Here is a 56922-nt window from a genome sequence, read left to right on the forward strand (position 1 = left end):
GCGCCGCTCCTGTGGCCGCCACCCCGCCCGTCACCGCGCCGCGCGTGGCCCCCGCACCCGTGGCCGCCGCACCGCGCACGCCGGAGCGCCCCGCCGTACCTGCCCCTCCTGCAACGCCGCCCGTTGCGTCCGCCACCCCAGCGCGCGCAGCCGCCCTCGCCCCGCGCCCGGCGCCGCCCGCCGCCACGCGGACACCCGCTCCCCGCGCGGAGGTCGGCTCCTCCGGCTTCTCCGACTGGCCGCACACCACCTACACGGTGCAGCCCGGCGATCGCAGCCTGGTCGACATCGCATTCCTCACTTACCGCGACGGAGCGTTCTGGCCGCGACTCTGGCTCGCCAACCGCCACATCCTCTCGTCGCGCGACCGCATCGTACCGGGCCAGGTGCTCATCGTCCCCGCCCCCGGCCCACTGACGCGCGAGGAGATCGCGGTGCGGCGGCAGTATCAGGCGCGGATGCGTTGAGAAGGGTTCCAGTAGCGTTCGTTCAAGCGCCAAGGGCAGGGCACCTCACGAGGCGCCCTGCCCTTTCTAATCTGCCGTAGCCCCGGTGCGAGGCGTCAGACCTTGCGGATCTCGCGGGCGTTGCTCCACCCCTTGTACCCTTCGCTGTAGCGGTCACACGACGAGGTGTAGTACTGGTACGTGGTGGTCGTGTAGTTCGACGGGATGGGCGAACCGTCGCAGACGTACTCGTACGTCGCCGTGGGAATCTTGATGGTGTTCGTGTTCTTGAAGCTGCTGGAGGTGACGCTGTAGGGATCGCAGTTGTAGCTCCGGCCGTAGCTGGTGATCACCCGGCCGCTCGGGATCGGCGAACTTTCACAGATGGTCTCGGGAGATGCGGGGAGCCCGATCGACATCGCGTTGGGGTAGCTGCCGTACGGCCCGCACGTGTAGTGATTGAAGTACGACAGGATGACGTATCCCGTGGGGACCGTCGATCCCTTGCACACCGTCGACACGTTCGTGGCGAACGACGGTGCGCTTGGCTTGATGGAGCTGGTGGGAGCGCGGTCACACGCGGTGGCCGTGACCACCGCCAGGGTGAGCGCGGAAAGCAAGTACTTTGGCAGGTGCATCGTGACTCTGAGGAACAGGTGGGAGGAGTGAACAACAACGTACTCCCACCATAACCTCCGTTTCTGTTTACGTCAAGAATAATTTTGGAGCATGATCCACTTTGCCGCCGACTCCCCGTAAGAGGGAATTATTGCGTCGCTGTCGCAACAATTGAGCTGATCTCATCTGATGGAGCTGCGGGTGGATTAACACGTGGAGGGGCGCGGACGAGTGTCCGCGCCCCTCCGTGATTCGCGCCCGATCAGCCCCCACGCTTCTGCGCCGCCTGGTTCGCCTTATCAGCGGCGTTCGCCGAATTGTTGTCGTTCTTGACGTTACTCCGGTCGTCGTTCGGTGAGAGCCCGGGTTGACTCCCACCGCGGTCCGGCTTCGGAGCCCCACCGCCCTGTCCACCTGTCGCCTTCGCCATGCTGCCTCCTCTGTGCGGGCGGCGGGGCTCTCCGCAGGCAGTCCGCGGGTGCGCCCCCGCCGCACGCCAAGAGGACAGCACAAATTCGGCCAAATAGCGCTCGCCCCTACCCCCGCATCCACCGCCCATGGTAGAACCGGGTGTAGAACTTCGCCCCTGAGCTATCCTTGAGGTCGAACTGGCCGTCGCCGTTGCCGTAGATGTCGCCGGGGTCGTTGGCGCGGCAGGAGACGCAGCGGAGCTTGGTGGGCCACACGGTGTTGCCGCCGTACGGCTGGCCGTTGTAGGTGAGCGACTCGCCGTAGGCCACGCGCGAGTGCACGTGCTCGTCCCAGGGACCGCCCGTCTTCCCCGCGTAGCCGATGATGGTGTTCATCCCCACCGATGTGCCGCGCGAGACGGCGAGGCTGGTCATGTGCGCCATCAGCGCGCGGTAGGCGCCGTTGCGCACCACCACGTAGTTGCCGAGGGTGTAGTAGCCCTCGCTGTCGTAGTAGTCCCACCCCGCCCACTCCACCGTCCCCTGAATGGCGGAGTACACGTTGGCGTTCTTGTGCGCGGGCCAGTCGTTGGCGTAGTACTGGTTGAGGCGGTCCGTGTAGCACTTGTAGATGTGGTAGTTCTGCCCCCACCAGCTCCCGTAGTTGCCGCTCATGGCGCTCCAGCCGGGGTCGCCGGGGCGCATGTTGTAGTAGGTGCCGGAGTACGTCGTGGTGTAGCCGCTGTAGAACTTGTTGGTGGCGTCCCACACCGTCTGCCAGAAGAAGCCGGACGGCTGCCCGAACTCGCACGCCTGCGCGCTGGCGCGGACCTGCGCGGGGGCGGCGTACTCGGCCAGCGGCGCGATCCCGCCCTCGTTGGATGCGGCGGCGATGCGGGCGGCGTTGGCGCGCGAGCTCTCCAGCAGCACCTCGGGGGGCGGGGCGGCGTTCATCGCGTCGCGCACGGGGACCAGGTTCAGCGACCGGACGGAGCGGGTGGGCGTCTCCAGGCGAAGGTTCTGGAGGAGCATGCGCGCGCGCGCGTCCAGCCCGCGCTCCGTCGTCCACAGGCCGATGCGGTACACGCGCTCCCCGGCCGCCACGTAGACCAGCGAGTACGAGTCGGTGCCGGGAAGCCCGCTGACAACGATCCCCTTCCGTCCGCCCACCATCACCTCGCCGCGGGTGGGGGCGAGGTCGCGGTTGCGCTCCATCAGCGTGGTGACCAGCCCTTCGATCTGCTCGGGGCGCGTCTCGTAGGCCAGCGCCACGCGCATCACCGGGGAGCGCTCGTGGCCGCCCGTCTGCTCGCCCTCGGGGTTGAAGAGGGCGAAGCCGTAGGTGTTGAAGAGCACCGGATCGGACTGCACGCGCCACTCGGCGGGCACGTCGATCGCCACACCCGCCACCGGGTCGCGGACGGTCTGGGTGCGGAGCGGAGCGGGCTCGGGGGCGGTGGGCTGGTCGGCGCAGGCGGCCAGCACGAGGGCGGCGAGCACCAGGGGAAGGGATCTCACGGGCGTCCTCCAGCGGTGGAGCTTGGGGTGCGAACCGGACGGGCCGGATCGCGGGACGCCTTCATGGTACCGTGGGATCAGCGCGGGCTCTTCAACGTTCTTGCGCGGGCGGCGTACTGCCCCGGTGTGATCCCCAGCACCCGCTTGAAGTGCCGGTGCAGGTGGCTCTGCGCCGCGAACCCCGTGGCGAAGGCCGCGCGCGAGATGCTCCACCCGCCCCTCAGCATCCGCATGGCGTGCGCGACGCGGAGCTGCGTCTGGTACGCGTGCGGCGGCAGCCCCACCTGCCGCTTGAAGGCGCGCACCAGGTGGAAGCGGCTCACCCCGGCCACCGCGGCGAGGCGCTCCAGGGGGACGGGCTCGGCGTAGTGCGCCTCCAGGAAGGCGATGGCCTGCCGCACCGCCGCCGGCTCCCTCCTCACGCGCACTTCGCCGCTGCACACCAGCGCGACGAGGGCGGCCCAGCGCACGGTGTCGCCCTCCAGCCCCGGGTCGCCGCAGCGGGCCCACCGCGCGAAGGCGGCGGCGAGCCCGGCGTCGCGGCTCACCACCCAGGCGGGCTCGGCCGCCGCGCGCCCGGCCTCCTCCGCCACGCGGGCGAGCGCATCCCCGCGCACGTCCATCAGCAGGTACGACCACCCGCCCGCGCCCACGGAGTGCCCGTGGTGCATCTCCCCCGCCGGGACGGCCACCACCGCGCCCGCCGCGGCATCGTGCACCGCACCACGGCAGTACACCCGCCCCATTCCGGTGCGCACCCACGCGAGCTGAAACGCGTCGTGCGCGTGTCTCCCGGTGGACTCCACCGCGGTCTCAACCTCGGTTCCTGCAACGAGATGCGGGGGCATGGAACGGTGTGGGTGCGGCGGTTCGCGAACGGGGGAGCCCATCCACGGGAGGCACGTGGCGGGCCATCGCCGCCGCGCCCGCATCCGCCATCGAACGGGAAAGCGGAGCCGCGAATCCGCGGCCCCGCTCCGCCCCCGTCGATACCGCTCCGGCGGCGCCGGTCAGACCACGGTGCCGGCGGCGTCGCGCCAGGAGGTCCCATCACTCCACAGGGGCCGGGCACTCACGGTGTCGAAGTGCTGGCTGCCCACGGCCACCTGGTTGGCGGCCGGCCGGGACGATCCCACGCTCGAATCGCGCACGCCGTCGGAGCCGACGATCAGCAGGCCGCCCACCGTCACGAACCCCAGGAGTGCCAGGTCGCCGACCTTCCCATCCGTCAGGATGGTGGACGCGTGGAGCGAGCTGGTGCCGCTTCCCGCCACCAGCCGGAGGTTCTGCGAACCGTACGCGAAGATGACGGAGCTGTACACGTGGGAGTTCACCCCGTCGATCAGGAAGTCCTCACCGCGAGCCAGGCCGGCGTCCTGATTTCCCGCGGTCGGCACGGGCTGGATCACCGAGTTCTGAACGGTGGCGCCGTCCAGCCAGATGTTGGAGAACCATTGCGTATTGGCGGGGCCGTTCTCATTGGCCGTCGCGTTGTATGCCCCATGTGAGTGGTAATGGTGATATTGCAGGCCGCGCACCTGCGCGCCGATCACCGCCAGCGACACCGGACACACCTCCACCGACCCGCCCAGGTACAGGTCGTTCGTCAGGCCCACCACCTCGACGGCGAAGGGATAGGGCGCGGGGAGACCGACGCTGCTGTACTGGTTGTTGAGGAAGGCGTCGATCCGGAAGTCCGCGCCCCCGTGAATCTTGACCGTCGCCTTCGCGAGTCCCGTGAGGTACGTGTCGCGGTCCACCTCGAAGACGGTGAGCGAGCTCCCCTGGTGCGTGGTCGTATGGGTGCTGCTGAACCCGGTCACGTTCGTGTTCGTCAGGACGAGCGCGGAGTCGGCGCGCAGCGCGCAGCCGCGGACGCTGGAGCCCTCGCACGCGCAGTTGTACAGGGCGATGGTGCCCTGACCGGCGTTCGCTTCCGCGTTGGTGTGCATGGAGACGTGCACCCGCTCCAGGCGGTTCAGCTCCGAGCTCTGCCCACTCCCGTGCCGGTGCCACACCACGCCGTACGTGGAGGGGGTCGGCACGCTCACCGTGATCCCCACGTCCTGGAAGGTGAAGATCGACAGGTCGCGAACGGACGATCCGACCGCGCCGGTCATGTCCACGACGCACTTGCCGCTCCCCGTGTTCCCCAGGAGCACCGTCTGCCACATCCCGTCCCCCACCAGGTTGAACTGGCCGATGGTCATGTTGATGGGAGAGTCGAGGCGGTAGGTGCCAGCCGGCGCGTACACCGCCGCCGTGCCCGCGGGGTACTGGATGGCGGCCCTCGCCGCGGCGAATGCGGCATTGAACGCGGGGGAATCGTCCGCCGACCCGTCGCCGCGGGCACCGAAGCGCCTCACGTCGATCAGGTGGGGCGTTGAAAGCGGGCGCCACACGGGGGCGCCATTGGTGGACGTGGGCACCTTTTCGTACACCCCCACCCCGAGCTGCGCGCCGGTGGTGGGATCATGGCGGAAGTACAGTGATCCGGCGGGCGCCGTACCGGTGGCGCCGGCGGTGTCGGGCATGTCGGAACCGCTCATCCAGCTCGATGGTTGCGTCGACGTGCCTGCCGGGATGGTGACCTGGTCGATGGTTGCCATGCGGTTTTTCTCCGAGGAGGGTTCATGATCAAACCGAACATAACCCGAAAATAATCCCTTCACCAACGCTGGTGAACTGCAACACCGTACACGTTGCGCCGGCATCCCTAGGCACTCGCCGCCGTTCTCTGCCGGTCGCGCCGTACGGGCGAAGGCGTGCGTCAGGTCGGGGTCGCGAGGGCCGACGTGCGGCAAGGCACGGGCAGCCACGCGGGGCGGCCCCTACGAGCGACGGTGAGGCGGGCGTGGGTCGAGGTGGGGGCGACGGCGGGCGGACACGCAGGTCTGCCCCTACCGGCATCGGTGGGTGGAGCGGGCGGCGGTGCGGAGTCGGGCACGGGCGCGATGAATCGCGCCCCTACTACGGGGCATCTGCGCAATGCGCGGAGTTCTCCCCCTCACCCGCCCTGCGCCCCCGCAGGCGGGGGAGGGGGCCGGGGGGAGGGGGCATTTGCCCTCACCGGTCCGCCCTCACCACCATCACGCCGCCCAGCGTCAACACGGCGCCGAGCACGGCCCAGCCGGTCGGGCTCTCCTTCAGCAGCACCGCGGCCGCGATCATGGCGACCACGGGCGTCAGGTTGGAGAAGATCGCCGTGCGCGTGTTCCCGATCCGCTCGACACCGCGATACCAGATGAGATACGCGAGCCCGATGGCGAACAGCGCGGAGAAGAAGAGCCCGCCCCACGCCTCCGCGCCGACCATGTCCCAGCGCTGGCGCAGGAGGGCGGGCGTCCCGAGCACCACCAGGCCGGCGGTCCCCACCCACAGCGTCCACGCGGTGGTCTGGATGGAGCCGTAGCGCTCCACGATGGGCCGCGCGCCCACGGTGTAGACCGCCCACACCGCCGCGGCGACCACGAGGATCAGGTTTCCCACCAGCGCGGCGTGCCCCTCCAGCAGCGCGCCTGCCCCCGTCACCAGCCCGATCCCCAGCACCGAGAGCGCGGCGCCAGCCCAGGTGCGCCACCCCGGGCGCTCGTGCCCGGTGAGCATCGAGAAGAAGGCGGTCAGGATGGGCGTGAGCGCCAGGATCAGCGCGGCGCTCCCCGCACGGGTGCGCGCCAGGCCCAGGATGAAGCACATCTGGTAGGCCACGTTCCCCAGCAGCCCCAGCGCCACGATGCGCGCCAGGTGCCGCCGCTCGGGGAGCACGAGCGCGCCCTGCACGCGCAGCACGATCCCCACGAACACGGACGCGACCACGAAGCGCAGCGCGTTGAAGGCGAGCGGCTCGAAGACCGCCAGCGCGCTCTTGACCACGGCGAAGTTGACGCCCCACACGAGCACCATCATCGCCAGCGCGCTCTCGGTCCACCCCCATCCCGGCACCGGCCCCGTGGCCTCCGCCCCCAGCCCCGCTTCGATCTCCCGCCGCGTCGTCGCCATCCTCTCGCCCTTCACCGGAAAACGAACCAGGGGGAAGAGACCGGCTCTTCCCCCGACCGCCCGAAATGTAACCCGCGCATCCGCGGACGCTACTCCGCGCGGGGCCGGGGACGGACGTGCAGGACCTCGCCGGGAGCGACCGCGCCCACCGCCGCTCGCAACGCCGGAACGAGAGGGAGCAGATACTCCAGCTTGAGGCGGTAGGGGAAGACGACCACGACTCCGTAGGATCGTCCGGTTAGCGTCTGCTGGTACTCGAGGCTGCGGTCCGCCGTCACGAACACGTCGAACCCCGCATCCTCCACGCGGCGGAGGGGAGCGCGCCGTTCAGGACACCCTTCCAACCCTCCCTGCCCACGGTGGAAACAAAGTGCCCCGGCAACTCTCGAGCGAGTTGCCGGGGCAGATTTTCGTCAAGGGACGCGGCGGAGTGCGCCAGGTGGCTCGGTCACGCCGCGCGCCGGAGGCCACCGATGAGCGCATGCGTCGCCTGCTGGAGGAAACCGAGCGTCTGCGCGCGCGTCACCGTGGGAAAAGCGTCGAGGAAGCTGTCGATGGTATCGCCTTCCTCAAGATAGTCGAGCAGAGCCTGGACGGGCACACGCGTTCCCACGAAGACCGGGGTGCCGCCAAGGATCTCGGGATGGCTGTGTACGACGGGCTCTTCGGGCATCGCGGCCGCCTAGTGCGAATGGATGTGGAGCGACTTCCAAACGTAACGCCCAGCCGCCCCGCCTCCAAGCAATCTCACACAGAGCCGCAGAGGGAACGGACAAGGACACAGAGGAACAGACGGTGTCCTCCTCCTCCTTGCTGTTTCCTCTGTGTCTCTGTGTGATGCGCGGTTGCAGTCAGGCAGCGCCGTTGCCGTACGGAGAGCCCGCGTAGTTCGCCAGCAGATCCGCGGGGTCGTCGTAGATGGCGACGGCGTCCTTGAGGTCTTCGTCGCCCCAGCCGCCGCAGCGCAGGGCGACGCAGGGGACGCCCGCACGGCGCGCGGCCTCCACGTCGTACGGCGTGTCGCCCAGCATCACCGCCTCGGAGGGCCGGCACCCCGCCTTCTCCACGGCGGCTTCGATGACGTCGGGGTCGGGCTTCGAAGCCTCCACGTCCGACTGCGACGTCTTCTCCTCGATCAGATCCTTGATCCCCGCCTTCTCCAGCAGCTTCCCCATGTCGTCCTTGCTGGCCGAAGTGGCCACCACGAGCGCCATCCCGTCCGCCTGGAAGCGTTCCAGGAGCTCGCGCGCCTGGGGGAAGGGCTGGAGCGTCGGGAGGTAGCGCTCCTGGAAGATCTCGCCGCGGCGCTTCTTCACCTTCTCCGCCTCGTCCGATTCGTCCTCAAGCCCGGTGATCTCGGGGAGGACCTTGTCGCCGCCCATCCCGATCAGGCGGCGCACGTGGCCGAATTCGATGTCGAAGCCCATCTCCTTCCCCACGTCCACCCAGGCCTGGGCGTGGGCGTCGTTGCTGTCGATCAGGGTCCCGTCGATGTCGAGGATCGCCGCGCGTACCGTCATTCGCCGTCCAGCTTCTTGAGGGGATGGGGAGCAGGCCCGTTCAGGACCGCGCCGTCGGTGGCAAAGCGCGAGCCGTGGCACGGACAGTCCCAGCTCCGCTCCAGCCCGTTCCATTGCACCACGCACCCCAGGTGGGTGCAGATGGCGGAGTGCTCGTGCAGCTTCCCATCGTCGTCGCGGTAGGCGGCCACCTTGTGCAGCCCGCGCTGCAGCACCGCCCCCGTGCCCGGCGCGATCTCGTCGGCCGACTTCACGTCGCCGCCCAGCGGCAGCAGGTCCGTGTACTGCACCGCTACGTCCGCGTTCTCCATCGCGAACTCCATCAGGGAGTCCCTGGAGATCGTCTTCCGCTTGGGATCGTAGAGCTGCTCCCACGGGTTGGGGCGCCCCAGCACCAGGTCCGAGATCAGGATGCCCGCGATGGTGGAGTGCGTCATCCCCTGCCCGCTGTCGCCGGTGGCGATGTACACGTTCTTCTGCCCGCCGGGGTCGCGCCCGATGAAGCCGATGAAGTCCATCGGCTCCAGCACCTGCCCGCTCCAGCGCAGCGTCACCTGCTCGATGGGGAAGCGCTCGCGCGTCCACGCCTCCAGCCGGTCGAAGCGGAGCTGCATGTCGTTCTCGTGCCCCGTCTTGTGGTCCTCGCCGCCCACGACGAGCATCTCGTGCGTCAGGTCGCCGGGGATGCGGGCAAGCCGCACGTAGTGGTAGTGCTCCAGCGTGTCCCAGTACAGCCCGTGCTGCACCGCGCCCGTGGGGATGCGCGCGCCGATCACGTAGGTGCGGTAGGGCGCCTGCTTGGTGTGAATGGTGAGCCGGTCGTTGATCGGCGAGTTGGTGGCGACCACCACCGCCCCGGCGCGCACTTCGAAGCCGTCGCCGCGCGCCGCCGGCCTGTCGCCGCCCTCCACCTCCAGCACGTGGTTGCGCGTGTGGATGCGCCCGCCGTCGCGCTCGATGCAGCGGGCGAGCCCCTCCAGGTACCTGAGCGGATGGAACTCCCCCTGCCGCGAGAAGCGGAGCCCCGGCCCGCTGTCGAACGGCACCGGCAGCTTCTCCACGATCTCGACCGTGGCGCCGGCGCGGCGGGCGGCCTCCAGCTCGGTCTGCAGGAAGTCGGGCGTCTCGTTGGGCGCCAGGAAGAAGTAGCCGTCCACGTGCTGGTAGTCGCACTCGATCCCCTCCGCCGTGGAGATCTCGCCGATGCGGTCCACGGCGGCCTGGTGGCTCTGGTAGATGAGCTTCGCGCCCTCCTCGCCGTGCACCTTTTCCAGGACGTGGTAGTAGTCGTCCTGCGCGCTGGCCAGGTGGGCGGTCGTCTGCCCCGTCTCCCCTCCGCCGATGCCGTTGTCGTCAAGCACGACGACCTTCTTTCCCTCGCGGGCCAGGAGGTACGCGGTGGTCATCCCGGCCAGCCCCGCGCCCACCACGCACACGTCCGCCTCCGCCTCGCCGCGCAGCGGGGGGAACTCCGGCTGCGGGTTGGTGGTCTCCCACACCGACACGGACCTTTCTGAAGATTTCATTCGACCGTCTCCTTGGCGCACGTACCCGTTGAACAGCGGGCCGCGGACGTTGCAAGTGCCGTGACAGGCCCTACGTTCCGCAAAAGGTGGCGTGCACCCGTTCGTGCGCGGCCGGCGGCTCCATGTAATGCTCGAAGCCCGGCTGCGACTCGAAGGGCTTCGCCAGCACCGCCAGCAGCTCTTCAAAGGGCGCGAAGTCGTCCCGGTCCACCGCCGCGCGGATGACCGCTTCCACGCGGTGGTTGCGCGGGATGAAGGCGGGGTTGGCGGCGAGCATGGCGGCTCGGCGCGCCTCCGCGTCGCCCGGCTCCTCCTGCAGCCGCCGACGCCATCGCTGCGCCCATTCGTCGAAGGCGGCGGGGTTGCCGAAGAGGCTGCGCACGCCCTCGTCGTCACCCTCGCTCAGCCGTCGAAAGGTGAGGGTGAAGTCCGCCATCCCGGACGCCATCGCCTCCAGCAGGCCGCGCGCGAGCTCCGGGTCGCCCTCCCGCTCCGTGAGCAGGCCGAGCTTGCGGCCAAGGCCCGCGTGGTAGGCCCGCTCGAAGACCGGCGCGAAGGCGTCCAGCGCCTGGTTGGCCTCGTCGGCCGCGGCGGCGTTCGTGTCGGCGAGCAGGGGGAGCAGGCACTCCGCCAGCCGCACCAGGTTCCACTGCGCGATCGACGGCTGGTTGGCGTAGGCGTAGCGGCCCTGGACGTCGATGGAGCTGAAGACCGCGCCGGGGTCGTACTCGTCCATGAAGGCGCAGGGCCCGTAGTCGATCGTCTCACCGGCGACCGACATGTTGTCCGTGTTCATCACGCCGTGGATGAACCCCACCAGCAGCCACCGCGCGACGAGCTCGGCCTGCGCCCGGACCACGGCCTCCAGGAACGCGCGGTAGGGCCGCTCCGCGCCCGCCGCATCCGGGTAGTGCCGGGCGATGACGTGGTCGGCGAGCGCGCGCAGGCCCTCCACGTCGCCGCGGCTGGCGAAGAACTGGAATGTGCCCACGCGGATGTGGCTGGAGGCGACGCGGGCGAACACCGCGCCGGGGAGCATCGTCTCCCGCCGCACCCTCTCGCCGGTGGTCACCGCGGCGAGGGCGCGGGTGGTGGGGATGCCCAGCGCCGCCATCGCCTCGCTCACCAGGTACTCGCGCAGCACCGGCCCCAGCGCGGCCCTTCCGTCGCCGCGCCGCGAATAAGGCGTGGGGCCGGCGCCCTTGAGCTGCACGTCGCGGCGCACTCCGCGATGGTCGATCAGCTCGCCGAGCAGGATGGCGCGGCCGTCGCCCAGCTGGGGCACGAACCCACCGAACTGGTGCCCGGCGTACGCGGTCGCGATCGGCTCCGCGGTCGGGGGCACGCGGTTGCCGGCCAGCACCTGCACGCCTTCATCGCTGGCGAGCCAGGCCGGGTCCAGGCCCAGCTCGGCCGCCAGCGGCGCGTTGACCTTGATCAGCCGCGGCGCCGCCACCGGCGTTGGCGCCACGCGCGCAAAGAACCGGTCCGGAAGCCGCGCGTAGCTGTTGTCGAAAGGAGGTTGAACCATGGTCTGGAGCTCCGCTCATCCTTGGGTGTGGAGCATCCCCCTCGCACAACCCACGCCCGCCACGCCACAACGATGCAGAGTGCGCGGAGCCGATCATGGCCCGCCCCTGGCGAGCTGCTCGTCCTGGTCCGCAAAACGGTCCGCCCGCGCACGTTGGCGCGGGCGGACCGCTTGACATCCGGTTTGGAAGCTCAGCGGCCGCGGATGCGCACGCCGCCGGAGCCGGTGTCGATGGTGAGGCGTCCCTCGCCGTCGCCGATGCGGCCGGTGAGGCGGGAGCGGCGCAGGGTGCGGGCGGTCATCGGCACGTCCACGTCGATGCCGCCGGAGCCGGTGTCGATCTGCACCTCGGCGCCATAGCCGGCTGGGACGGACAGCGTCACGCCGCCGGAGCCGGTGTCGATCTTCACGTTTCGCGCATCCGCGGCGAGCGCGACGCTCACCGAGCCGCTGCCGGTGTCCACCGTGAGGTCGCGGGCGCGCACGCCGTCCAGCCGCACGGCACCGGAGCCCACGTCCACCCGCACGTCCTCCACCGCGACGTCCGTCCCGGTGACGCCGCCGCTCCCCGTGTCCACGATCAGGCGGGAGCCGCGCAAGCCGTTCAGCCGCACGCCGCCGGAGCCGGTGTCCACGTTGAGGATGCCGGAAGCGCCCGTCACCTCCACGTTGCCGGAGCCGACGTTCACGCCCAGGTCGCCGCGCGTCCCCTCGGCGCGCACGGACGCGGAGGCGGAGTGCACGCGCAGGGTGCCCTGCACGTTGCTGACGAAGACGCGGCCGACCGCCTGGTGCACCGCCACCGTCTGCCCGGCGGGGACCCGCACCCGCACGTCGGCCCACGCCTGGGTGCCGCTCCCCGTCCCGGCGATCGTCACCCGCTCTCCTCCCACCGACCAGCCGCCGCCAAAGGTGCCGTCGCGGCGCACGGTGAGCTGCGTCTGGCTCCCCCTCCCCATCGCCGGATACACGATGCGCCCTTCCGGAAACACCACCCGCACGGTCTCCGCGTCACCCACCCGGCCGCGCTCCACCCGCAGTTCGCGCGCGTCGCTGCCGCCGCGGGTGACCTCCACCACCACCTCGCGCCCGGAGCCCGCCTCCACCCGCATCTCCCCCACCAGGTTGTACACGGCCACGCGCTCGTCCCTCAGCGCATAACGCTCCTGGGCGTTTGCGGCCCCCGCCCATGCGAGGGAGAGGACGAGGGCGGTTCGGAGTGCGCGCGACATGGTTTTTTACGGATCGAGGAAGAAAGACGGCCTCACACAGAGACACAGAGGAACGGAGAGAAAAGCAGAAGGGGTTCTCCGCGGCTTGCCGTCCCCCGCTGTGCCCTCTGTGTGAGGCTGTTGTCCGTTCAGAAACTCACCCACCAGTTCGCCTTCAGCATCACCACGTTCGCCGCCTCGGTGTTCCAGAGCGCGTCGAGGTTGCGGCGGAAGCGGAACTGGCCGTCGGTGATGTCGTCCGAGCCGCCGCGGGTGTGCGACCAGGCCAGGAAGAGCGTGGAGCCCGGGCGGTACTCCCAGCGCGCCACCGCGTTCAGGTTGAAGTCGCGCACGCTGAAGTCCGGGTTGCCGAAGCGGAACGCGCCCGCGTCGTAGCCGTCGTCGTCGCGCGTGACGGTGAGCGGGGTGAAGCGGTCCGCGAAGCGCCCGGCGCCCGGCGCGGTGGGCTCGCGGAAGCTGCCGTACTTCCCCGCGCTCATGAACGGCTGCGCGTAGAGCTGCAGCGAGAGCGTCGGCGAAAAGGTCTTGTTCACCCGCGCCGACATCCCGAACGTGCGCTGGTCCAGCTCGCCGAAGACGTAGCGCGTCGTGCCCGCCACCTCGGGCGCATCCACGTACTGCCACGCCGTGTTGTAGCGCGAGTAGAAGGGCGACGCGGAGAAGCGCAGCGACGGAGTCGGGCGCCAGCCCAGGCCGGCCGACACGCTGTAGCGCCAGCCGGAGTCCTCGTCGCGCAGGCCCCAGTTGAAGCTGGCGTCGCCCGTGAGGCGCTTGCGGTTGTCCGAGCTCCCGCCCATCCACCCGCTTAGGCCGCCCGGCTCCAGGATGGCCGCGCCGCCGCGCAGGGCGCGCGTGTCCCATCCGCCAAAGGAGCGCTCCACGCCGGCCCACGCGTTCCAGTAGTTGAGGAAGCGCGCGGAGCCGTTCACGTTCAGCGCCCGCCCGTTGCGCTCCCACCCGAAGTTGCGCGCCTCCCAGGCGTTGCCGCCCAGGCTCCAGTCGCGGAACACCTTGCCCGGCGTGCGCTGGCTGTGCTGCATCCAGAAGACGTTCACGATCTCGTCCGCCGCGCGCTGGAAGCCCAGGTCGTTGGTCTCGAAGCCCGGCGAACGGACGGAGCCGAGGAAGCCGCCCTGCCACTTCCCCTTCACCTTGGCCACGTCGTAGCTCCCCGCCCAACCCTCCAGCGAGGTGGCCGCCGAGTCGAAGCGGAGGTAGCTCTGGCCGGGGCGCTGGAAGTAGCGCGCGCTGGAGCGCTGCGCGTTCCCCATCGCCTCGGTGCTCCCCTCGATGCGTGAGCCCAGCACCCAGAGGCGCGCCGAGTACACGTCGTTGCCCCAGCGGTGCTGCGCGTCCGCGCCGCCGGCGAAGGCGCGCGAGCGGAGCCAGTCCATCCCCGTGCCGTCCAGCCGCCGGATGACGCCCGTGGTCACCGCGCCGAACTGCGTCTTGCCGCCGTTCAGCTCGCGGCGGGCGCGGATGACGCTGTAGTTGGTCATCGGCTCCACCACCTGGTCGCTGCGCTCGCCGCCGGCGTCCAGGACGGTGGCGCGCTCCTCGGCGGTGAGGGCGTTCATCACGCCGATCGACCAGCCGCGCCCGATCTGCCCGCTCAGCTTGGCGGCGCCCAGGATGTTCGTCTGCCCCGGCTGGTCCGCGTAGCCGCCCTCGGGCACGTCCACGCCGCCGCGGGGGGCGCGGCCTACCCGGCGCGAGTAGAAGAGCGACTCGTTGCCGCCATCCCCATCGCCCAGGCCGATGCCGAAGCGAAAGATGTCCGCGCCCTCGGTGAAGAAGGGGCGCCGCTCGGAAAGGAAGGTCTCGAAGGCGCTGAGGTTCACCTCGGACGGATCGGCCTCCACCTGCCCGAAGTCGGGGTTGAAGGTGGCGTCGAGCGTCAGGTTGGAGGTGACGCCGTACTTGACGTCGAGCCCCGCCGAGCCGCGCATCTCGCTGGACGAGTAGAACGGGTTCGCCTCGTCGCCGGGCGCGCGGGTGACGCCGGAGACGGTGTACGGAAGGAGCTCCAGCCGGCGCGGCGCGGGAAGGCCGCTCAGCCCGCGCAGCTCGCCGAAGCGGGCCACCTGGCGGGGCTCGTCGCGCTTGACGGGCGACCAGTACGACTGCTCGTTCTCGCGCTGCACCACGCGCAGCGCCTGGAAGCCCCACACGCCGTCGCCGCCGGTGGCGAAGCGCAGCGCCGAGAGCGGAATGCGGTACTCCGCCGTCCACCCCAGCGAGTCGCGCGCTACCGCCACGGACCAGACCGCGTCCCACCCGGTGTCGTCGTTGGAGCCGTCGGCGATGGTCATGTCGCGCTTCACGCCCGCCGGGTTCACGGCGAAGACGTACGCCGTGCGCCGGTCGTGGCGCGAGTCGAAGCCCACCATCAGCCAGTCGGAGGAGGAGTCCTCGTCGCGGCGGGTGAGCTGGGCGGAGATCTTGTGGGGCTCGGGATCGTAGGCGCGGGCCGCCACGTAGACGGCGTCGTTGTCGAACGCCACCCGCATCACCGTGCGGAAGCGGGAGGGCTCGCCCTCCTTCGGCTCGCGCTGCGTGAAGCCGCCGATGGTGTCCGCGGCCATCCAGACGGCGTCGTCCAGGCGGCCGTCGAGGGTGGGGACTCCGGCGGTGGGGGAGAGGCGGTACGCTGCCACCTTACGGACGGCGTCCGTGCTGTCCGGGGCGGGCGCCGCCAGGGCGACGGCGCCGGCCAGAAGAAGGGTGCCCAGCATATGAGGTACTCCTGCGTGTGCAGGTATATGGGAGACGGTGAGGCGCGGCTCACCCTGGTGGGGGTCTGCTACGGGATCAGCGGTCCGCCAGTTTCACGTTTCCGCTGAAGGTGCGCAGCTCCACGCGCGACCCGCCCCGCCCCAGCAGCACCTCGCGCTCGCGCCGCGAGCTGCGGGTGACGCGCGCCCCGGCCACCGAAAGGTCCATGTCGCCGCTGAAGGTGGTGAACTCCACCTCCGCGCCGGTGCCGCGGGGGAGCCGCATCTCGATCTCGCCGCTGTGGGTGCTGACGGTGGTGGTGCCGCCGCGCTCCAGCGAGCCCGCGATGGTCACGTCGCCGGACACCGTCTCGAAGTCGCCGCGCAGCCGCTGCCCCTCCACGCGGATGTCGCCGCTCACCGTCTGCACCTCCGCGCGCCCGCCGACGGTGGGGGCGGTGACGGTGCCGCTCACCGACTGGGCGCGCAGGCTCCCCGCCCGCGCCGATACGCCGATGTCGCCGCTGACGGTCTGCGCCTCCACCTCGGTGCGCACGTCGCCGCCGAGCCGCAGGTCGCCGCTGATGGACTGGGCGCGCACGCGGTTGGTGACCACGTCGATCTCCACCTCGCCGGAGCGGGTGGTGACCTCCAGGTCGGCGGGCCGTCCGCCCACCTGCACGTTGCCGCTGACGGTGTTCACGGTGGTGGAGCCCGTCATCCCCCGCACGTCCGCATCGGCGGAGGTGGTGCGGACGACGAGCGTCTTGCGGGCGGGGATCCGGACCTCGATGTCCGAGCCGCCGGAGGTACGGGTGCCGCGGGGAACGAAGACCTGCACGTAGGTGCGGTCGCCCTCGGTGCGCAGGTCCAGGCGCTCGACGCCGCGCCCGAGCTCGCCGGTGACGTGCACCTCGTTCCTGGCCCACGCCACCACGCGCACGCTGCCGGATACGAGGGTGATGTCCACGGTGCCGCCCGGCCCCGTGGCGCGCCGCTGGTCGACGCGCTGCTGCCCGCACGCCGGCGTTACGATGAAAGCCGCGATGAGGACGGCTGTGGCGATTCCGGGCTTCATGGGATGTATGGTTCGGTTCTGTGAGTTCGATGGACGGAAGTGCTAAGTGCTAAGTCCTAAGTCCTGAACTGATGTTACCTGGCACTTGGCACTTGGCACTTGGCACTTGGCACTTGGCACTTGGCACTTGGCACTTAGCACTTAGCACTTAGCACTTAGCACTTAGCACTTAGCACTTAGCACTTAGCACTTAGCACTTAGCACTTAGCACTTCCGTTCTAAAGCTCCACCGCTTGCTGCAACACGTTCAGCTTCTGCCCGTAGGCGTCGGCGAGCATGTCGGTCAGCTCGCGGCTGTTGGGGTCCTTGACCAGCGCCTCGCGTGATTGGCGGATCGCCTCGTCGATGATGCGCAGGTTGGTCTCCAGCGTCTTCACCGTCTCCGGCGCAAGGGTGCCGCGCCGGGCCGTGAGGACGCGCTCCAGGTCCGCGATGGCGACTTCGTAGTCCTGCTCCGCGGGCTTGAAGGCGACCAGCGCCGTCGGCGTAGCGGTCGAGGGCGCGGCCACGCTCTGCACCGGCGCGCTCGCGACCGGCTCCGGGGCGCGCTTCTCCATCACCTTGAGCGTGATGAGCGACGAGGAGACCGCCACTCCCACGATGGTCGCGGCCATGGTGAGCCACCGCGGCGCCTGCCAGCGGCGCGCGCTGGTGATGGACACCACGTCCGCCCGCGGCTCGATGCGGGCGGCGACCCCCGCCCACAGGTCGCGCCCCGGCGCCATCTCCAGCGGCAGGGTGGCGACGTCTTGTAGGAGCGAGCGGAGCGCCTCCGCCTCGGCGCGGCACTCGCCGCAGACGGCGAGGTGGAAATCCACCGCCTGCCTGTCCTCGTCGGGAAGCTCGTTGGCCGCCCAGTCGTCCAGCCGATCCAGCACGTATTCGTGATTCATCGTCCAAGCATCTCCCGCAGAAGCCTGCGCGCCCGGTGGAGTTGTGCCTTGCACGTGCCCACCGCCGTTCCCTGCATCTCCGCGATCTCCTCGTGCTTGTACCCTTCCACGTCGTGGAGAACCAGCACCGCGCGTGCGCCCGGCGGCAGCGCCGCGATTGCACGCTCCAGGTCGATCGCGTCGCACGGGTCGTGGCTGCGCGACGGAGTTTCGTATGATTCCAGATCGTCGGTCACCATCACCTTCGCCACCCTCACCTTCTCCGACCGGCGGTCGCCCAGCACCACGTTCACGGCCAGCCGGTGCAGCCAGGTGCTGAAGGCGCTCTTCCCCTCGAACGTCCCGATCTTCTCCCACGCACGCACGAATACGTCCTGCGTGAGCTCTTCGGCGCGGCCGGGGTCGCCGCACAGCCGCATGCAGAGTGCGTACACCCGCCCCAGGTTCTCGCGGTACAGCTGCTCGAACGCGGCGACGTCGCCCTGTTGTGCGCGCCGCACGGCAAGGCTCGCCGTGGGGGCGAGGACCGTCGGCTCAGCCTGCATCGCGATCATCCAATCGCACCGGGGAGGGGTGGGGCTTCCTGCCTTCAGGGATAGGATGCCGCCCGGGGCGCGATGGTTTAAAGGGGTGGGTGAGGTGCTTCATGGGGGAACACGGCCTGCGGGGGAGCACCGGCCGCGGAGTGGCGGGCGGGGTGGAAGGAGGGGCTGTAAATCTGCCTGTGAGGGGACGCGAATCGCCTGGGCGCTACATGAGAGCCAGAATCTCGCCGGGCGAGCGTGGCGCGGGTGGACCGCCGCGAAAGTCTTTCTCGTTGCGGGTCACCACGAAATCCGCACCGATCTTCAATCCCGCCGATACCTGCACGGCATCCTCGAAGTCACCTAGCCCAAGCACAAGGGCCTGGTGGAAGTCCGGCGCTTCCACCGGCACGACCCGCACGATGCGCAGCAGATCGGTCACGGCAATAGCGGCCACTCGCCGGTCCTTCGCCTTTGCCACAATGTAATGCACGGTCGTGATCGTGTGCCCCGCGACGTAAGCTTCCGCATGACCGTTCTCGACCGCGGATAACAGCAACGCGGCCTCGACGTCCCAGGGTTTCCTTTCAAGAAACAGGTCGAGAAGGACGTTGATGTCGAGCAGGAGCTTCATCGCCCGTACTTCTCGAGAAGGTGGCGGTGATAATCGTCCTCGTCGACGTCTCCTTTTGCGATCCCCCTCAGCCTGCGAACAATCGGCGACAGCTCCGACGGGGCTTCATCCAGCGGAAGACGCAACAGGAAATCGCTCACCACCTTGGACAAGCTCGTGGAATGACGTTCACTGTAGCGCTCGCCGCGTTCGACCGCCGCGGGATCAAGCGACAGGTTCTTCGTAACGCGTGACATGGCTCCTCCCTTATGCGCATGAGCTCTTTGGAACGATGCGCACGACCCGCACCCAAGTCAAGGCTCCGGCTGCTCGACCGAGGTTGGGTAGCGCCCCAACGCTTGGGGGCAGCCTGCCTTCGCCGGCTACGGAGGCGGGGTGCTGCGGGAAGGCTCCTTGGAAGCGGGCTGCGGCGAAGTGCGGGACACGGGCAGACACGCGGGTCTGCCCCTACGGATTTGTGCGAGGGGCGGGGGTCGAGGCGCGGAGAGGGCGGGCGCGATGAATCGCGCCCCTACGACGACCTGCTCGCGGTAGCGGTGCTCGACGGCGCCAGCGTCGATGGTGAACTCCTCGGCGAGTGCGAAGCGAGGGCCCGGCCGGGTCCTTGCTCCGCGCGCCGCGGCGCACGATGTTTCGGGATGCTAACAAATCCGCACCCTGGCGCGCCGCCTTCGCGGCTCGCCGGAACCGCCCATCCCCAGGCGAGAACGCGTATGCAACCCCGTACCCCCCTGCTCCGCGCCTCGGCGGCGTCGGCACTCCTGGCGCTGGCCCCTCCCGCCGCGGCGCAGCAGCCGGCCCCGGGCGCCGGCTACCTGACGCCGCCCGCGCCGATCCCGCAGATCCTGAACGCGCCGCCCACGCCCGGCGTGAGCGTGTCGCGCGACCGCAGGACGCTGGCGCTGCTGGAGCGCCAGAACCTCCCCGCGATCGCCGAGCTCGCGGAGCCGGAGCTGCGGCTGGCCGGCTTCCGCATCTCGCCGCGCACCAACGGTCCGTCGGTCGGGCGCACGCCGTGGATCACGGGAATCACCTTCCAGGACCTCGCCAGCGGGGCGCAGCGGCCGGTGCGGCTCCCCGCCGGCACGCGCATCGGCTTCACGCAGTGGTCGCCGGACGGCGGGCGCCTGGCCTTCGCGGCCGCGGGCGAGGGCGGGATGGAGCTGTGGGTGGCCGACGCGGCCTCGGCGACGGCGCGGCGCATCCTTCCCGCCTCGCTGAACGCCACCATCGGCGCGCCCTTCCAGTGGCTGCCGGACGGCTCCGGCTTCATCGCCAGGCAGGTGCCGGCCGGGCGCGGCGCGGTTCCGCAGGCGCCGCGCGCGCCCTCGGGCCCGCTGGTGCAGGAGAACCTGGGGCGCACCTCGCCGGGGCGCACCTACCAGGACCTGCTGCAGACCCCGCACGACGAGCGCCTCTTCGACTACTACGCCACCTCGCAGCTCGTGCGGGTGCCGGTGGCCGGCGGCGCGCCCACGCGTCTGGGGCAGCCGGGGATCATCCGCGACGCCAGCGTGTCGCCGGACGGCCGCTTCCTGCTGGTGACGAGGATCGAGAAGCCGTACAGCTTCGTGGCGCCCGCGGGCCGCTTCCCCACCCGCATCCAGGTGCTGGACATGACGGGGCGCGAGGTGAAGCGCGTCGCCGACGTCCCGCTGACCGACGACCTCCCCACCGCCTTCGACGCCGTGGCCACCGGTCCGCGCCAGGTGGAGTGGCGCTCGGACGCGCCGGCCACCCTCTTCTGGGTGGAGGCGCAGGACGAGGGCGACCCCCGCAAGCAGGCGGCGGTCCGCGACCGCCTCTTCCTGCTGGATGCCCCCTTCACCGCGCAGCCGACGCGCTGGCTGGACCTGGACCAGCGCTTCGAACGCGTGGACTGGGGGACGAACGACTTCGCGCTGGTGACGTCTCGCTGGTGGAACACGCGCTGGGAGCGCCGCTACGCCGCCAGCCCCGCGAACCCGTCGGCGGCGCCGCGCAAGCTGGCGGACCGCACCTACGACGACCGCTACGGCGACCCCGGCTCGCCCATCTACACCTCCACCCGGAGCGGGCACCAGGTGGTGATGACGACGGAGGACGGCCGCGGGGTCTTCCTCGCGGGGCAGGGCGCGTCGCCGAAAGGGCTGTATCCCTTCCTCGACCGCATGGAGATCGCGACCGGCGCCACCCGCCGCCTGTGGCGCGCCGAGGACCCGCACTTCGAGACCGTGTCCACGGTGCTGGACCGCTCCGGCAACCGCATCCTCACGCGGCGCGAGTCGCTGACGGAGGCGCCGAACTACTTCATCCGGACGATTCCGGGAGGCGCGGCGCAGCCGGTGACGCGCTTCACCGACCCGGCGCCGCAGCTCGCGGGCGTGACGCGCCAGCTCATCACCTACAAGCGCGCGGACGGGGTGGATCTGAGCGGCACCCTGTACCTCCCCGCCGGCTACGACGCCCGGCGCGACGGTCCGCTCCCCCTGGTGATGTGGGCGTACCCGACGGAGTTCCGCGACGCGGCGAGCGCGGGCCAGGTGAGCGACTCGCCCAACCGCTTCGCGCGTCCGGGCGGCACCTCGCACCTCTTCCTGCTCACGCAGGGCTACGCGGTGCTGGACAACCCGACGATGCCCATCGTGGGCGCCAACGGGGCCGAGCCGAACGACACGTACATCGAGCAGCTGGTGTCCAGCGCAAAGGCCGCGGTGGACAAGGTGGTGGAGATGGGCGTGGCGGACCGCAACCGCATCGGCGTGGGCGGGCACTCGTACGGCGCCTTCATGACCGCCAACCTGCTGGCCCACAGCGACCTCTTCCGCGCCGGCATCGCGCGGTCGGGCGCGTACAACCGCACGCTGACGCCGTTCGGCTTCCAGGCGGAGCAGCGCAGCTACTGGGAAGCCACGGACACGTACACGCGGATGAGCCCATTCACCTACGCGAACAAGGTGAACGAGCCGATCCTGCTGATTCACGGCGAGGCGGACAACAACTCCGGCACCTTTCCCATCCAGAGCGAGCGCTTCTACGCGGCGCTCAAGGGCCACGGCGCCACGGTGCGCTACGTGGTCCTTCCGCACGAATCGCACGGCTACCAGGGCCGTGAGTCGGTGATGCACACGCTGGCGGAGATGATCCGCTGGATGGACCGCTACGTGAAGAACGCCGGCCCGCGCCCCCCCGCCGCGCAGCCGGCCGCCACGCGGTAACAACAGCGTTTCACACAGAGACGCAGAGGAAAAAAGAGAAGGCACAGAGGGCACACGAACCTCTCCTCCTTCTTTCCGTTTCCTCTGTGTCTCTGTGTGATGCGCTGTCAGGAACCGCCGCCACCGTCGCGTGTAACGAGTCGCGACGGTGAACTTTTGTTTCCCCCCAGGGCAAACCAATCCGAATGACACCTCCCAGGCAGCTCGGCCTGCTGCGGCGCTCCGGCGTCGTGGCAGCGCTGGCGGCGACCAGCCTCGCCGGCACCCTCGCCGCGCAGGCGGGCAACCCCGCGCTCGGCTTCGACCGCCGCAACTTCGACACGAGCGTCCGCCCGCAGGACGACTTCTTCCGCTACGTCAACGGCGGCTGGCTCAAGACCACGCAGATCCCGGCCGACCGCTCCAGCTTCGGCTCCTTCGTGGAGCTGCGCGACCGCAGCGAAGAGTCTCTCCGCGCCATCATCGACGAGGCCGCCGCCGCCCGCAACGCGCAGCCGGGCTCCGAGACGCAGAAGGTGGGCGACCTCTACCGCAGCTTCATGGACTCGGCGCGGATCGAGGCGGCCGGCATCACGCCGATCCGCCCCGAACTGGCCCGCATCGCCGCGCTCCGCGACCGCGCCGCGCTTCCGGAGCTCTTTGCGCACCTGCAGCGCATCGGCGTGCAGACGCCGTTCGGCTTCGGCGTGGGGCAGGATGCCCGCCAGGCGACCCGCTACATCGCGTCGGCCGGGCAGAGCGGGCTGGGGCTTCCGGACCGCGACTACTACCTGAAGCAGGACCCCAAGCTCGTCGCCGCCCGCGCCGCGTACCAGACGTACGTGGAGACGCTGCTGCGCCTGTCCGGCGATCGCGACCCCGCCGGCGGCGCCCGCGCCGTGCTGGCGCTGGAGACGGCGCTGGCCGAGAAGCAGTGGGACCGCGCCCGCAGCCGCGACCGCGAGGCGAGCTACAACCTGCGCACCGTCGCCCAGCTCGACTCCATGATGCCGGGCTTCTCCTGGACGCGCTTCCTGCGCGCCGTCGGCGCGGAGAGCACGCCGGGCGTCGTCGTGCGCCAGCCGGACTACATGACGGCGATGAACCAGATCATCGCCGCCACGCCGGTGCCGGTGCTGCGCCAGTACCTCACGGTGAAGCTGGTCGACAACTACGCATCGGCGCTCAGCTCGCCGTTCGTCAACGCCCAGTTCGCGTACCGAGGCAGGGCGCTGCAGGGGCTGGAGGCGAACCGCCCCCGCTGGAAGCGCGGCGTGGGCCTGGTGGAGGGCGCGCTCGGCGAGGCCGCCGGCCGCCTGTACGTGCAGCGCAACTTCCGCCCCGAGAGCCGCGCGCGGATGCAGGAGCTGGTGGCCAACCTGCGCTCCGCCTTCCAGACGTCCATCGACTCGCTGGAGTGGATGAGCCCGGCGACCAAGGTGCAGGCGCAGGCCAAGCTGGCGAAGTTCAACGTCAAGATCGGCTACCCCGACCAGTGGCGTGACTACTCGGCGCTCGAGATCCGCCCGGGTGACCTGGCGGGCAACCTGCGCCGCATCGCCGGGTTCGGCCACAACCGCATGATCCGCCGCCTGGGCCAGCCCATCGACCGCGGCGAGTGGGGGATGACCCCGCAGACGGTGAACGCGTACTACTCGCCGACGATGAACGAGATCGTCTTCCCCGCGGCGATCCTGCAGCCTCCCTTCTTCAACCCGGCCGCCGACGACGCGGTGAACTACGGGGGGATCGGGACGGTGATCGGCCACGAGATCAGCCACGGCTTCGACGACCAGGGCCGCCGCTCGGACGGCGAGGGGAACCTGCGCGACTGGTGGACCGAGGCGGACAATGAGGCGTTCAAGCAGCGTGCGGACGTGCTGGTGGCGCAGTACGGCGCCTACAGCCCGGCGCCGGGCCTCACCCTCAACGGCCGCCTCACCCTGGGCGAGAACATCGGCGACCTGAGCGGCATCGCGATGGCTTACCGCGCCTACAAGAAGTCGCTGAACGGCCGCGAGGCCCCGGTGATCGACGGCCTCACGGGCGACCAGCGCTTCTTCATCGGCTTCGCGCAGATCTGGCGCACGCTGATGCGCGAGGACGCGCTGCGGCAGCAGGTGATGACCGACCCGCACTCGCCGGGCGAGTACCGCACCAACGGCGTCCTCCGCAACATCCCGGAGTTCTACGCCGCCTTCAACGTCCAGCCCGGCGACAAGATGTACCTGCCGCCGGAGCAACGCGTGAGGATCTGGTAAGCGGTCGCTGGACCAGATGAGAAGCGGTGGCCCGGAGCGATCCGTGCCACCGTTTCATTTGTAGTTGTGGCCGCAGGAGGAAGGCAAGCGTGCCTCCGCGTCCGTAGCGGAGCTTGGCCGCCGCGTCCCGCTCCTTCAGATCAGCACCGTGAGGTTCAGTGTCCCCAGCACGTCGGCGACGGCGAGCTTCAGCGTCTCGGCCTGGTACGGCATGCCCAGGTCCACCGCGCGCCGGGCGGCATTCTTGTTGAACACGGGATCGTCCTGCTTCTCGGTGCCCACCGCGTCCGTCGACGCCAGGAAGATCTTCTCCCCTCGGAAGGCGTAATGTTCGGCGCTCGGGTCGATCTCGTTGGGGTTGCGATGGAAGATTACGCCATCCAGCCGGTCGTAGTTCTGGAAGGCGGCTCTGTTGGCGCGCCAGAAGTTCACGTCCCCGCCGAGCCCGCCGGAAGATTTCGGTAGCGAGAAGTCGTTGTAGAAGATCAGGCGCCCGCCCAGCGTCTCGCGGTCGATCTCACCCGTCACCCAGTCCGCCCAGTAGATCCGGTCCCGCCGAACGGCGTCGCCGCCGCCGGGCTCGTTCATGATCTCGTAGAAGACGTTCCAGTAGTCCTTGGTGAGCGCCACCACGTGCTGGATGTACTTCGCCTGAAGCTCCTTCTGCTTCGCGTTGTGCTGAATGTGGTAGAACTCGGGAAGGCCGCCGATGGGCGTCTTCTCGTCCACGATGAAGTTGTAGTAGTTGTTCTTCTCGTTCCACGGATTTCTCGGCCAGCGCGTCATGAGGTCGCCGGTCTCGTACTCCAGCCCCGTAGCGTCGAAGAGCGTGATCTGCACCGCGAAGCCGCGCGCCGCCGCGTTCGCCAACATCGTCCGCAGGCGCCGGAAGTAGTCGGCGTTGAACGAGTCCAGCTTCCACGTTCCGTTGTTGTCGCGAAAGTACGGGCTGTACGCGAAGCCGGGCCGGTCGTAGAGCCAGTACGGCAGCATGGGAAAGCGGAAGTAGTTGTTCTTCCGGGCGCGCAGCTCGTCCAGCGGCGGGGCGGTGTCCACGCTCAGGGCCTCGATGCCCGCCGTATCGCTCCGGCGCGGGTAGATGCCGGCCAGGCACGCCGGGGCGCCGCGGTACAGGAGCCTGGACCCCTGGCGGGTGAAGCGCTGCTCGAGTGCCATTGCGTCCTCCTCATGGTGGGTTGATGGATCCGCGAAATGGATGCGCCCGGCCCCTCATCGTTCTGCCTGCCGCCACGCCTGCGGCGACCTTCCCCACCCGCCATGAGCGTCGTCGATCGTCAGAATTATGCGTGGCCTGGCGTGATCGAGTGGACAAAGAAAGGCAAGAAACGTGGGTCCGCCCATCGCAAGGTAGATGGTTTTCTGCGCGGCACAAGGAAACGTTAGTATGGACGCAAGGCGGCTTGGAGCACCAGAAAGCCGAGCCCAGGCCTCCTCAAAGACGTGTCCCGAGCATCACGTCAGGTGACTGTGTGTACTTCCGGGTGGGCAGCCGCGCCGAAGGGGGCGCTGCGGGTGACGTGCGGCTGGGCGTCGTTCCAGAGTAAGCCTTTCGCCAGGCCGCACGCGCCTGAGCTTGATCGTTCGGCGGCGAGGGGTGAATCCTGTCGTGTTTGTGGTCCGTACCCGGACATGTCCCGGTTACCGGGCTGGCGCTCCGCAGCAGAACGCGGGTGAAGCCCGACTCCCGTGAGCTGTCACGACCAAAGAAGATGAATTCCTGGGGAAAGGCGGCTCTAAGCTGTTCCGCGATCAGCCTGATCCTTCATGTGGCGTCATTCATCATGCCGGCCGCCGTTGGACGGGCGGGCGGCGTCCATCTCGCCATCCCGCTCTGCCTGGGTGCGGCGATCTCCATATGGGCAGCGGTACACGCCTTCCGTGAGGATGTGGGAAAGGCACCTGGTCACCTGCCGCGGTGGGCCGGGATGCTGGGGCTTGCCGCTTTCTTCTATGCGACGGCCAACTTCTTCATCGTTGGCTGGCTGCTGGAGGGTGCAGCACCGGAACGCGTGGGAGATACATACGCCCTCTCCGACCATGGCCGAATCGTGCGCTTTGTCACGGCCGCGGAATACTGGAGACTTCGCGGCTACGAGTCCCGGCTATTCAGCGGTTTCGCAATGGCGTACGGTTTCCTTGCAGCCTTGTATCTGTTGTACCTGCGGCCGGCGCCGCCGAACCAGTCGTTGCAGGCTGACAACCGGCCGGAGTGACGGCACAATTCCCTAGTCCCGGTCAGCCGGCTGCAGCGGATACGGGACCGCGCATGTCTTCAGCCCGGCGCGAGCCTTGCGCGCCGGCCCCGCACCCGTGACCCTTGTGTCGTTCGGCGACTCACCGCCGGCCCTGGCGGGCAAGCGCGCTACCTGTTTCGCGACCTACGTAACCGGGTCCTACTCCGATGCATGCAACCCGTCGCTGGTACCCTGTCTACCTGTTCGCCGCGATGCTGTCGGCCTGTGCACCCGCACAGGTCGAGCACCGGCAGCCTCTCGGCACGCCCAGCCCGGAGTCAGAACCGGGGCGCGATTGGGTAACCGTCTGGCGCGTTTCCGATGCGTCGCATGAGGTCGATGCGCGTTCAGTGGTTCCGGGAGCGAATGGCACATTCGGACTGCGGTACCGCGTGCGCATGCCTGCATATACGAACCCTGGGGGAGAGCGGTTCGATCGTGTCGAAGGGCTCGCCGAATACGACTGCGCCGGTCGACGCGAACGGACCGGTTCCACGGAGATGAAGCTGGGCAGCACCGTTCTGAGATCATGGCCCGGAACAGGACGGTGGGAGCGGATCTCGGAAAACCGTCGTGAGGTGTTCCGGAGCATCTGCGCGTATGTCGGTTCACGCGGCAACGGGACTGCTGGACCGAGCTGATTCCCCAGGGGAAGTGAGCGCTGCAGGTAAGACTTTGCGGCATAGTCGCCGCCGCGCGGGAAACCAGAGCGAGGATTTCATGTGCCGAAACATCAAGACTCTGGCCAACTTCGAGCCAGCCGCGACCGATGATGAGGTGCGCGCCGCCGCACTTCAGTTCGTCCGGAAAGTGAGCGGGACAACCCACCCTTCACGGGCGAACGAAGAGGCCTTCAATCGGGCGGTGGAGGAGATCACGGTGAGCGCTCGGCGACTCATCGACTCCATCGAGACGAAGTCCTCGCCGCGGAACCGCGAGGAGGAGTCACGGAAGGCGCGGTTGCAGGCGGCGATGCGCTTCGGCACCCCTGCCTGACACGATTGGTTGGCGAGAGCCGGCGTCTTCGGGCGCAGAGCACGGCTGATGCAACGTGAGTGCTCCCGCATTCCGGTGACTCTCCCATGAGCCGTTGACTACATCCGCTGGGTGAGCACCGCACCGATGGCGTCCGTTCGGCGACTACCTCCACAAGAGCAGAGTTCATGATCGGCATTCGCTGGAAGCTCCTGCTGCTGGCGCTCACCGTCGCTCCGGTTTCAGCCCAGGAGCGGCTGCCGGAGCGCCCCGCGCTTCCCCGGGGCGCGGATCCCAACTCATGGGAATCCTACTTCGACCTGGGGATGCGTCACATGCCCGGCATGCCTTCGCGAGCGGAGGCAGCATTCTACTGGGCGTCCCGGCTCGACCCCTCCCGAGCCGAGCCCCTGTACGCGAGATGGGCCGTATTTCACCTGCACGACCTCGGACGCTGGGAACGCTACCTGGATGACGACCCGCGCGTGCTCAGGCGCAGCGAGGTGCTGCGCGCGGATTCGCTGCGCTGGCACGCCTACCGGCGCAACCCTTTCGTGCACCGGGGCCTGGACCTGTTGCTGATCGACCAGCTGCCGGGGCGCTGGGGCGGCGATCGAGTCACGCAGGCGTGGATCGCGTACGGTGCGGGGAACTTTGCGCGCGCTGCCGAGGAGTTCGGCCGCATCGCGAACCGCAACCCGCGGTTCGCGTACTGGGCCGTGCTGGCGAATGTCTCCGCGAGCCGGTTCCCCGAAGCCACCCTCCACCTGGACTCGCTGCTGGCACGTGCCCGCAGGGAGGAGACCCGGCGCCTCGTGCGCCCCGACGAGTCCAAGGAGATGATCGAGTACGCCCTCGGGCTCCTGCACCGTGCCCGCAACAACAAGGCTGAAGCCGCGGCGGCGATGCAGCGGGCCCTGCTGGAAAACCTGGCGTTCTACCCGGCACGGGTGCAGCTGGGTGAGATGGCGCTCGAAGAAGGGCGCTTCGCCGAGGCCGTCGATGAGCTGGAGCAGGCGGCGGAGATCGCGCCAGATGACGGCTACCTGCAGTACCGGCTCGGGGCAGCGTTGCTGCTGGCCGGCAAGTCAGCCGAGGCGGTGAGCGCGTTGCGCAGCGCCAGCCGCCTGGAGCCATACTACGCCGCGGTCGACCTCCTCCTTGGCGCCGCCCTTGAGCGCGCCGGCGACACATCCGCCGCGAAGGAGGCGTACAGCCGATATCTCTTGCGCGCACCCCGAGATGCCAGGTTAGAGCGGGAGCGCGCGGAGCGGTGGCTGGCACAGCATCTGGGTGGCTCCTGACCCCGCGCCACTTCTTCGTATTTGGCCCATGAAGCAGCGCCACCTCCTCACCACGGCATTAGCATTGGCGTTGGCGATGCAAGCAGCGTTCGTCATTGCATACTATCGCGCAACGTCGGGCTGCTTCTGCGCAACCACCACCAACCGTCCCTTACCTGGACCTTTCGCAACCCGGACGTTCGAAGTCGGTTCCTCACCGCTGCGGCAGACGCTCGACGCGATGTCCTCGGACGTACCGTTTCAGATCGAGGGTGCGGTCGCGGCTCTGATCTTTGCGGCAATCAACGTAATTCCCTGGACCTCGGGTTTCTTCCTTCTGCTCCATGGCGTCGCACTGCCGTTCCGGATTTGCCGCGGCTCCGCGCCTGGAGAGGGAGCGGGGTTCACGGTCGGTGAGCTGCATCCTGTTCGGCCCTGGTGGATGGGAGGAGCGATGGCCCTGCTTGTAGTAGCGGGTCTCGCCATGGGTGCATGGGCTCGAAGGCGGTGGATCATATCCGCGCCACATCGACGGGGTGTGGAGCGTTCTGATGGGGCCGGCGTAACGCAGCCCTGGTGTTCGGCCAGCTCCTGCTACCAGGATTATCTTGTGCTGACCATGTGCGTCCATCGCCGGATTTGCGTTGGCGTTCTCGCGACGGCCGTCTTCGTCGTAGGCGGGGCTGCATGCGCAGAACAGCGCTCGCCTTCCAGGCGCGAGGAAGTTCCAGCGGATACAGCGAGGACGACTCCTGAGGCCACCTTTCGCGCCCAGCTCGGCCGCACGTGGGAGCTCACGCGGCTGGGCGATCAGGACATCCCCGTCTCTCGCAAAACCGGCATAGTACGACCGGGCAGGCATCCGGGTCCCGGCAGCCGGCCGACGCTCCGCTTTACCTCAGAGTCAGCCGCGGACATGACGGGAGACTCCAGATCGCTGCAGGCAGGGGGATGGAGCTTCTGCAACGGCTATGGGATGGCGTACGTGCTGGGGCCAGGTGACCAGCTTGGCTTCCGCCACTTCCAGAGCACGCTGGTCGGCTGCGATGGGCCGGATTCGCTCGAAACGCGATACTTCCGTGCGCTCGCCAACACGCGCCGCTTCAAGATGGATGCGGCGACGCTCACCCTGCTTGCCGGGGACGGTAGCCGCCTCACATTCGTTCCTGCTTCCGATTCGGCCACAAACCTGCCCCGATAGCTCCCGCAGCCCGGTTGGGATAAAGGACCGCCGTGAACTGTTTCTGAAGCTCCATGGCATCGAGGCACCTGCCGACGATCAGCTGGACCGATTGGCCGACCTCGCGGATCGCATTTCAGAATATCTGCGGCTCAGCGGGCAGACCTGACGTATTGCGCACTCGCGCGGCTCCGCAGATGTGCGCGATCATCAGCACGGCGCAGCGCGCGCAGGTGACGTGGTGGCGCGCTTCTCGTAGGCGAGCGCTAGTATCCTTGCTCCCGCTGGCCCTCTAGCCTGCCTGTCCAGCATGCACCTGCGGTACGACCTTCACGAGCACGGGTGGGCCACTGTCACCCTCCGCAAAGGCAGTACGAATGTATCCTTCCCGGCATCGTACATATCCGACCCGCTGAGGGACCTGGCGCTCCAGACGCTCGCGTTGTTGAGGAGCGAGCCGGTCGAACGGGTCGTGTTCATGGAGGAGCCGGGCCAGCACGACCTCCGGCTGGAACGGATCGGCCCCGAGGATGTGGATGTCTCGGTAGAGTGGCACGAGGATCACGATCGCCGCGCTTGCGGACGTGGGAAGGTGGTGTTCCGCGCCCGCACCTCCGTCCGGCGGTTCGCCGAGCAGGTGAGTGCCGAGCTGGAACGGCTCTGGTCCGAGCACGGAGCCGACGGATACCGGGCGCGGTGGATGTCGGACTTCCCAGAACGTGAGCACCGGAACCTGCACCGCCTGGTTCAGCCTTGAGCACGCGCTCGTGCAGGGTTGCACGCCCTCACTCCACACGCAATCGTATGGCTTCCTTCGCTCGTTCAGCGGTACTGGAGTGGACTGGTGACGTGGCGCGGGGGACCGGTCGAATCGCCGCTGGCTCCGGCACGTTCGAGGCCGGGGCGACGTTTCCGCGCATCGCCGGCGAGCCCGCGGGCGCGACGACGCCGGAGGAGCTGCTCGCCGCCGCGCACGCGACCTGCTTCGGGATCGGGCTGCGTTCCGTGCTCGCCCGGCGCGGCGGAACGGCGACAAGGGTGCGGGTGACGGCGACCGTCACGGCCGAGAAGGGCGGCGGCCGTATCCGGGTGGACGCCTCGCACCTGGAAGGCGTGGTGGAAGGGCTGGCCGGGGTAGAGCCGGCCGCACTGGACGAGATCGCGCGCGCGGCTGAGGAGGCGTGTACGATCTCGACCGTGATCCGCCCGACGGTCCAGGTTACCGTCCGCGTGCGGTCGGCATCCGCGTGACGACTGGCTGCAGCCGGCGCGCTGGACGCGCGGCGACGGTCAGGTCGGGCTATCGCCCCTTCGCGTTCCAGCTTCGTGTATTTCTGCTACTCACGGGGTAGACAAATGGAAAACGAGCAACGCGCAAAGCAGGTGAGCTTCGTCACCCTGGAGGACGGCGGCGACCTCATCGTTTCGTTCGCCATCTCTGCCGGGCAGCACGAAGTCCACAGTTTGACTCTGCTCCGCACTCCGAAGTACGAAGTCTTGCTGCCACCGTACGAACGCGGGGTGAGCGTTTCCTACGACGGGTTTCCGCCGTGCGACGACGCCTTCCTGGAACGAATCCGGTTTGTCCCTCCGTGTGTAGAGGTATACGCGACGGGTGCGAGCTATACGCTCGATGTGTCTGCCGTGGAGGAAGACGAGATCAAGCTCGCTCGCCGGATTCTGCAACGCATGAACTTCGACAGGCAATTTCTGCTCGAATTTAAATGAGAGGCGGTTCGCGCGTCGTGCGGGCGGTGCCACGCTCTGGTGTGTTTGGCTGCTGCGCATGCGCGCTGCCACGTGGCATCCAGCGACGCACGCTGCATAACGCCGCGTCAGGTTCGCCTGGATAGCGCTCGCCGCAGGCGCACGATGGGCTGGCACCAGCCTCATGCGCGATATCCGTCATCTCCCGCTCGCGTCTTCCCGCGCCACACATGATGATTCAGTACGAGGACCTGCTTAACCGCCTTCGGACCTCCGTGTCCGATGACGTCTCGGCAGGCGAGCCCGTGAGCGCCGACGAGATCGCCGAAGCGGAGCACCGCCTGCAGGTGAGCTTCCCGCGCAGCTACCGGCGTTTTCTCGAGGTGCTGGGAGCGCTCGACGTGCCGCCAGTCGAGGTATTCGGAGCCGGCGCCGCGGGAGTGTTTCCCGTGGTCGAGGAGTCGGTGCGGTGGCGCGACGAGGGAGTGGTTCCCGCTACAGCCGTGGTCATCGAGATCGACGGAGTGGAAGGAGATCCCGTCGGGTTCGTTCCGTCCGCGGACGGCGCCGAGCCCGCGATCGTGCGCTGGGAAGCGGTCGCGCTACGCCGATCGCCACGGATTTCGGTGACTACCTGTCGAATCTGGTGGGCGATCTGCTGCCGCAAGAAAGGGATGCTTCCGCCGGACGAATCTTCGATCCGCCCTGGGGCCAGCGCCGCGCCGGCGGCTCGTTGGAGGCGGATCGCAAGGAGGTGAAGGTGGCCTACACCCTGGTACAGCGGATCAAGTACGACGGCGTCTCACTCGCCCAGCTCGTCCGGGAGCTGAACTCCCGGCGCATACCGGCCCGCGGCCTGCCTGAATGGACGGTCGAGGCTGCCCGGGAGGCTTACGAGTCGTGGAAGGATCGCTACTGAGCATAGGCATCCAGAGCGGCTACACCCTGGACCTGGGCAGATGACGGAATTGAGGCGGGCGACCATCATCGCGGCCGTGGACGTTGAGGATGAGGTGGCCGCGGCAGAAGCGTGGTTCTCGCGCTGGCGCGCGCGGCTGACCTACTGTTCTGAGAACAAGGGCTGTGGCTGCTGTATCGAGATGTGGGACGTGGAAGGGCCGGCAGAAGCAATTGCTGAAATCCCGTCCCTCATCTCCGGGATGAGCGAGTGGAGTGAGCCCGCGCTCGTTGAGTTGCGGGCGCCAGAGCGCACCGAACGACCGCCACGGCGTGGTCAAAGGCGGCGGCAGAAGTACAAGTATCCACCACCAACGGGAGAGTAAGCACGCAACGGCGCACGAGCAGAGCCACTGGTTGGAGCCAGGCTTCGACGGCTCAGTCCCGCGCCACGGAGTTCGCGCGGTGCTTCCCTACTTTCCCGCCTATGGTTTCCGCAGGATCTTCTCCATTGCTTTGCCCTTTGCCAGTTCATCGATCAGCTTGTCCAGATAGCGGATTTCTCTCATGATGGGTTCTTCGACAGCCTCCACCCGGACGCCGCAGACCACGCCCTTTATCAAGGCGCGCGACGGATTCAGTCGAGACGCTTCCGCGAAGAAGGTCTCGAAGTCCGTTCGCTGTTCGAGCCGGGCCTCCAGCTCGTCCTGGCGGTATCCTGTCAGCCAGCGGATGATTTCATCGACTTCCGCTTTCGTACGCCCTTTTTTCTCCGCCTTTGCGATATAATGGGGATAGACGCTCGCGAAACTCGTAGTGTAGATGCGATGCCTGGTCATGACACACCCTTGCAGGCCATTGTAGCGGGTGAGATGAGAAGTCCAACGACTCCTGCATGTAGGGTGTAGCGAAGGCTCACGCATTCGCAACCCCGCTTTCGGAACGGGTCCGGCGCACTGCGACTGCCACCAGCCCTGGAATCGATCCCGCCGCTCACCCCGCGCCTTCCCTTTGTCACGCAACCAACTCGTCCCATGGCTCAGTTCCGATACGATCCCGACCGGTCGCTAGACCCGGAGTGGTGGCTCGCGCTGGACGAGCACGAGCGCATTCGTCTGGTCGAAGAGTACCACCGCAAGGCGCGTGTTCGCCTGCCGAATGCAACCGCCCATGCGGTTTTCCACGTGATCGTCGAGAACCAGGTTGCGCTCGGGTCCGAGATTCCCGTGGCGGCTACTCTCGCCCGGCTCATGAAAATGGGACTCGACCGGCACGATGCGCTTCACGCGATCAGTTCGGTGCTCGCGGCGCATATGCATCAGCTCTTCCAGGATGAACCTTCTTTGCCGGAGGATCCGAACGTCGCGTACTTCGCGGCGCTGGCCAAGTTGACTCCTCGGTCCTGGAGGGCACAGTTCGGCTGAGGTTGCAAACCCCCGCGCGTGGCGCCTGCACACGCCGCCGAAGCATGGACGAAGTCAAACGGCGGCCCGGAGTGATCCGGGCCGCCGTCTTCGGAGATTGATGAACCGCTTCCCGGGTCACCTCGTCGAGCGCGCGTCTTCCTCCGCGGCCGGGCGCTCAGACAGCCACACCGGATACCAGTTGGGACCGCGCGCGTGGGTGACGCGGGTGGGGCGGGTGCCGTCGGCGCGGGCGACGTAGACCTGGGCGGTGTCGCCGCGGGTGAGGGTGAACGCGAGGTAGCGGCCGTCGGGTGACCAGGTGGGATCGTCCAGCGAGCCCAGGCCGCGGGCGCGTACCTCGCCGCGGAAGCCGTTGGTGACGTCGCGGATCAGGATGCGCGACGGCTCGTTGCGCGTTCGGCGCACCCACGCGATCCCGAAGCCGCGCGGCGCCCACGCGGGGACGTCTTCCATCACGTGCGGGTCCACAGGCTCTTCGGAGAGGCGGCGTGGCTCGCGGCCGTCCGGGTAGCTCAGGTACACGCGGTCGCTGCCGTCGCGGTCGCTCAGGAAGGCGAGCAGCCCGCCGTCCGACGACCAGCGCACCGCCCACTCGTCGCGCGGGGTGCGGGTGATGCGCTCCTGCGCGCTTCCGTCGGGGCGCATGCGGTAGAGCTCCGACACGCTGTCGCGGCTGGAGCCGAAGACCACCCAGTCGCCACGCGGCGAGACGACCGGCCGGAAGTTGCCCTCCGGATCGTTCGTGAGCGGACGCACCCGCCCCGTGGCCCGGTCCAGGCGGTAGATGTCACGGTAGCCGTCGCGCGTGTTGCTCTCGTAGACCAGCCACTCGCCGCCCGGCCCCCAGCTCGGATTGCGCATCAGCGCGCCACGCGGGCCCAGCGGGCGAAGCGGACCGCTGCCGCCCGGCGCCACCCAGAAGCGCTCCACGCGGGTCGGTCCATCCCCCTCCAGCGAGATCACCAGGAGCTCTGAGCCGTCCGGGCGGACGGGGCCGGGGAAGTCCTGCTCCGCGCGCTGGGTCAGGCGCCGCTCGCCGCCGCCCGTGGGGCGCACGGAATACAGCTCCTTGTTCCCGTCGCGCTCGGCGATGAAGGCGATGCGCCCCGCGATGGAGTCGCGCTCGGCCAGCGAGAGCGTGTCCCCTGGATCGGCGGGGAGCAGGGCGGCGGGCGGCGGCGCGGCGGGCTGGCCGGGTACGGCCCCGGCGTCGGCACCGCATCCCGCGGCGCCCAGCACCAGGGCGCAGAACGCGAGGGGTCGGGAGAGGTTGGGCATTCGGCGTTCGTGAGAGGACTTCGCGGGACCCCCGGCACGTCGAGGAGAGGGTCGTCCCGCGTTGTGTATCGATGGAACTGCGCGGCCGGCCCGGACAGCCCGGGCCGGCCGCTCGTCTGCCTTGCTACTCGACCTTCACCGCGTCCGCGATCACCACGTACCCCTCGGTGGTCCAGCGGGAAAGCGAGACCCGGTTCCAGCCGGCCGAGAAGGAGTAGCTGCCCAGCGACTGCCAGGCGCCGCCGCCCGCCTGCTGGTTCGCCGAGCGCCGCCCGACTTCCGTGCCGCTGGCGTTGTACATGATGAACGGCGCGCTCGCCGAGCGGTTGGTGCCCGAGGTCCACCACGCGGACACGGCCTTGGTGGCCGCCGCCGGCAGGTAGAACTCGAAGTTCGCCGCATCGCTGATCGCGGCGGTGCTCGCGTAGTAGTAGCCCGAGCCGTAGTAGCCGGCCGTACCCGCGGACGAGATCCAGTTGGACGATGCCGAGAAGCGGGCCGTGGTGCCGCTCGTGCCGGCGTGGCTGTCCACGACGATGGCCGTGCCGCCCGTGGAGCCGCTCACGCACGTGTTGATCTTGCTCATGTAGTCCGCCCAGGGGAAGCCCTGGCCGGGGTCGTGCGCGCGGTTCACCGGGTCCGGCTGGTAGTGGCCGATGATGTGGTCGCGGTCACGGATGATGCCGCGGCTCTTGACGACGTCGCAGGTCAGCTTGACCGAGGTGTTGTACTGCACCGCCGGCCACGGGCCGTAGCCGTTGCTGCCGTACGAGAAGCCGCCGTGCTCGATGCCCACCGAACGCGGGTTGGTGGGGTAGCCCTGCCAGTACTTGCCCACGTGCCAGGCGGTGTTGTCCTCGTCCACCAGCTGGCGCACCTCGGTCACGCCGCCGCCGATGTCCGTCTGGCCCACCACGTAGTGCGCGGACACGCCGGACGACGGGTTCGTCAACCAGCTCCAGCAGCCGCTGTAGTTGCCGGCGCAGGTGTGGATCACCACCAGCGCGAGCGAGTAGGAGCGGCCCGCCGTGTAGTTGGGCGACGCGCTCCAGATGGCCGGGCCGTACTCGGTGGTGAGGCGCGGGCCGCCGATCGGCGGGGCCAGCGCGGCGCGCACGCCGGGGCGCGCGGCCAGGGTGGCGTGCGGCACGTCGGTCACGCCCTCGCGCAGGGCGCGGAAGACGCCGCTGTGCACGTACTCCGCCTGGGCCTCGTTGTTCGAGATGCCGCTGAAGCTCGCCACCGCCGGCGCCCAGGCGCCCAGGTCGGAGCCGGCCACGCGCAGCGCCTCGCCTTCGGCGCGCAGCAGCGCCGCGCCGGCGCGGATGCTGGACTCCACGTCCGTCTGCGCCGCCTCCAGGGTCACCCCGGCGAGCTGGGCGCCGCGCTCCAGCCGCTCGCCGCGAAGCGCGAAGATGCCGTACGCGGCCGGCATCCCCTCCAGGTCGCTGTGCTCGCCGCGGGCGAACTGCCAGCCGGTCTCGGTGAAGGCGACCGCCTTGAGCAGCTCCACCGGGACCGTGAACTCGCTCGCGGCGCGCGCGAACATGGGGTCGAGCCGGCCGGCGGTGGCCTCCGCCGGCTGCTCGGTCCTGGCCGAGCGGGTTGGGGCATCGCAGGCGGCCAGTGCCGCTGCGGCGCTGAGGACGACTGCCAGGGTACGCACGTTTCGCATGGGCTCCGTACGGGTGACGGGTTCCCCCGGGGGCACGGCTGTGTTGGGGTGGTGCCCTCACGTGCACACGGGAGGCCCGCAAACGGCTGGCGTCCGCGGGTTCGTCAACCGCCTGCATCGCATCTGGTTGCGCCGTATGCGGACGAACCGCACGCGCCGCGGCCCCTGCACCGGTTTGGAAGCTCTTGCACCAGATTGGTCCATCCAGCGCACGGCGGGAGCCCGCCGCCGCGTACGGAGTCCGGAGGTTTGCCGAGCCGGGAGTTACGGTGAGAACTCGAACACGGGGGCGACCTCTTCGCGAAAAACGACCACCCCGTCGAAGTGGGTGGACCAGTCGGCCGACGTGAACCCGCCAAAGAGCCGCGACGGTGCGCTGCCGATCCGGCGCAGCGCTCGCCGGTCGAGATAGGCCGAGGCAGCGCGCGTGCCGAGCGCACGGGCTTCCAACGAGCCCGGCGGCGCCTCCGGAAGCGCCTCGCTGGGCATTCGCGCCCTGGACGACCGCCCCGCGAGCGCGCTGAAGCCGATGACGGCAACGCGATCGCCCCACCGCTCGGCCAGCCAGGCGCCGAGCGGCTTGTGGGTCAGGCTCCCCTGCCGGCGTGCCGCGTGCACCGTCGCCGTCCAGACGATCCACTTGCTGCCGCGGGGCATGCGCCCGCTCTGCCAGACGAAGTTGCGGTACATCACCTCGTCACGGTTGCGCGCTTCGGCCGGGGCGAGCTGGCGGTGGAAGTAGCCGGCCAGGTTCTCGGCCATCACCTGCTCGGGCGTGCCGGTGCGGCGCATGGCGAGGGCGTCCGCGGCGGCGCGCGCGCAGCGGTGGAGGCGCACGCGCTCCGGCTCGTCGAACGGGTGCGCCGCGTCGTAGCGCCAGTACAGGTTCCTGGTGACCGCCTGCTCGCACTCGGCGCCTGACGATGCGGCCACCAGGCCCGGCAGCGTGGCGCGTGCGTACTCCGACGTCGCGCTCACCTGGTCGTCCAGACCGCCCAGCACCAGCGTGCCCGCGGCCGCGCGCCGGAACATCCACCGGCGCCAGTCCGCCAGCTCGCGCGTCCACCAGAAGCGGCCGATCGCATTGTCGACCTGCAGCGGCGTGGCCCGGCGCTGCGCCGCCGCCTGCTGTAAGCCGATGAAGTCGTAGATGGCTGCTTCAAAGAGCACCGCGTCGAAGCCGCACCGCTCGATCAGCCGCTGCGCGATGCGCGCCTTTGCCTGGAACCCGCGCGCCTCGCCGTGGCTGGGCAGCTCCCCCAGCACGACGATCTGCTTGTGGCATACCGCCTCCACCACGCGTGCCTCCGGCGTGGACGATGCGCCCGACTGCGCCGAGGCTGGCGCCACGAACAGGCATTGCAGCGCCAGCAGCGCGAGGAGTCGCCGTGTGTGCCAGGTGCGGATCGGTTTGGTGGGTGGCATCGAGTTACGCTAAGTGCGTGGGTGCGTGACGTTCATCATCCAGGTTCCGGGCACGCGGGCTCGCATCGGATATGCCGCGCCGGCGAGATATGACGAACGTGAGGTGCAGCGTCTGACATCCCACCGGTTGCGAGAGCCCGTACCCCGGTTATCATGTTCCTGCTCCCCAGGGCGCCGACGCACAGCGCCGAGCACAAGGAAGTGGGTGCCTTTGCCCCTGAAGCAGTGAGGAATCCGCCGATGCCGGACGGGTACAAGCGATCCATGGAGCGCCGGATCGCATGGGAGGAGGCGCGGTCGCCCGGCTTCCCCGGTCTCGCGACGTGATGGGGATGTGGCCGAGGCCGTCGCCGTTCACGCTTGTGCAGCACGGCATCGCACTTCTGCTGGCGGCGGCCGCCTGCGATCAGCCGCGGAGGGGCCCCGCAACGGTCGAAGCGCCGCGGGCGGCAGAGCCACGCCCTGCGTCGTTCGTAACGGTGTTGAACCGGCCCGACGAGCGGACGCTGCGCATCCGGCTGAGCGCCCCGGCCGGCCATCCGCTCTACCTGGACAACTGCAATGGCGCGTTCCCCTGGGGGCTGGAGCATCGCCCTGAGGGTGTTTGGACCAGCGCCTGGATCGTGGCCACCGACGCCTGCCACTCTCCGCCGATCGTGATCCCGCCGGGCGAGACCCGCACGTTCCAGGCGGGAATCGGCGTGGGGGAGCACATCGAGGAGGGCACCTACCGTGTAATCGTCTACGGCCTGCGTACCGGCCCCTCCACCCCCGAGCGCGCGGCAAGGACGGAGGTTCCACACGGGATGCGCGTGTCCGAGCCGTTCCCCTTGGGCCCGCTCACCGGACCGCGCTGAGCAGCCCCGGAAGTGCACGGAAGCCGCCGCGAGATGCACGCGGGGGCTCCGTCTGATAGCAGCCAATACTCACCCGTCTCAGTTGTCGCCCAGACTCACGCCACCAAGCGACATGAGCCGCGGATCGAACTCGAACGGCTGCCGGTGCACGACCCGAATGCGCGCCGCGTCAGGGTGGTTCGGGTTGAGGATCGCGTTGTACTCGTCTGGCACGACGGCGGACGGCACCCAGAGCACCGCCTCATTCATCCCGCGCAGCCACTCGTCACCGGCGTCCAGGCAGAACGACGATCCGATCGCCCTCCAGTCGGCCGGGAAGGTGTCAGCGGCGAGAGTCTCGCTTGGGATGTCGTCCGGTATCTCAACCGTGAAGAGCTGGGGATCGCGTGGTACGCGCCGCGGCTGAAGGTGAACCAGCATTTCCAGGACCGACAGGGCTCGGCTGCTCGCGGTGTACACCGCCGGGAGTCCCGGACGATTCCACCGTCCGCCGTAGAGCCGAGCGCCCTCACCGCTCAGGTCGCCGTACGGGGAGCGTGCGATCCGATACGACCGAGCGGGCATCAGGTAAAGATGCCGTGATCGATCCGTCCCAGGATCTGCTCCACGAGCACGGCCCCCTCGCCCGTGCGCAGCAGTGAGAGCGGCGTCGCACCGCCCAGTGCCCCGTTCGGGTCCCGCAGCCACCCCCGAGCGTCGTCCTCATCTCCAAAAGTCTCGAATGCGCGCGCGCTGACCCGGACGATCCGCGCCAGACGGTCCGATTCCTCCAGCGTCAGGTGCTGCTCCCGCTGCTTCCTGTGCGACAGGGTGCGGCGCGGGATGACGAGGTCCTCCGCCTCCTCACGGCTGAGGACACCCGCCTCGATCACCGCATCGACACTCTGCGTCGGGAAGCCGCTTTCGAGAACCCCCACCCACTCGAGCGGCGTCTTCACCCTGGTGCCGACCACGGCAGAGCCCCCGAGCATTTCCATATACGTCATCACCGCCATCGCCCCTCCTAGTTGGCAAACCTGCTCAACTATCGCGGCATCTTGCCCGCTTTGCAAGATAAGGCTCCGCTCCGTGGCCCGATAAACGTGAGGGCCCTTACACCGCCAGCCCATCCGCGATGGCGGCGATCTCTTCGGCCTCGCGCCAGGCGGCTTTCAGGGCGTGCAGCTCGCCCTCCAGCGCGCGGCGCTCCTGCTCTTCGTGAAGGGCCATCTCCAGCGCCAGGGAGCCGGGAGCGTCCAGCTTCTTCGCGTTGAAGGGCCGGTCGCGCCGCTCTCCGCGCAGCCAGCCGGCGACCTCGCGCAGTTTCCGGCGGCGGAAGCCGAAATCGGGGACGTTCAGACCAACCAGCCGGGCCGCGGTCGTGCGCAGGTACTCTTCGGACGAGCCGGTCTCCGTCAGCTTTCCCAGCGATTGCTCCACCCTGGACGCGGATGCGCCGCTCGAGTTCGCGTCCAGGACGGCGCGGGAGAGCACGCGCCGCGCGTTCTCGCCGCGAAGGAGGAGCGAGGGGACGTGCCAGTGCTTGCCGTCGCGCTCGGCGGGAAGGATGCCCGGGATGTGGAGCGCGAGGTCGCCGTCGTCGTCCGGCTGGAGCCAGGAGCGGGAGAGATCGCTGCGGCGGATGATGATGGGCTGGCCGGCCGGGGAGCGCTCGGCCGGGATCCGGTGCACCACCTGGAGCCCCCTTGCCACTTGCGCCCCCATGACGCCCAGGTACACCCAGGGAGCGGCGAGCCCGGCCGCGTGCACCACCAGCGAGGCCGCCGTGTTCGTCCAGCGCCGGCGCTGGAGCTCGCGGCCATACCTCCACGCCGCGACCTCGCCCGCGAGCGCCCTGCCCACGCGGATCAGCTGCGTACCGTCGGAAAGGCGCGCCAGCCCCACGTTCTCAGACTGCACGCGCAGCCGCGCATCCACAAAGGATCGCTCCGCCGCCTCCACCGGCTCCCAGCGCTCCTCCAGCGGCGCCAGGTTCCAGCGCGCGCACTTCGGGCAGACGGCCCACAGCCGCCCGCGCGCCGCATCGAACGCGATCGTGCGCCCGACGGGGAACCCCTCGACGGCCTCGTTCTGGCCCAGATCGGCCGTGCAGTAGATGCAGGTGCGGTACACGGGCGTGCGGTGGGTGGCGGTTCAGAGGGGTGGGACCACGCCGTTATTGCCCGGCGCGGGAGGGCGTCGCCGTGGGCGTGGAAGTCGGCCGGCTGCGGGGGTGAGGATCACTGGCCGCGGCCCCGCCTGCTGGATGACAGCGACCAAAGTTTTCACCGTTATGAGCCAAATTTCGAACTCCCCGTTCCTATGATGCTGGTGGAGCGCACGTTTGGGCAAGACTTCACACCCGACGCCGGACACATCAAGACTGTCTCCAGGTGATTGATCGTCACAGTAAAAAGAAACCCTAGCCATGTTTTGCCCCTGCTACCGTAGCACATTGCGAAACTCGCTCTCAGCGGCGCAACTTGGTAACGGGTAAGGAGTTGCGGCGATAACAGGCACCCTTCTTTTCGTACCGGCATGGAGACGGAGGCGTCAATGTCTTGCCCTGAACTAAGGTTGTGCATACCATTCGAATGACCTTGCACCCACCTGCGCCCCTCCCCGGTTGTCCTTTAAAGTCACGCGTTTCCAATCCTGGTGTCTGCTGTTGGCGCTCGCCGGCGCCGCGGGGGGCATCGCGAGTGCCTACCGGCCCAGCCCCCACGCACCCGCGCGGCACCCCACCGGGAGCTGGGGACGCATCCAGTCGCAGATCCTGGACGGCCGCTGCACGACATGCCATACCGCGAACGGTTCGGCCGTGGCGCAATCGGGCCTGGTGCTGGACGGCGACGCGGCGTACGAGCAGCTCGTGGGAGCGAAGCCACGCGGCACCGCGGCCCGTGCCGACGGGCTGCTGCGCGTGCTGGCGGGAAGGCCCGAGCGCAGCCTGCTTCACCACAAGCTGGTGTGGAACGCCGGCCATCACGCGCACGGCTACGGCGCCCCGATGCCGCTGGGCGGCGAGCCGCTCAGCCGCGGAGAGGTGGAGTTCGTGCGCCGCTGGATCGCGGCGGGGGCTCCGCGCGTGGGCGAGGTCGCGGACACCCTCCTGCTCCGCGACCATACTCCGCAGGGTACGACGCGCTGGAGCCCGCTCGCTCCCCCCGCGCGGGGCGTGCAGCTTCGCATCGCGCCCTTCCAGGTGTGGCAGACCGCGGAGCGCGAGATCTTTGTGCGCCGTCGCGTGGGGAACCGCGAGCCGCTGTACGTCAACCGCGTGGAGGTCCAGATGCGCACCGGCAGCCACCACGTCCTGGTGCACACGTTTCGAGACGAGGCCGCGGTGCTTCCCCCGTTCGGCGTCGTGCGTGACCTGCGCGCGCCCGCGGAAGCCGGGGTCACGACGAGGGCGGCGTACGGCGTGAACCGCGTGCTGTTCGGCCGGACGATGGCGAACCACGTTTTCTTCACCGGCTCGATGGCGCCCTATACGGACATCCGCTTCCCGGCGGGGGTGGCGCTCCGCCTTCCCGCGGGCGCGACGGTGGACCTGAACACGCACTACACGCGCGCCACCCGCCCTGGCTCGGTGGGCGAAGCCCAGATAAACCTGCACGAGGTCGATTCCGCCCGGGTGCGTCACGTGGCACGCGTCATCGACTGGCAGAACCGCGACCTGGCGCTCCCGCCGCGCCAACGCACCACCGTGTCGAAGACCTTCATCACGCCCACCGCCATGCGCGTGTTCATGCTCACCTCGCACATGCACAAGCGCGGCGAGCGGTTCGTGATCCGCGTTCGTGGAGGGGCACGCGACGGTGAAGAAGTCTATCGCAACGAGACGTGGGCCCATCCCGCGATCACCAGCTACGAAGTGCCCATCTCGCTCGCGCCCGGCGAAGGGCTCACGTCGGAGATCACGTACAACAACGATACCGACCGCACGATCCGGCTCGGCATGACCTCCGAGGACGAAATGGGGATCATCTTTGGCTACTGGTACTGAGCTTCCGCGGAGGCGCGCCGCGCTTCGCCCCGCGCGCGCGGCGTCCGGGGCGCGGATGAGGATCATGCACGTGATCCCCACCGTGGGTGTGGGCGGTGCCGAGCAGGTCACCCTCTCGCTGGCGCAGCACGCGGCGGCCGCCGGGCACGACGTCTCGCTCGTGGTGAGCTTCCGCGTGGACGCGCCCTGCCGCGAGGCCGAAAGCCTCCACCCGGGCGTGCGGGTGGAGTACGTGAACGCCGCTGCCGGGTTCGTCCTGCTCCGCTACGTGCGCGCGCTCGGCTGGGCGTGGCGCAACCGGTCTCGCCTGGCCGGGCTGGACGTGGTGCACGGGCACCTCACCTACGGGGCGTTCGTGTGCCTCGCGATACGGACGGTGCTCGGGCTGCGCTCCAGGCGTCCAACGCTGGTGAACACCTGGCACGGGGTGGGGGGCGTGACGGGGTGGAAGCGGTGGGCCAACGCGCGCCTGGCCGCCTGCGCGGACGGGCTGGCGCTGGTGGCGAGCGAACCGTTCTGGGAGCGGTTCCGCGCGACGCACCGGGCTCTCCACGTCCGCACGATCTTCAACGGAAGCGCAAGGAGGACCGAACCGGTTTCCCCCGCAGCGCGGGCCGCGTACCGCGGGCAGCTCGGGATTCCCGAAGAGTGCCCGCTGGTGGTGGGTACGGTCAGCCGGCTGCACGCGGAGCGCCGGCCCTGGCTGTTCGTGGAGGTCGCCGCCCGCATCGCGGCCATCCTGGGCGACCGGGTGCACTTCGTACTGGCGGGGGACGGGCCGCACGCCGCCCAGGTGCACGCGTCCATCGCCTCGCACGGCCTGCAGGGCCGGGTGCACGTGACCGGACCGCTGGAATCGCCGAGCCTTCCGCTCTCCGTCATGAGCCTGTACCTCACGGCATCCGCGGGCTCCATGCCCGGCATCGCCGCGCTGGAGGCGGTGCTCGCGGGGGTGCCGGCGCTCGCGTTCCAGGCGGTTCCGGGGTACGAGGCCACGCCCGCGGACTGGATCTGGTCCACCCACGAGCCTCACGCACTCGCGCAGAAAGCGGCGGTGCTGTTGAGGGATCCGGATGCGATGCGGGCGCTTGGAGCCCGCCAGGAGCAGCACGCACGGGCGAACCACTCCGTGCAGATCATGGCGGAGGCGTACTACGACTTCTACAGCGCCACCGTAGCGGCACGGAGTGGAGCGTGGTCCCTGCGCCCCTCTCTGGCGGGATCTTCGCCGGACGGCGGCGCTCGCGAGGGTGTCAGAGCGGCGACACCACTCCGTTCCTGATGGTCCAGCGCGGCAGGGTGTCGCCGTGCACGTGGAAGTCGGTGGGCTTGGGGGAGGTGAGGATCACCTGGCCGCCCTCCTCGCTCTCGATCCAGTCCACGATGCGCTGAGAGCGGCCGGGGTCGAGCTCGGCGAAGACGTCGTCCAGCAGGATGACGGACTCGCGGCCGCGCGTCTCGCGGATCGTCTCCGCCTCCACCATGCGCAGCGCGATGGCGGCGGTGCGCTGCTGCCCTCCCGAGCCGTAGGTGCGCAGCTCCAGCAGCGTGCCATCCGCCGCGTGCGTGGCGAAGCGCAGGTCGTCGCGGTGCGGGCCGGCCAGCGTCATCCCGCGGCGCTGCTCGCGCTCGGCCACGCGCTCCAGCTTCTCGCGGAACGCCGCCGCGATGCCGGCGACGGTGGGCGTATCCTCCCCCAGATCTACGGAGGGGACAAGGGCGAGCGTGCCGGGCTGCCCGCCGGCGACGCGGGCGTAGTGCGCGGCGAAGCTGGCGGCCCGGTCCGCCACCCAGCGGGCGCGCGCCTCCAGCACGCGGCTCCCGGCGGCGACCAGCGGGTCGTTCCACGCCTCCACCAGCGCGGGCGGGCTCGCCTGGCGAAGCAGGGTGTTGCGCTGAAAGAGCGCCTGCCGGTACCGCTGGAGCGCGCCCAGGTAGCCCGGCTCCGCCAGCGACAGCACGATGTCCAGGAAGCGCCTCCGCTCCCCCGGCCCGCCGGCGACGATCTCCACGTCGGACGGCGAAAAGATCACGGCGCCCACCTTTCCGAGCGCATCCCCCAGCCGCTCCGGCTCGGCGCCGCCGACGGTCACCTTCTTCTTCTTGCGGCGGCGCTCGAAGGCGGCGGCCAGGGTGCGCTCGCTCCCCTCGTCGCCGCGCAGCGTGCCCTCCACGCGGAACACCTCCTCGCCGAAGCGCACGAGCTGCTCGTCCGGCGCGCCGCGAAAGGAGCGAAAGATCTCCAGGTAGTAGACGGCCTCCAGCAGGTTCGTCTTCCCCTGCCCGTTGTCGCCCACGATGGCGACTCCCTGCGGCGGGATTTCGAGCACCTGCTCCGCGAAGTTGCGGTAGTTGCGGAGGTGGAGGCGGGCGAGGTGCATGATTGGGCGGTGGCGAGTGAACTCGCGGCAACGACAGCACAAAGTCCGCCTTCGAGGACTCGGGGGCGAGATCCGCGCAGGTGGTCCGACTCTGGCGCGGCGGGAAGTCGCATATCGGTCGTAGGGGCGTGATTCATCACGCCCGCCCTCTCCCTACCTCGATGCCCGTGACGCGCGCACAAATCCCGTAGGGGCAGCCCCACGTGGCTGCCCGTGTTTCGTCACGCGCCGCAGGCCGCTTCCAGGAGCTCACGCATGCGGCAGCGCGTTCCCGTTCTTTCTGTCATCCTGAGCGGCGCGCTTCTCCGTCCTTACCTGTGCTCCGGAGCTTGGCACGGAGCGAAGGAACTACTGCGCGTCTCGAGGGGCTCGTCGGCACCGGCCGTCGTCTTGCCTCGCCGGCTAGATCCTTCGGTCGCCGCAGGAGTGCGGAGCGCACGGCGGATATGGGCGGGGCGGCTCTCTCGGGATGACAAAGGTAAGGAACGGCTTCAGGGCGCATCGAACAGGTCGGGCGCGGCGGCTCGCTCAGGAGGACAGAGGAAGCGTTCGTGGTCGAGGAGCCAGCGCTTGATCGCGCTTCCAGGGCCATCGGGGCCGGCACCCATGAAGCCGCCGATGCCGCCTTTCGCGTCGAGCACGCGGTGGCAGGGGACGACGATGGGGATGGGGTTGCGGCGATTGGCCTGGCCAACCGCCTGCGAGCCGCGCGGCACCCCGATCGTCGCCGCTACGTCACGATACGAGCAGGTGCGGCCGAAGGGGATCGCGCGCAGGGCTTCCCACACGCGCTGCTGGAAGTCCGTACCCTCGGCCGCGAGCGGAAGGTCGAAGTCGCGGCGCGTGCCGGCGAAGTACTCGCGCAGCTGCCTCGCGGCCTCCCAGCCGAGCGCATCTTCGCGCGTGGGCTCCACGCGGGTGCCGGCCGGCGGATGCTTCCCCTGCTCCCAGAAGTGCACGGCGTGCACCGCCGTCCCATCGTGCTCCACCAGCAACGGCCCCACCGGCGACGCCAGCAGCAGCCGGTGGAGCGTGGGCGGCGGCCGCACTCGCTTCATCATCGCACTCACGCACTCACGCACTTCCTCACCGTCCGGTAAACTCCGCCCGCCGCTTCTCCAGAAACGCCGTCATCCCCTCGCGCATGTCGGTGGTGGAGGCGAGGAGGCCGAAGAGGTTCGACTCCAGCGCCAGGCCGTCATCCACCGACATCTCCATGCCGCGGGTGGCGCATTCGATGGCGAGGCCCAGCGCGACGGGGCCGTTCTTGAGGATGCCCTTCATCATGGCGCGCGCGGCGTCCAGCAGCTCGGCGAGCGGTACGACCTTGTTGGCGAGGCCGATGCGGTAGGCCTCCTGGGCGTCCACCATCTCCGCGGTGAGCATCAGCTCCAGCGCGCGGCCCTTCCCCACGATGCGCGGCAGCCGCAGCGTGCCGCCGTAGCCGGGGATGATCCCCAGCTTCACTTCGGGAAGGCCGAACTTCGCGTTCTCCGACGCGACGCGGAGGTGGCAGGCCAGCGCCAGCTCGCACCCGCCGCCCAGCGCGAAGCCGTTGACCGCCGCGATCACCGGCTTGCGCGACAGCTCGATGGAGCGGAAGACGCGCTGCCCCAGCCGGCTCACCTCGATGCCGTCCACCGGGCCCATCTTCGCCAGCTCGGCGATGTCGGCGCCGGCCACGAACGCCTTCTCCCCCACGCCGGTCAGGATCACGCCGCCCACGTCGCCGCGCCCGGCGATCTCCTCCATCGCCTGCCCCAGCTCGCGGATGGTCTGCTCGTTGAGGGCGTTCAGCTTGTCTGGCCGGTTGACCGAGAGGGTGGCGATGCGGTCCTGGACTTCGAGCTTGACGTTGCTGTATTCGGCCATGGGACGGATGCGGGTGCGTGGGTTGCGGGTGCCGGTGCGGCGCGCGACAAGCTAGCGGCGCCGGCAGCGGCGAACAACGGCCTCACACGGTGGCTCGTGACCCTCAGTTTTTCGTGCGCCGGCCGTACAGCGCCATCAGCGGCGTGACCGAGATGCCGTGGGCGACGGCGGAGACGGCCACGGTGGCGAGGACCAGCTCGGCGAGCGGGCGGCTCAGCTCTTCGGGGAGGCCGTGCTGCATGGCGAAGGTGAGGTAGTACACGGAGCCGATCCCGCGGATGCCGAACCACGCGATCATCCCGCGCTGCAGGCCGGTGCTGCGCGACCCCAGCAGCCCCGCGTACACCGAGAGCGGGCGGATGACGAGGAAGAGAAGGGGGATGAACCAGAGCGCGACGGCCGGAAGGAAGTGCCAGGAGATCATCCCGCCCAGCAGGAGGACGACGGTGAACTCGCCGATGCGCTCGAGCTGCTCGGTGAAGCCAAGGGCGGCCTGCGCCATGTAGGCGGGCGCCGTTTCCTTGTCGGTCGCCATCTCCTCCACATCGGTGGAGTGCGCGGCGGCGGCGACGTCTTCCGGGGGAGCTTCGCCGCCCGATTCGCGGCGCTCGATGCGGCGCAGGGCGAGCCCCGCCGCGAAGACGGCGAGGAAGCCGTAGCCGTGCACCAGGAGCGCCACCCCGTAGGCGAGCGCGATGAGGCCGAGCGCCAGGAAATCGTCCAGCCCCACCGCCTCGCGGTGCACCCTGCGCAGGTGGAGGACGAGCCGCCCGACCAGGGTGCCCAGAACGGCGCCCACCACGAGCCCGGAAGCGACCGCCCACACCAGGTCCACCGCGACCCAGCGCCAGCCCATCTCCCCCATCTCGTGCAGACCCAGGAGCCCCAGCCCGAGCATCACGAAGGGGAAGGCGCTTCCGTCGTTGAGGCCGGCCTCGCCGGTGAGGCCGAAGCGCAGGCGGTCGCGGTCGGCGGCGTGCGTCACCTGCACGTCGGAGGCGAGCACGGGGTCGGTGGGGGCGAGGATGGCGCCCAGCAGGACCGCCGCTCCCACGGGCAGCCCCATCGCGAACACCCCCAGCAGCGTCACCAGCCCCACCGTCATGGTCATGGAGAGGGTGGCGAGCCGCACGGGAAGGATCCAGCGGCCGTCGTGCAGCGGCGTGCGCAGCTTGAGCCCGGCCGCGAAAAGCGACACGAGCACCGCGATCTCGGTGACGCGCTCCCACACGGCCGACTGCTCGTACACGTCGAGGCTCAAGAGCCCCGCGCCGTATGGCCCCAGCGCGAACCCCGCCGCCAGGTAGAGCATCGCGGTGGAGAGCGGCAGCCGCGCCAGCACCGATCGCGACAGCGCCATGGCGACCAGGAGGACGCCCACCACCAGAAACCAGATCGCCCCTTTCATCCCCTTCGCGGCTTGGGAAGCAGAAACACGAGCCGGGCGGCGGAGGCACGAAACAGGCCCACGGGAAAAGCCTCACACAGAGAGCACAGAGTGGACAGCGAAGGCACAGAGAACCTCCTTCTGGTTCTTCTCGCCTTGCCCTCTGTGTCTCTGTGTGAGGCTCGTTGTGCTTTCGATCAGGAGAGCGCCGCCGCGCCCAGCCCCGCCGCCTGGAGCGCTTCGCGGACGCGCTCGCGGTCCTTGCTCTTCAGCGGCTTGAGCGGCGCGCGCAGGGGGCCGCCGCGCATCCCCAGCAGCTCCAGTGCGGCCTTCATCCCGGGGACGCCCAGCTCGGCGACGACTGCGCGATGGAGAGGCGCGAGTCGCTCCTGCAGGCGGCCCGCGTCGCCCAGGCGGCCCTCGGCGAATGCGCGCGCGAGCTCGGCGCACTCGGCGGGGGCGAGAAGGGCGACGGCCAGGATGCCGCCCACGGCGCCGATTTCCAGCGCGGCGTAGAGGATGGCGCCGCTGCCGGCCAGCACCTGGCAACGCTTGCCGCACGCCTCCACCAGCGCGCCCAGCGTGCGCAGGTCGCCGTGCGAGTCCTTGATCCCCACGATGTTGGGATGCTTGGCCAGCTCGCCCACCAGGCCGGCGGGGAGCTCGGCGCCGCTGAAGCGGGGCGGCACCTGGTACAGGATCACCGGCACCGGCGACCCCTCCGCCACGGCCAGATAGTGGTCGCGCAGCGCCTCGGGAGTGAGGAGCGGGCGGTAGTAGCCGGGCGGCTGCACGAGCACCGCGTCGGCACCCTCGGCGGCGACGGCGCGGGTCATCCGCAGGGTGGCGCGGGTGGACTCGGCGCCGGTGCCGGCCAGGAGGAGGCGCCCAGCATCGAGCACGCCGCGCACGCCGGCGGTGAGCCGCGCGCGCTCGTCCTCGTCCAGCAGCGGCCCCTCGCCCGTGGAGCCAAAGAGCACGACGCCCGAGAGCGGCGCCTCCATCCACGCGCGGACGTTGGCGCGCAGCGACACCAGGTCGGCGTCGCCCGTAACGGGGTCGAAGGGAGTCGTGGCGGGCGCGAACACGCCGCCGAGGTCCAGTTTCATCGATCACATCCTCCTCTAAAACAGTAGCACCGGGGGCTGCAAACATAGCGGCCCGGTTGTTCCCCCACACCCCCCTGTCATTCTGGGAGAGCCACCCACCCGGGAGCCGACGGGGCGCTCCGGACTCCCGCGGCGACCGAAGGATCTAGCCGGCGAGGCTAGCGGACAGCGGGTGACGACGAGCCTCTCGGCACGCGCAGTAGATCCTTCGCTTCGCGCCAGAGTGCGGAGGAACGCGCAGGCCCGCGAAGCGCGTCGCTCAGGATGACAAGAAGAAGGGATGTGGTGACACACGCCCCCACGCCGGTTCCTTGCGCCTAACCTCGCGTCCGCCGCCAGCGGTTCCCCGTTCCCCCTCCCCGCCGTACATTCCCCGGCGCACCACAACCCGGAGAACCGTACGTGCACAAGACAGCCGCAATCGTTCTGCTCCTCGCCTCGGCGTGCGCGCCGGGCGGGCGCCGCGCCGCCGAGCCCGCGCCGCGCGACACCATCACCCGTCCCATCCTGCGCGCCGTGCCCACGACGCAGGGGTACCGGCGGGCGCTGCAGGCGGGGACGCGCACCGCGACGGGGCAGCCCGGCCCGCGCTACTGGCAGCAGGCGGTGTCGTACCGCATCGAGGCCGAGCTGGACCCGCGCAACGCCGAGCTGCGAGGCCGCGAGCGCATCGTGTACCGCAACCGCTCGCCCGAGGCGCTCACCTCGGTCGTCCTGAACCTGTACCAGAACATCTTCACCGAGACGGCGCGCCGGAACCGCACCATCGTCGCGGCCACCGGCGGGGTGACGCTGGGGCGCGTGGCGGTGGAAGGACGCGAGCTGCGCCCCGTCGCCACGGGGCAGATCGGCGTGGTGACGCCCGTGCGCACCCCGGCGGCCGGGTACGAGGTGGCGGGCACGCTGGCGCGGCTGACCCTTCCGCGCCCCGTTCCGACCGGCGACAGCACGGTGCTGGAGATCGAGTGGAGCCACCGCATCCCCCCGGCGGGGACGTTCCGCACGGCGTACGAGGACGCGCTCGGCGGGCGGGTGTTCAACGTGGCGCAGTGGTACCCGCAGGTCGCGACGTTCGACGACGTGGTCGGGTGGGACGCCACGCCGTACCTGGGCGACGGCGAGTTCTACCTGGAGTACGGCGACTTCGACGTGTCCATCACCCTCCCGGCCGGGCACCTGGTGGGCGCCACCGGCGTCCTGCAGAACCCCGGCGAGGTGCTGACCCCCGAGGCCGCCGCACGCCTGGCCCGCGCCGCCGCCACGGACAGCATCGTGCGCGTGGTGACCGAGGCGGAGCGCGCCGCGGGACGCGCCACACGCACCGGCAACCGCCTCACCTGGCGCTTCCGTGCGGAGAACGTGCGCGACTTCGCCTTCGCCGCGTCGGACCGCTACGTGTGGGACGCCGCCCGCACGTCCGCGGCGGGGCGGACGGTGCTCGTCCACTCGCTCTACCGTGCCGGCGCGCCCCACTGGGACGAGGCGGCGCGCTTCGGGCAGCACTCGATCGGCTTCTTCAGCGACCGGCTGGTGCCGTACGCCTACCCGCAGGCCACCATCGCGGAGGGGCCGATCGGCGGGATGGAGTACCCGATGCTGGTCTTCATCCCGCGGGCCCGCGAGCGCGCCGACCTGTACAGCGTCATCGCGCACGAGCTGGCGCACGAGTGGTTCCCCATGATGGTGGGCTCGGACGAGGCGTCGTTCGCGTGGATGGACGAGGGGCTGACGACGTTCCACGAAGACGAGGCGCGCGAGGCGTTCTTCCCCGGCACCCGCGCGCACGACGAGACGCGCGACGCGTACCTGCGCGTGGCGGGGCGCGACAACGAGGTGCCCCTGATGCGCCACACCGACCTCGTCTCGCCGTACGGCGCGCGGACGGTGGCGGCGTACAGCAAGCCGGGGACGATGCTGGTGGCGCTGCGCGGCGTCGTCGGCGCGGAGACCTTTGACCGCGTCATGCGCAGCTACGCCACGGAGTGGACGTTCAAGCACCCGTACCCGTGGGACTTCTTCAGCACATTCGAGCGCGTGGCCGGGCGCGATCTGGACTGGTTCTTCTATCCGTGGTGGTTCGAGACGGGGACGCTGGACTACGCCGTGGGCCCGGTGCGCGCCGTGGATGGCGGCGTGGAGGTGACGATCACGGACCTGGGCGACATCCCGGCCCCGGTGCGCGTGACCGCCACCGGCGAGGGCGGAGCATCGGCCAGTGTGGACATCCCGCTGGAGAGCTGGACGGGCGCGCGCACCCGCACCGCGACCTTTACCCTTCCGCTCGGCGGCGCGCCTATGCGCGTCGAGGTGGACCCGGCAGGCACCTTGCCGGACGTGAACCGCGCCAACAACGTGTGGCCCGCCGCGGCACCCTGAACATCAACGGACGGAACCCCTCAACCGATGCACACTTCGATGAAGACCAGGCTTACGCTCGCCCTCCTCTGCGCCCTTCCCCTGTGGGCCGCGTGCGGCGACAAGGCGGGCGGCGCGGCGGACAAGGGCACGGCCGCGGGCGGCGAGACCAAGGCGGCCACCGACACCGGCCGCGCCGCCGCCGCGCCCGGTGACGACCGCAGTACGGTGGGGAACGAGGCGATCCGCGCCAAGGCCCCGGCCGTCATCCGCGGGCTCTACATCAACGCGTACGCGGCCGGCTCGCGCACCCGGCTACCCAAGCTCCTCGCGATGGCGGATCAGACGGAGATCAACGCCTTCGTCATCGACGTCAAGGACGAGCTGGGGATCCGCTACCAGACGACGCTGGAGCTTCCCAAGCAGCTCGCGCAGCCCGGCGAAGTGGCGATCCGCAACCTTCCCGCGCTGATGGACACGCTGAAGGCGCACAAGATCTGGACGATCGCGCGCATCGTCGTCTTCAAGGACCCGATCCTCTCCAAGGCGAAGCCGGAGTGGTCCGTGCAGCGCCCGGGCGGCGGGCTGTGGGTGGACAAGGCGGGGAACACCTGGGTGAGCCCCTGGGAAGAGGCCGTGTGGGACTACAACCTGGACATCGCCGAAGAGGTGGCGCGCGCCGGCTTCAACGAGATCCAGTTCGACTACGTGCGCTTCGCGGAGCCGTACAGGAGCCTGCCGCCGCAGGTGCATCCCAGGGCTCGCGGCGCCCGCGCGGACGCCATCGCGGCGTTCCTCAACGAGGCCAAGCGCCGTCTGCATCCGCTGGGCGTCACCGTCACCGCGGACGTTTTCGGGCTGGTGCCCAACGAGGCGGGCGACGTGAACATCGGCCAGCAGTGGGAGACGGTGGCGGCCACGGCGGACCACATCCTTCCCATGATGTACCCGTCGCACTACTTCCCCACGCACCTGCCGGGGGTGCGCCGGCCGGACCACATGCCGTACGAGACCCTCTTCAAGAGCGCGGGGATGGCGCGGCTGCGCAACGACCGGCTGCAGGAGGCGGGGGTGCGGCCCGCGCGGGTGATCCCCTGGCTGCAGGCGTTCTCGGCCACCTGGCTGGGGCGCAACCACCAGCCGTACGGGCCCGAGCAGCTGCGCCAGCAGAAGCAGGGGGTCTACGACGTGGGCTTCGACGACTGGGTGCTCTGGAGCGCCGGCTCCAAGTACGAGGGGATCCTCGCCGGGCTGGAGCGCGGCGAGGCGCAGTCGCGCAGGAAGGCGCAGTACACCCCGCCCGCGGACGTGCTGCAGTGGGTGAACCGCTTCGAGCGCGAGGGTGTGCGCGCGGCCCGCGACAAGGCCGTGCAGCAGGCCCGCGGCGACGTGACGGACCCGGCCGCCGCGCAGGCTGCCCGCACCGGCCGCCGGGAGCCGGCCACCCCGCCCGCCCAGTCCTCGCCGGGCCAGACCGCCCCCGCCGAGGCCGCGCCGAAGCCGTAAGGGGGGCCCTCACGTTGCGGCGAGCGTCGAACCGGGCGGGTTCCCCCTCTCCCCGGCCCTCTCCCCCGCAAGCGGGGGAAAGGGTGCACTCCGCCCCTGCCACGGCGTTCGTGGTAGGGGCGCGATTTATCGCGCCCGCCCTTCGCCCTGCCTCGACTCTCGCCTTGCACCAAGATCCGGTAGGGGCAGACCTGCGTGTAACCTGCGTGTCTGCCCGCTCTTGCGCCCACCCGATCTCCCGCCCTTCACACCGCATCCTGGCAGGGGCAGCCCCGCGTGGCTGCCCGTGCCCTGCCCCCGCTCCGGCCCGTGAGGGCCGCGCGTGTCGATCCATCCCCCCCTCCTTCGTCGTACAGGTAGACCCGGGGCTGAACCCGGCCAACCCAGACCCTGCCCGGAGATACGAACGATGACATCCACGACGCTGGCGAGCGAGCGCACTCTGGCGGCGGGCACGCACACCCGAAAGGCTCCGGAAGTTCTGTTGTGGGGCGTGCAGCTGGTGCTCGCGCTGCTCTTCCTGTTCGCCGGCGTGATGAAGCTGATCACGCCGTTCGAGGTGCTGCAGGCGCAGTCGGCGAGCGTCTCCGTCCCGCTCCTGCGCTTCATCGGCGTCTGCGAGGTGCTGGGCGCGCTGGGCCTGGTGCTCCCCGGCCTCTTTCGCATCCGGCAGGTCCTGACCCCGCTCGCCGCCGCCGGGCTCGCGATCATCATGGCCGGCGCGGTGGTCCTCACCGCCCTCGACAACGTCGCGATGGCGGCGATCCCGCTGGTGGTGGGGGTGCTCACGGCCTACGTCGCCCACGCCCGCTGGCGGCGGCTGCCGCGCTGACACGCACAGGGTTACGCGGGGCAGCCGAGGAAAGAGCGGGGGCATGCGCGGGCGGACACGCAGGTCCGCCCCTACAAGGCCTGGATGCAGACGCGGGCGGCGGGGCGGGGGCAGGCACGGGCGGCCACGTGGGGCCGCCCCTACGGGATCTGTGCGGCGGGCATGGGTCGACGTGCGGGCGGGGGTGGGCGCGATGAATCGCGCCCCTACGGGATCCGTGCAGCCCGGAGGGATACATGCAAGCCGCCCCTCCCCCAGGTAGTTATTGGGGGAGGGGCCGCGAGGTGACGAGCGGGGGAGGGGGCCGGCCCTCAGTTGCCGGCCAGGTATCCGCCGCGGTCGGTGGCCTCGGCGACGCGGTCGTGAACGGCGCGGCGGAGGGCCTGCATGCGGTTGTTGTCTTCGCCGTCGTAGGTGCGGTTGGTGAGGAGCACCACCCAGGTGCCGCGCTCGGGATCGATCCAGAGCGAGGTGCCCGTGTAGCCGGTGTGGCCGAAGGCGATGGTGGAGATGCGCGTCCCCGCCGAGCCGCCGCCGCCCGGCGGGGGCGTGTCCCACCCCAGCGCCCGCGTGCTCGCGCCCGGCTGCCGCATGGCGAACTGCCTCACCGTGGAGGCGCGAAAGATCCGCACGCCGTGCAGCTCGCCGCCGTTCGCCAGCATCCCGGCGAAGCGCGCCAGGTCGTGCGCGGTGGAGAAGAGGCCCGCGTTCCCCGCGATCCCGCCCAGGCGCCGCGCGATGGGGTCGTGCACGCGCCCCTTGAAGCCGGTGCCCATGCGGCCGGAGGTGCCGGCGCAGCGCTGGCACCCGTCCGGGCCGAAGACGTACGAGGTGGAGGTCATCCCCAGCGGCTGGAAGACGCGCCGGTCGAGCAGGTGGTATAGCGGCTCCCCCGCCGCGCGCTCGGCGGCGGCGAAGAGCACGATGGGGCTCAGGTCCGAGTACTCCATCCGCCCGCCGGGGTAGGTCACCAGCGGGGTGCGCAGCACGTGCGCCAGCGCCTGCGCGCGCGACAGCCCGGAGGGCACGTCGGTGCCGGCGGGGAGCCCGGAGGTGTGGGTGAGGAGGTTGCGGACCGTCACGTACTCCTTCCCCCCGCCCGCGAACTCCGGCAGGTACGACGAGACGCGCTCGTCCAGCCCCATCTTGCCGTCCTCCACCAGCAACATCACCGCCGTCGTCGTTCCCACCACCTTGGTGAGGGAGGCGAGGTCGAACACCGTCTCGTCCGGGTCCACCGGGGCCGAGTCCCACCCGCGCCCCGTGTTGCCGAACCCTTCTTCCAGCACGATCTCGCCGCGGCGGCCGATGGCCAGCGCGGCGCCGGGGAAGGACCCGCGCTGCAGCTCGGAGTAGACGGCTTCCTCGGCGCGGATCAGGCCGATGGCGCTCATCCCGACGGACGACGGCGCGGCGAGCTCGTGGCGAGCAAGACCGGGATCGGTGCGGACGCGGAACGAATCCGGCTCGGATGCGAGCGGCCCCGGCGCGAGAATGCCGAGCGACGCCGCCAGGGAGAGGGCGGTAAGCATGGGGATGCTTGTGGCTGGGGGGTGAGACTGGCTGGGTTTGGGAGTGGGATATGCACTCTATACCTCCCGTCCAGCCTTGTCAACAATCGCGTGTTACGTGAGTAATGTTCGGAGTTGATTCGGTCTCCGATCCCTGCAACCACGCCGAAATCCAAGCCGTACAACACCTTGCAATCCGCGCCGTATCAATGTGGCGCTATTGCACTGCTTTCCCCTAACTCGATGTGCCGCAAGCGCATTGCCCGATTATCCGCGCGGTAGGGTGTCCGGATTAAGATTTTGCGGACCCCTGTCGCGTAGCAGTATGGCGGACCTAGGCGAAACTGCACGTCCTCAACCTCATATGATGCAACCCGCGGAGGTGTGGCGGAGTTCCAGTGCCCTTCTTTTCGTTCCCCTCTCCGTTACCTCTGTGTCTCTGTGTGAGACCCGCTGTCAGTCGCGTTCGAGCCCAATCTGGCGGAGACGCTTCTGGAGGCTCTGGCGGTGGATGCCCAGCGCCTGCGCCGTGCGCGAGACGTTGCCGCCGTGCCGCTCCAGCGCCGCCGCCAGGAAGCCGCGCTCCCATGCGTCCATGGCGCGGGCGCGGGCATCGGCCCAGGAGAGGTCCGCGAGGGCGGCGTCCACCGGGCCCAGCGGCGCGCGCGTGTCCAGGCCGGGAGGAAGGTCGGCGGGCTCGATCGTTTCCCCCTCGGCCAGCACGACGGCGCGCTCGATAGCGTTCCGGAGCTCGCGGACGTTGCCAGGCCAGTCGTGCGCCAGCAAGATGCGGCGGGCGGCCTCGGAGAGGGCGCGGGTGGGGCGGGCGTGGCGCTCCGCGAAGAAGGCCAGGAAGTGCGCCGCGATGGCCGGGATGTCCTCCCGCCGCTCGCGCAGCGGCGGAAGGTGCAGCCCGATCACGCTCAACCGGTACAGCAGGTC

Annotated in this window: 52 protein-coding genes (2 of these 52 only partly in view); 20 read left to right on the forward strand and 32 right to left on the reverse strand. The window is 69.8% G+C overall.

Translation table 11 applies throughout. The features are described from left to right. Positions 1-467 carry the 3' portion of a hypothetical protein gene (locus tag VF584_04235; GenBank protein ID HEX8209376.1) on the forward strand. Its footprint begins 2626 nt before the window's first position, so the window shows 467 of its 3093 coding nt (coding positions 2627-3093); its start codon lies beyond the left edge, outside the window; its stop codon occupies positions 465-467. 95 nt (positions 468-562) lie between these two features. Here VF584_04235 and VF584_04240 read toward each other — a convergent pair whose 3' ends face one another. The 17 genes from VF584_04240 to VF584_04320 all read right to left on the reverse strand — a co-directional run bounded on the left by VF584_04240 (position 563) and on the right by VF584_04320 (position 18879). Further along, on the reverse strand, positions 563-1084 hold the full coding sequence (locus tag VF584_04240; protein ID HEX8209377.1) for a hypothetical protein: 522 nt from the start codon (positions 1082-1084) through the stop codon (positions 563-565). Positions 1085-1600: 516 nt separating this feature from the next. After that, complete coding sequence (locus VF584_04245) at positions 1601-2992, reverse strand: M23 family metallopeptidase (GenBank protein HEX8209378.1); 1392 nt, start codon at positions 2990-2992, stop codon at positions 1601-1603. Between the two features lie 77 nt (positions 2993-3069). Continuing rightward, positions 3070-3840 (reverse strand): AraC family transcriptional regulator, encoded by a 771-nt coding sequence (locus tag VF584_04250; protein ID HEX8209379.1) that lies wholly within the window; start codon positions 3838-3840, stop codon positions 3070-3072. A gap of 162 nt (positions 3841-4002) precedes the next feature. Continuing rightward, positions 4003-5601 (reverse strand): glycosyl hydrolase family 28-related protein, encoded by a 1599-nt coding sequence (locus VF584_04255; GenBank protein ID HEX8209380.1) that lies wholly within the window; start codon positions 5599-5601, stop codon positions 4003-4005. Positions 5602-6058: 457 nt separating this feature from the next. Further along, positions 6059-6991 carry an EamA family transporter gene (locus tag VF584_04260; GenBank protein HEX8209381.1) on the reverse strand — a complete coding sequence of 311 codons (933 nt, stop codon included), beginning with the start codon at positions 6989-6991 and terminating at the stop codon, positions 6059-6061. Between the two features lie 89 nt (positions 6992-7080). Further along, positions 7081-7335, reverse strand: a complete 255-nt coding sequence (locus VF584_04265) for a hypothetical protein (GenBank protein ID HEX8209382.1) — start codon at positions 7333-7335, stop codon at positions 7081-7083. A gap of 104 nt (positions 7336-7439) precedes the next feature. After that, a complete protein-coding gene (locus VF584_04270; protein ID HEX8209383.1) occupies positions 7440-7664 on the reverse strand; it encodes a DUF433 domain-containing protein in 225 nt (74 codons plus the stop codon). A 178-nt stretch (positions 7665-7842) separates the two neighbouring features. Beyond that, positions 7843-8511 (reverse strand): HAD family hydrolase, encoded by a 669-nt coding sequence (locus VF584_04275; protein ID HEX8209384.1) that lies wholly within the window; start codon positions 8509-8511, stop codon positions 7843-7845. Next, a complete protein-coding gene (locus VF584_04280) occupies positions 8508-10037 on the reverse strand; it encodes an FAD-dependent oxidoreductase (protein ID HEX8209385.1) in 1530 nt (509 codons plus the stop codon). The genes VF584_04275 and VF584_04280 overlap by 4 nt, the downstream gene beginning before the upstream one ends. A gap of 70 nt (positions 10038-10107) precedes the next feature. Beyond that, on the reverse strand, positions 10108-11568 hold the full coding sequence (locus VF584_04285; GenBank protein HEX8209386.1) for a YdiU family protein: 1461 nt from the start codon (positions 11566-11568) through the stop codon (positions 10108-10110). A 191-nt stretch (positions 11569-11759) separates the two neighbouring features. Then, positions 11760-12800, reverse strand: coding sequence for a DUF4097 family beta strand repeat-containing protein (locus VF584_04290; GenBank protein HEX8209387.1), 1041 nt, complete (start codon positions 12798-12800; stop codon positions 11760-11762). Positions 12801-12928: 128 nt separating this feature from the next. Next, entirely contained in the window at positions 12929-15535 is a 2607-nt protein-coding gene (locus VF584_04295; GenBank protein ID HEX8209388.1) for a DUF5916 domain-containing protein, read from the reverse strand. A gap of 76 nt (positions 15536-15611) precedes the next feature. Next, positions 15612-16592 carry a DUF4097 family beta strand repeat-containing protein gene (locus tag VF584_04300; protein ID HEX8209389.1) on the reverse strand — a complete coding sequence of 327 codons (981 nt, stop codon included), beginning with the start codon at positions 16590-16592 and terminating at the stop codon, positions 15612-15614. A gap of 218 nt (positions 16593-16810) precedes the next feature. After that, on the reverse strand, positions 16811-17485 hold the full coding sequence (locus VF584_04305; protein ID HEX8209390.1) for a zf-HC2 domain-containing protein: 675 nt from the start codon (positions 17483-17485) through the stop codon (positions 16811-16813). Continuing rightward, a complete protein-coding gene (locus VF584_04310; protein HEX8209391.1) occupies positions 17482-18030 on the reverse strand; it encodes an RNA polymerase sigma factor in 549 nt (182 codons plus the stop codon). Before VF584_04310 ends, VF584_04305 begins: the two co-directional genes overlap by 4 nt. Positions 18031-18235: 205 nt before the next feature. After that, positions 18236-18643: a PIN domain-containing protein gene (locus VF584_04315; GenBank protein ID HEX8209392.1), complete on the reverse strand. Its 408-nt coding sequence runs from the start codon at positions 18641-18643 to the stop codon at positions 18236-18238. Beyond that, positions 18640-18879 carry a DUF6364 family protein gene (locus tag VF584_04320; GenBank protein HEX8209393.1) on the reverse strand — a complete coding sequence of 80 codons (240 nt, stop codon included), beginning with the start codon at positions 18877-18879 and terminating at the stop codon, positions 18640-18642. The genes VF584_04315 and VF584_04320 overlap by 4 nt, the downstream gene beginning before the upstream one ends. 477 nt (positions 18880-19356) lie before the next feature. On the opposite strand from VF584_04320, the gene VF584_04325 reads away from it, so the two are divergent. Next, positions 19357-21840, forward strand: a complete 2484-nt coding sequence (locus VF584_04325) for a prolyl oligopeptidase family serine peptidase (protein HEX8209394.1) — start codon at positions 19357-19359, stop codon at positions 21838-21840. 185 nt (positions 21841-22025) lie between these two features. Then, positions 22026-24080 carry a M13-type metalloendopeptidase gene (locus VF584_04330; GenBank protein HEX8209395.1) on the forward strand — a complete coding sequence of 685 codons (2055 nt, stop codon included), beginning with the start codon at positions 22026-22028 and terminating at the stop codon, positions 24078-24080. 135 nt (positions 24081-24215) lie between these two features. On the opposite strand, the gene VF584_04335 is transcribed toward VF584_04330, so the two are convergent. Further along, the gene (locus tag VF584_04335) at positions 24216-25256 is read right to left on the reverse strand and encodes a hypothetical protein (protein ID HEX8209396.1); all 1041 of its coding nucleotides are present in this window, start codon (positions 25254-25256) and stop codon (positions 24216-24218) included. Positions 25257-25771: 515 nt separating this feature from the next. On the opposite strand from VF584_04335, the gene VF584_04340 reads away from it, so the two are divergent. From VF584_04340 to VF584_04385, 10 genes are all read left to right on the forward strand, one after another. Further along, the gene (locus VF584_04340; GenBank protein HEX8209397.1) at positions 25772-26314 is read left to right on the forward strand and encodes a hypothetical protein; all 543 of its coding nucleotides are present in this window, start codon (positions 25772-25774) and stop codon (positions 26312-26314) included. A gap of 741 nt (positions 26315-27055) precedes the next feature. Then, positions 27056-27331 carry a DUF2277 domain-containing protein gene (locus tag VF584_04345; protein HEX8209398.1) on the forward strand — a complete coding sequence of 92 codons (276 nt, stop codon included), beginning with the start codon at positions 27056-27058 and terminating at the stop codon, positions 27329-27331. 167 nt (positions 27332-27498) lie between these two features. Beyond that, on the forward strand, positions 27499-28614 hold the full coding sequence (locus VF584_04350) for a tetratricopeptide repeat protein (GenBank protein ID HEX8209399.1): 1116 nt from the start codon (positions 27499-27501) through the stop codon (positions 28612-28614). A gap of 598 nt (positions 28615-29212) precedes the next feature. Continuing rightward, positions 29213-29794: an META domain-containing protein gene (locus VF584_04355; GenBank protein HEX8209400.1), complete on the forward strand. Its 582-nt coding sequence runs from the start codon at positions 29213-29215 to the stop codon at positions 29792-29794. A 289-nt stretch (positions 29795-30083) separates the two neighbouring features. Continuing rightward, positions 30084-30530 carry a hypothetical protein gene (locus VF584_04360; protein HEX8209401.1) on the forward strand — a complete coding sequence of 149 codons (447 nt, stop codon included), beginning with the start codon at positions 30084-30086 and terminating at the stop codon, positions 30528-30530. 47 nt (positions 30531-30577) lie between these two features. Continuing rightward, entirely contained in the window at positions 30578-31024 is a 447-nt protein-coding gene (locus tag VF584_04365; GenBank protein HEX8209402.1) for an OsmC family peroxiredoxin, read from the forward strand. A 105-nt stretch (positions 31025-31129) separates the two neighbouring features. Continuing rightward, on the forward strand, positions 31130-31501 hold the full coding sequence (locus VF584_04370; protein HEX8209403.1) for a hypothetical protein: 372 nt from the start codon (positions 31130-31132) through the stop codon (positions 31499-31501). A gap of 209 nt (positions 31502-31710) precedes the next feature. Continuing rightward, a complete protein-coding gene (locus VF584_04375; protein ID HEX8209404.1) occupies positions 31711-32238 on the forward strand; it encodes an SMI1/KNR4 family protein in 528 nt (175 codons plus the stop codon). 2 nt (positions 32239-32240) lie between these two features. Next, positions 32241-32399, forward strand: a complete 159-nt coding sequence (locus tag VF584_04380; protein HEX8209405.1) for a hypothetical protein — start codon at positions 32241-32243, stop codon at positions 32397-32399. A gap of 40 nt (positions 32400-32439) precedes the next feature. Next, entirely contained in the window at positions 32440-32763 is a 324-nt protein-coding gene (locus tag VF584_04385; protein ID HEX8209406.1) for a hypothetical protein, read from the forward strand. Between the two features lie 99 nt (positions 32764-32862). Here VF584_04385 and VF584_04390 read toward each other — a convergent pair whose 3' ends face one another. Next, a complete protein-coding gene (locus tag VF584_04390; protein ID HEX8209407.1) occupies positions 32863-33216 on the reverse strand; it encodes a DUF2200 domain-containing protein in 354 nt (117 codons plus the stop codon). A 195-nt stretch (positions 33217-33411) separates the two neighbouring features. Here VF584_04390 and VF584_04395 point away from each other — a divergent pair, with 195 nt between their 5' ends. Beyond that, the gene (locus tag VF584_04395) at positions 33412-33801 is read left to right on the forward strand and encodes a hypothetical protein (protein HEX8209408.1); all 390 of its coding nucleotides are present in this window, start codon (positions 33412-33414) and stop codon (positions 33799-33801) included. 117 nt (positions 33802-33918) lie between these two features. Here the strand turns inward: VF584_04395 and VF584_04400 are convergent, their stop codons facing one another. The 3 genes from VF584_04400 to VF584_04410 all read right to left on the reverse strand — a co-directional run bounded on the left by VF584_04400 (position 33919) and on the right by VF584_04410 (position 38182). Beyond that, positions 33919-35082 (reverse strand): hypothetical protein, encoded by a 1164-nt coding sequence (locus VF584_04400; protein HEX8209409.1) that lies wholly within the window; start codon positions 35080-35082, stop codon positions 33919-33921. Between the two features lie 124 nt (positions 35083-35206). Next, positions 35207-36757, reverse strand: coding sequence for an N-acetylmuramoyl-L-alanine amidase (locus VF584_04405; protein ID HEX8209410.1), 1551 nt, complete (start codon positions 36755-36757; stop codon positions 35207-35209). 264 nt (positions 36758-37021) lie between these two features. After that, positions 37022-38182 carry an erythromycin esterase family protein gene (locus tag VF584_04410; GenBank protein ID HEX8209411.1) on the reverse strand — a complete coding sequence of 387 codons (1161 nt, stop codon included), beginning with the start codon at positions 38180-38182 and terminating at the stop codon, positions 37022-37024. A 482-nt stretch (positions 38183-38664) separates the two neighbouring features. Here VF584_04410 and VF584_04415 point away from each other — a divergent pair, with 482 nt between their 5' ends. Next, positions 38665-39039: a hypothetical protein gene (locus VF584_04415; protein HEX8209412.1), complete on the forward strand. Its 375-nt coding sequence runs from the start codon at positions 38665-38667 to the stop codon at positions 39037-39039. 78 nt (positions 39040-39117) lie between these two features. Here VF584_04415 and VF584_04420 read toward each other — a convergent pair whose 3' ends face one another. From VF584_04420 to VF584_04430, 3 genes are all read right to left on the reverse strand, one after another. Beyond that, a complete protein-coding gene (locus VF584_04420) occupies positions 39118-39603 on the reverse strand; it encodes an RES family NAD+ phosphorylase (protein ID HEX8209413.1) in 486 nt (161 codons plus the stop codon). Then, the gene (locus VF584_04425) at positions 39603-40034 is read right to left on the reverse strand and encodes an antitoxin Xre/MbcA/ParS toxin-binding domain-containing protein (protein ID HEX8209414.1); all 432 of its coding nucleotides are present in this window, start codon (positions 40032-40034) and stop codon (positions 39603-39605) included. Before VF584_04425 ends, VF584_04420 begins: the two co-directional genes overlap by 1 nt. Positions 40035-40131: 97 nt before the next feature. Continuing rightward, positions 40132-41151 (reverse strand): hypothetical protein, encoded by a 1020-nt coding sequence (locus tag VF584_04430; protein HEX8209415.1) that lies wholly within the window; start codon positions 41149-41151, stop codon positions 40132-40134. Between the two features lie 688 nt (positions 41152-41839). Between VF584_04430 and VF584_04435 the strand changes: the two genes are divergently transcribed. Further along, complete coding sequence (locus VF584_04435; GenBank protein HEX8209416.1) at positions 41840-43027, forward strand: hypothetical protein; 1188 nt, start codon at positions 41840-41842, stop codon at positions 43025-43027. Between the two features lie 64 nt (positions 43028-43091). Then, positions 43092-44309 carry a glycosyltransferase gene (locus tag VF584_04440; GenBank protein HEX8209417.1) on the forward strand — a complete coding sequence of 406 codons (1218 nt, stop codon included), beginning with the start codon at positions 43092-43094 and terminating at the stop codon, positions 44307-44309. Here VF584_04440 and VF584_04445 read toward each other — a convergent pair. From VF584_04445 to VF584_04465, 5 genes are all read right to left on the reverse strand, one after another. Next, a complete protein-coding gene (locus VF584_04445; GenBank protein HEX8209418.1) occupies positions 44281-45408 on the reverse strand; it encodes a DNA replication/repair protein RecF in 1128 nt (375 codons plus the stop codon). The genes VF584_04440 and VF584_04445 overlap by 29 nt on opposite strands. A gap of 491 nt (positions 45409-45899) precedes the next feature. Beyond that, positions 45900-46469, reverse strand: a complete 570-nt coding sequence (locus VF584_04450) for a methylated-DNA--[protein]-cysteine S-methyltransferase (GenBank protein ID HEX8209419.1) — start codon at positions 46467-46469, stop codon at positions 45900-45902. A 25-nt stretch (positions 46470-46494) separates the two neighbouring features. After that, the gene (locus VF584_04455) at positions 46495-47280 is read right to left on the reverse strand and encodes an enoyl-CoA hydratase-related protein (GenBank protein HEX8209420.1); all 786 of its coding nucleotides are present in this window, start codon (positions 47278-47280) and stop codon (positions 46495-46497) included. Positions 47281-47383: 103 nt separating this feature from the next. After that, the gene (locus tag VF584_04460; protein ID HEX8209421.1) at positions 47384-48688 is read right to left on the reverse strand and encodes a cation:proton antiporter; all 1305 of its coding nucleotides are present in this window, start codon (positions 48686-48688) and stop codon (positions 47384-47386) included. A 176-nt stretch (positions 48689-48864) separates the two neighbouring features. Next, positions 48865-49776 (reverse strand): dihydrodipicolinate synthase family protein, encoded by a 912-nt coding sequence (locus VF584_04465; GenBank protein ID HEX8209422.1) that lies wholly within the window; start codon positions 49774-49776, stop codon positions 48865-48867. Positions 49777-50178: 402 nt separating this feature from the next. On the opposite strand from VF584_04465, the gene VF584_04470 reads away from it, so the two are divergent. The 3 genes from VF584_04470 to VF584_04480 all read left to right on the forward strand — a co-directional run bounded on the left by VF584_04470 (position 50179) and on the right by VF584_04480 (position 54469). Then, positions 50179-52152, forward strand: a complete 1974-nt coding sequence (locus VF584_04470) for a M1 family metallopeptidase (GenBank protein ID HEX8209423.1) — start codon at positions 50179-50181, stop codon at positions 52150-52152. 39 nt (positions 52153-52191) lie between these two features. Further along, positions 52192-53637 (forward strand): putative glycoside hydrolase, encoded by a 1446-nt coding sequence (locus VF584_04475; GenBank protein ID HEX8209424.1) that lies wholly within the window; start codon positions 52192-52194, stop codon positions 53635-53637. Positions 53638-54046: 409 nt separating this feature from the next. Next, entirely contained in the window at positions 54047-54469 is a 423-nt protein-coding gene (locus tag VF584_04480) for a DoxX family protein (protein HEX8209425.1), read from the forward strand. A 311-nt stretch (positions 54470-54780) separates the two neighbouring features. On the opposite strand, the gene VF584_04485 is transcribed toward VF584_04480, so the two are convergent. Next, positions 54781-56001 (reverse strand): serine hydrolase domain-containing protein, encoded by a 1221-nt coding sequence (locus VF584_04485; GenBank protein HEX8209426.1) that lies wholly within the window; start codon positions 55999-56001, stop codon positions 54781-54783. Positions 56002-56436: 435 nt separating this feature from the next. Next, on the reverse strand, positions 56437-56922 hold the 3' portion of the coding sequence (locus VF584_04490) for a sigma-54 dependent transcriptional regulator (protein HEX8209427.1). The gene runs 882 nt beyond the window's last position; 486 of the gene's 1368 nt are visible here — the last part of the coding sequence; its start codon lies off the right edge, out of view — the gene reads right to left on this strand; its stop codon occupies positions 56437-56439.

It is taken from the genome of Longimicrobium sp. (genome assembly GCA_036389135.1).
Classification (GTDB): Bacteria; Gemmatimonadota; Gemmatimonadetes; order Longimicrobiales; family Longimicrobiaceae; genus Longimicrobium.

Bases quoted from the DNA above. Each gene is read 5' to 3' on its own strand.
- VF584_04280 (HEX8209385.1), bottom strand. From the start codon at position 10,037: ATGAAATCTTCAGAAAGGTCCGTGTCGGTGTGGGAGACCACCAACCCG.
- VF584_04395 (HEX8209408.1), top strand. From the start codon at position 33,412: ATGGCTCAGTTCCGATACGATCCCGACCGGTCGCTAGACCCGGAGTGG.
- VF584_04410 (HEX8209411.1), bottom strand. From the start codon at position 38,182: ATGCCACCCACCAAACCGATCCGCACCTGGCACACACGGCGACTCCTC.
- VF584_04260 (HEX8209381.1), bottom strand. From the start codon at position 6,991: ATGGCGACGACGCGGCGGGAGATCGAAGCGGGGCTGGGGGCGGAGGCC.
- VF584_04320 (HEX8209393.1), bottom strand. From the start codon at position 18,879: ATGTCACGCGTTACGAAGAACCTGTCGCTTGATCCCGCGGCGGTCGAA.
- VF584_04255 (HEX8209380.1), bottom strand. From the start codon at position 5,601: ATGGCAACCATCGACCAGGTCACCATCCCGGCAGGCACGTCGACGCAA.
- VF584_04460 (HEX8209421.1), bottom strand. From the start codon at position 48,688: ATGAAAGGGGCGATCTGGTTTCTGGTGGTGGGCGTCCTCCTGGTCGCC.
- VF584_04475 (HEX8209424.1), top strand. From the start codon at position 52,192: ATGAAGACCAGGCTTACGCTCGCCCTCCTCTGCGCCCTTCCCCTGTGG.
- VF584_04315 (HEX8209392.1), bottom strand. From the start codon at position 18,643: ATGAAGCTCCTGCTCGACATCAACGTCCTTCTCGACCTGTTTCTTGAA.
- VF584_04285 (HEX8209386.1), bottom strand. From the start codon at position 11,568: ATGGTTCAACCTCCTTTCGACAACAGCTACGCGCGGCTTCCGGACCGG.
- VF584_04420 (HEX8209413.1), bottom strand. From the start codon at position 39,603: ATGCCCGCTCGGTCGTATCGGATCGCACGCTCCCCGTACGGCGACCTG.
- VF584_04335 (HEX8209396.1), bottom strand. From the start codon at position 25,256: ATGGCACTCGAGCAGCGCTTCACCCGCCAGGGGTCCAGGCTCCTGTAC.
- VF584_04445 (HEX8209418.1), bottom strand. From the start codon at position 45,408: ATGCACCTCGCCCGCCTCCACCTCCGCAACTACCGCAACTTCGCGGAG.
- VF584_04305 (HEX8209390.1), bottom strand. From the start codon at position 17,485: ATGAATCACGAATACGTGCTGGATCGGCTGGACGACTGGGCGGCCAAC.
- VF584_04360 (HEX8209401.1), top strand. From the start codon at position 30,084: ATGCACCTGCGGTACGACCTTCACGAGCACGGGTGGGCCACTGTCACC.
- VF584_04425 (HEX8209414.1), bottom strand. From the start codon at position 40,034: ATGGCGGTGATGACGTATATGGAAATGCTCGGGGGCTCTGCCGTGGTC.
- VF584_04240 (HEX8209377.1), bottom strand. From the start codon at position 1,084: ATGCACCTGCCAAAGTACTTGCTTTCCGCGCTCACCCTGGCGGTGGTC.
- VF584_04375 (HEX8209404.1), top strand. From the start codon at position 31,711: ATGATGATTCAGTACGAGGACCTGCTTAACCGCCTTCGGACCTCCGTG.
- VF584_04405 (HEX8209410.1), bottom strand. From the start codon at position 36,757: ATGCGAAACGTGCGTACCCTGGCAGTCGTCCTCAGCGCCGCAGCGGCA.
- VF584_04480 (HEX8209425.1), top strand. From the start codon at position 54,047: ATGACATCCACGACGCTGGCGAGCGAGCGCACTCTGGCGGCGGGCACG.
- VF584_04270 (HEX8209383.1), bottom strand. From the start codon at position 7,664: ATGCCCGAAGAGCCCGTCGTACACAGCCATCCCGAGATCCTTGGCGGC.
- VF584_04290 (HEX8209387.1), bottom strand. From the start codon at position 12,800: ATGTCGCGCGCACTCCGAACCGCCCTCGTCCTCTCCCTCGCATGGGCG.
- VF584_04300 (HEX8209389.1), bottom strand. From the start codon at position 16,592: ATGAAGCCCGGAATCGCCACAGCCGTCCTCATCGCGGCTTTCATCGTA.
- VF584_04275 (HEX8209384.1), bottom strand. From the start codon at position 8,511: ATGACGGTACGCGCGGCGATCCTCGACATCGACGGGACCCTGATCGAC.
- VF584_04465 (HEX8209422.1), bottom strand. From the start codon at position 49,776: ATGAAACTGGACCTCGGCGGCGTGTTCGCGCCCGCCACGACTCCCTTC.
- VF584_04295 (HEX8209388.1), bottom strand. From the start codon at position 15,535: ATGCTGGGCACCCTTCTTCTGGCCGGCGCCGTCGCCCTGGCGGCGCCC.
- VF584_04390 (HEX8209407.1), bottom strand. From the start codon at position 33,216: ATGACCAGGCATCGCATCTACACTACGAGTTTCGCGAGCGTCTATCCC.
- VF584_04440 (HEX8209417.1), top strand. From the start codon at position 43,092: ATGCACGTGATCCCCACCGTGGGTGTGGGCGGTGCCGAGCAGGTCACC.
- VF584_04350 (HEX8209399.1), top strand. From the start codon at position 27,499: ATGATCGGCATTCGCTGGAAGCTCCTGCTGCTGGCGCTCACCGTCGCT.
- VF584_04455 (HEX8209420.1), bottom strand. From the start codon at position 47,280: ATGGCCGAATACAGCAACGTCAAGCTCGAAGTCCAGGACCGCATCGCC.
- VF584_04450 (HEX8209419.1), bottom strand. From the start codon at position 46,469: ATGATGAAGCGAGTGCGGCCGCCGCCCACGCTCCACCGGCTGCTGCTG.
- VF584_04250 (HEX8209379.1), bottom strand. From the start codon at position 3,840: ATGCCCCCGCATCTCGTTGCAGGAACCGAGGTTGAGACCGCGGTGGAG.
- VF584_04485 (HEX8209426.1), bottom strand. From the start codon at position 56,001: ATGCTTACCGCCCTCTCCCTGGCGGCGTCGCTCGGCATTCTCGCGCCG.
- VF584_04355 (HEX8209400.1), top strand. From the start codon at position 29,213: ATGTGCGTCCATCGCCGGATTTGCGTTGGCGTTCTCGCGACGGCCGTC.
- VF584_04370 (HEX8209403.1), top strand. From the start codon at position 31,130: ATGGAAAACGAGCAACGCGCAAAGCAGGTGAGCTTCGTCACCCTGGAG.
- VF584_04365 (HEX8209402.1), top strand. From the start codon at position 30,578: ATGGCTTCCTTCGCTCGTTCAGCGGTACTGGAGTGGACTGGTGACGTG.
- VF584_04330 (HEX8209395.1), top strand. From the start codon at position 22,026: ATGACACCTCCCAGGCAGCTCGGCCTGCTGCGGCGCTCCGGCGTCGTG.
- VF584_04385 (HEX8209406.1), top strand. From the start codon at position 32,440: ATGACGGAATTGAGGCGGGCGACCATCATCGCGGCCGTGGACGTTGAG.
- VF584_04345 (HEX8209398.1), top strand. From the start codon at position 27,056: ATGTGCCGAAACATCAAGACTCTGGCCAACTTCGAGCCAGCCGCGACC.
- VF584_04400 (HEX8209409.1), bottom strand. From the start codon at position 35,082: ATGCCCAACCTCTCCCGACCCCTCGCGTTCTGCGCCCTGGTGCTGGGC.
- VF584_04310 (HEX8209391.1), bottom strand. From the start codon at position 18,030: ATGCAGGCTGAGCCGACGGTCCTCGCCCCCACGGCGAGCCTTGCCGTG.
- VF584_04325 (HEX8209394.1), top strand. From the start codon at position 19,357: ATGCAACCCCGTACCCCCCTGCTCCGCGCCTCGGCGGCGTCGGCACTC.